The sequence below is a fragment of the Pseudomonas sp. Bc-h genome, assembly GCF_002080045.1.
In the GTDB taxonomy this organism is placed as follows: Bacteria; Pseudomonadota; Gammaproteobacteria; order Pseudomonadales; family Pseudomonadaceae; genus Aquipseudomonas.
The window spans coordinates 1-57,671 of sequence record NZ_MUIN01000005.1 but is presented as its reverse complement, the minus strand read 5'-3'; the positions used below and the strand labels follow the sequence as shown (position 1 = coordinate 57,671).

Here is a 57,671-nt window from a genome sequence, read left to right as displayed (position 1 = left end):
TGATCTGTAGCAGCACGGCTTGCCGGCGGCGTATTCAAGATCGCTGCCGCCGGCAAGCCGGACTGCTAAAGGGGCGTCGACGCCTTCATCGCGCCACGGCGGACAGTTTTAGAGGAAGTTTGAACGTGAAACGTATCCATGTAGCCGCTGCGGTCATCCGTGGCTCCGACGGCAAGATTCTTATTGCCCGGCGCGCTGACAAACAGCACCAGGGCGGTTTGTGGGAGTTTCCCGGGGGCAAGGTCGAGCCTGACGAAACTGTCGAAGCGGCGTTGTCCCGTGAGTTGAAAGAAGAGTTGGGCATTGTGGTTGCCAAGGCGCGACCACTGATCAAGATCAAGCATGACTACCCCGACAAGCAGGTATTGCTCGACGTCTGGGAAGTCTCCTCCTTCAGCGGTGAGCCTCACGGCGCCGAAGGTCAGCCTCTGGCCTGGGTGTCGAATCGAGAGCTTGCCAGTTACGATTTTCCTGCCGCGAACCAGCCGATCGTTGCCGCCGCCAGGTTGCCCGGCGAATACCTGATCACGCCGGACGCGCTGGAAACGCCGCAGCTTTTGCAGGGCATCCAGAAGGCGGTTGCTGGTGGCATCAAGTTGATTCAATTGCGCGCGCCGAACGGCTACGACCCCAAATACCGCGATGTGGCGGTGGACGCGGTCGGACTCTGTGCAGGCAAGGCCCAGCTGATGCTGAAAGGCCCGCTGGAGTGGCTGGGCGACTTCCCGGCGGCCGGGTGGCACCTGACCAGCGCACAACTGCGCAAGTACGCCAGCAAGGGCCGTCCGTTCCCCGAAGAGCGGTGGCTGGCCGCTTCATGCCATAACGCCGAGGAGCTGTCTCTGGCGGAACAGATGGGCGTGGATTTCGTCACCTTGTCACCGGTGCAGCCGACCCAGACGCACCCCGATGCGCAGCCGCTAGGGTGGGAGAGGGCGCGCGAGCTGATCGACGGCTTCGGCAAGCCGGTTTATCTGCTGGGTGGTGTTGGCCCGGACGAACGTCAGCAGGCGTGGGAAAGCGGCGCGCAAGGTGTTGCCGGGATCAGGGCGTTCTGGCCGCATGGGTTTGATTGACGCCTTGAACGGATGTCCTGAACTGTAGCAGCACGGCTTGCCGGCGGTGGCGTTTCAGAAATCACCGCCGCCGGCAAGCCATGCAGCTACAGGGGAGTCACTGCGTCCTGTCTCGTCTCGTTCACTCCGGCTTCTTCGCTGCCTGCCACAAAATCTCCGCGACACCCTGCCGACGGGCAATCAGCCGAGCTGCAACGAACAGTAGATCCGACAGCCGATTGATATACGCCAGGCCAAACCCCGCTAAAGGCTCAATCGCATTCAGATGCTGGCAGCGCCGCTCCGCGCTTCGGGCCAGACTGCGGCAAACATGAGCTTGGGCGATCAGTGCCGAGCCGCCGGGCAGGATGAAGTTATCCAGCGGCCCCAACTCTTCGTTCCACACATCGATAGCCGCTTCCAGCCGTTCGATTTCCGTAGCGTTGAGCGCCTGATATTCCGGCATCGCCAATTCGCCACCCAAATCGAACAACCGATGCTGACACGGCGCCAGAACGTCGATGATTTCCTGCATCGCAGGCACTGCCCCTGCCAGTCCTTCGAGCCCCGCCAACAGCAAGCCCAACTGACTGTTAAGCGTATCGACTTCGCCGATGGCCTCCACGCGCGGGTGATCCTTCGGCACGCGACGACCGTCACCGAGCCCGGTCTCGCCCTTGTCACCGGTGCGTGTGTAAATCTTCGACAAGCGAAATCCCATGGTTTTACTCCCGGTCGTTCTGACCAATGACCTGCGGGGCAGGCACGTTCATCGGATTGCCCGCCAGCGGCAAGCGCAAGGTGAAGCAGGTGCCCTGGCCCAGCGTGGAGTGAACCTCCATCTGGCCCTTGTGGTTGTTGGTGATGATGAAGTACGAAACCGACAGCCCCAGCCCGGTGCCCTGGCCGATTTCCTTGGTCGTGAAGAATGGCTCGAACGTACGCTTGCGCACGCTTTCCGGCATGCCGACACCGTTGTCCTCGACCTGAATCTCCGCCCATGGCGGGTTGAGCCGAGTGCGCAAAATGATCCGCCCTGGCTCGCTGTCGTTTTCGCGCTGATGGATGGCTTGCGCTGCGTTTTTAAGCAGATTGAGCAGCACTTGCTCAAGTTCGTTGGCGGTGCCGGGCACCGGGCCAAGTTTGGGGTCGAACTGGCGAATGATGTTCTGACCCTTGAAGTCGAAACCGATGGTCAGGTCAAAATCGTTGCTGGCGATCTCGACCGCTTGATCGATCAGCGCTGGCAGGTCGCAGGGTGCCATTTGCCGATTGCTGCGCCGACTGAAACTGAGCATGTGGCTGACGATCTTCGCGGCCCGCGCGCCCGCTTGCTGAATGCCATCGAGCAACTGCGGTACTTCCCGGGCGCTGAGGTATTGATTCACTGCGCTCAGCTCGACGCCTTCCTGCTCGGCCTGCTCCTGATTCTTCGGCAGATCCGGAGACAGACGACGCCGGATGTTCTGCACGTTGTGCATGATCGCGCCCAGGGGGTTATTGATTTCGTGAGCCATGCCTGCCGCAAGACCGCCCACCGAGAGCATTTTTTCCGACTGCACCATCATGTCTTCAAGTGACAGCCGCTGGGTGATGTCATCGATGCGAATCACCACGCCACGCCCGGCACCGCCGGTCAGCGGGTAAAAGGTCAGGGCGAAGTGGCGGGTGAGATCGCCTTTGACCCAGGTCACGCGCTCGATCTTGGTCACGGTATGGCGTTCGACCGTCTGCTTGATCTGCGGCAGGAAGGATTTCATCGGCGGGAACGCCAGGAAAATCGGCTGGTTCAGGGCCTCGTCCAGCGGTGTGCCCGAGAGTGCGCCAGCTTCCTGATTCCACTGCGTCACGTACAACTGTTCGTCCAGCGCGATCAGCGCCGATGGCATCGAGTCGATGATGCTGTTGAGGTAGTTCTGAAAACCCGTGAGCTTTTTCTCGATCTTGCTCCGCACCTGGACTTCCAGCTCCAGCTTGCGGTTGGTGTGACGGGTTTCTTCGGCCAGGCCCTGCGCCTGGTCGTAAGCATCCTGCGACTCGTCGCGAGCGCGTTTGAGCTGCTGCTCGCGGGCTTCCATGCGCGACAGCATGGTGTTGAAAGCCTCGGCCAGTGAGCCGATTTCGTCCCGATTGCCCGTTCCGGCGCGCAGTGCGTAGTTCTCTTCTCGGGTGACCCGGCGCGACAGTTGTTCCAGCAGGTAGATGGGCTCGGTGATGAAGCGGCGAATCTGCCGCGCAACGCCCGCCCACAACAGGATGCTGAAAATCAGGATACCGAGACTGGCGGTCAGGGTGCCGGTATAGAACGCGGTCGGCAGTTCGCTGCTGGCCACCAGTAACAGATGGCCCGGCGCCTGACCTTGTTTAGGGATCGGGATCACCTGAGTGTTGCGAAACTCGGTGATACGCCAGCTTTCCAGATTGCGGTAGTGGTCCGGCAGACGCAGCTTGTCGCCTTGCTGGACCTGCGCCAGTCGGTTACCTGTGCTGTCGTAGACGGCGGCGGCGCGCAACGGGCCGTAGTTTTTCAGCTCCTTGAGCAGTGCCTGGGCGTTGTAGGGGGAGGAGAGGGCCTGTTCCGACAGTCCGGGGTTGCTGATCAGTCGGCCGATGGTCTGCAAGGCCTGAGGCGCCATGGCTTCCTGGGAAATGTAGTAGGCGGCGCTGATGAAGGTCAGGTTGGCGACCAGCAGAACGGTGGTCAGCAGGACCAGCAGGGCGGCCAACAGCTTCTGGCCGACCGGCAGGTTTTCGAGGCGCTGGCGCAATGGCATTGGGCAGAGTCACTGGCGGATGAGGAACAGGCAGGTTAGCGCTGTTCAGGGCCTGAGCAAACCCACGATGCATAACCGAAGGAAATGTCTCTGCAAGGGGAGCGCCGGTCTCCTCAACGCACATACCTGTCACGACGCGGAACACACCTGTAGCAGTCCGGCCTGCCGGCGGTGACGCCCGCAAGATCGCAACCGCCATAAAGCCGGCCCGCTACAGGGCGTTCAGTTGCTGGGAAGGCCTTTGCCACTCAGGTGATCGATCAACCGAGTGCGTATCCGGTTCAGAAGACGCACGTCGCAGCCACTCAGCGCAGCGGCCTTGCAGAGATGCCCCAGCAGATAGCTGATTTCGGTGCGTCGACCCTGAGCCACGTCCTGATACATCGACGAATAATTGGCCGCTGTGGCCTCGATCACGCGCATCACTTCCTCCTGCAGACCGATCGCAGCCTGTGGCTGGCCGCAGCTTTGCAGCACTCGAACCAGTTCGTCGCACAATGCGCGGACTTCCTCTGCATGCGCCTGCAATTCGCCATTGCGGCAGCCGTGCAGCACGGTCAGCGGGTTGATCGCGCAATTCAGCGCCAGCTTGCGCCACAGGCGATCCAGAATCTCTGACGTCCATTGATGGGGAATGCCTGCGCCCGTCAGCTCATTCAGCCACTGGGGTGGGTCGCCTTGCTGTGGGTCACCGAGCCAGTTAAAGCCTTGCCCGGCGAACACCACGCTGAAGTCTTCGTCGCGAAACGCCCCTTCGGTACTGGAAACGAAAATACACCGGGCTTGCGGAACGAGGGCCGCCACAGCGTCCTGGCTGCCCAGGCCATTTTGCAACAGCAGAATCTCGGCGCCGGAGGTCAGGCGCGATGCGACGCTGGCAACGGCTGGTTCCGCATCGTAGGCCTTGCAGGCCACCAGCAGGCGTTGAATCGGCTCTTGAGCGTCGAAGGTTTGCGCTGGAATGGCGAAGGTCGCACGTTCGCCTTGCTCGCTCAAGCTCAGGCCGCCCTTGGCGCTGTAAGCCGCAAGACGTGAGGGGTTGCGCAGTATAAGGCGCACCGGCAGGCCAGCTCTGGCCAGTCGCGTTGCCCACAGACTGCCAAGGCTGCCTGCGCCGAGAATGTGCCAGGGAGTCGTTTTCACCCAGCAAACTCATTTGAGGAGCGAGAAAACAAAATCGGCATTGCAGGCTCACATGAACATAGGAAAAGTCTCGTTATAATGACCGGGCTTTCATACCGTCAAGTCAGGCGTGCTCCATTCACATGTCGAGCCGCGCCGTATCAATTGGAGAATCTACATGCCCTCGTTCGACGTAGTGTCCGAACTGGATAAACACGAAGTCACGAATGCCGTCGACAACGCGATCAAGGAGCTGGACCGCCGCTACGACCTCAAAGGCAAAGGCAGCTTCGAGTTCACGGAAAAAGACCTGCTGATCAAGATGACCGCCGAAGAAGGCTTCCAACTCGAAGCCATGATCGAGATCCTCAAGCTGGCACTGGTCAAGCGCAAGATCGACGTGCAATGCCTTGAGCTGAAGGATGCCTTTGCTTCCGGTAAGGTCATGAAGCAGGAAGCCACGCTCAAGGAAGGCATCGACAAGGAGCTGGCGAAGAAGATCGTTGCGCACATCAAAGAAGCCAAGCTCAAGGTGCAGGCCGCCATTCAGGGCGAGCAGGTCCGTGTGACCGGCAAGAAACGCGATGACCTGCAGGAAGCCATTGCGGCCCTGCGCGCGAAGGAATTCGGCATGCCACTGCAGTTCAACAACTTCCGCGACTAATGGCCTGTCTGATTTGCCTCCGCGTAGGGAACCTGAAGGGTTTGTGTGCGTCCGAGTGCAGGTCCCACTGAAGCGATGACGCCGCAGGCGTTATCGTTCCGGTCTTCCGTTTTCGCGACCGCGAGGAGAAATTAAATGGATTTGGATTTGAACGGCCAGGTCGATCACCTGGTCAAGGCCTCCCAGGCCTGGATTCCCATGGTCATGCAGTACGGCAGCAAGGTGCTGCTGGCGCTGGTCGTGCTGCTGGTAGGTTGGTGGCTGATCAACAAACTGACCACCAAGGTCGGCGTACTACTGGCATTTCGTCAGGTCGATCTTGCTCTGCAAGGCTTCATCAGCAGCCTGGCCAACATCATTCTGAAGGTCTTGCTGATCGTCAGCGTCGCGTCGATGATCGGCGTCGAAACCACGTCTTTCGTGGCTGCGATCGGTGCCGCCGGTCTGGCCATCGGTCTGGCATTGCAGGGTAGCCTGGCGAACTTCGCCGGTGGGGTACTGATTCTGCTGTTCCGTCCGTTCCGCATTGGTGACTGGATTGAAGCTCAGGGCGTTGCCGGTACTGTCGACAGCATTCAGATCTTCCACACCATTCTGCGCACCGGTGACAACAAGACAGTGATTCTGCCGAACGGCAACCTATCGAACGGCATCATCACCAACACCAACCGTCAGCCAACCCGCAAGGTAGTGTTCGATGTCGGTGTCGATTATGACGCCGACCTGCAGAAGGCCCGGCAGGTGTTGCTGGATCTGGCGAAAGACCCACGTGTCATGGAAGACCCTGCGCCGCAGGCGGTAATTTCGACCCTGGGCGACAGCTCGATCACCGTTTCACTGCGTATCTGGACCAAGACGTCCGATTACTGGGACGTGATGTTCATGCTCAACGCCGAGGCGCGTGATCGCCTGAAGGCCGAGAACATCGACATTCCGTTCCCGCAGCGTGTGATTCGTGTGGTGCAGGAACAGCAGGAACCCGCCACTCAGCGCTGAGTGCTTCTGTAGAAACGACAAAAGCCCCGGCTCGTGAGAGTGCGGGGCTTTTTGTTGGATGCTCTGTCAGGACTGCCACAGATGGCGGATCAACCGAACATCAAGGCTGTTCGCTCACCGGCGTCTCGGCGGTTTTGTTTTCCTCGTCGCGCTTGTCCTTGCGCGCCTCCTGAGCCCAGTGCAGGGCGATCATGAACAGGGTCGGCACGCCCATGAGCGCGGTGGCCAGGAAGAAGTTGTGGTAGCCCAGCTTCTCGACCATCACTCCGGAATAGCCGCCGATCAGGCGCGGAAGCAGCAGCATGATCGAGCTGAGCAGCGCGTACTGGGTGGCCGAAAACTTCAGGTTGGTCAGGCTCGACAGGTACGCCACGAACGCTGAGGTCGCGAGGCCCGAGCTGAAGTTGTCCAGCGAGATCGTGACGATCAGCATCTTCAGGTTCGGGCCCATGTCGGCGAGCATCAGGAACAGCAGGTTGGTCGCGGCCGACGTGGCGCCGCCAATGAACAGGATCGGCAGAATGCCGAAGCGCACGATCGCCAGGCCACCGAACGCAGCGCCCACCAGTGTCATCACCAGACCGAAGATCTTGCTGACGCTGGCGATCTGGTCCTTGGTGAAACCCTGATCGATATAGAACACGTTGGCCATCACGCCCATGACCGTATCGGACATGCGATAGGTGGCGATCAGTCCCAACAGCAACAGCGCTTGCCAGCGATAACGCAGGATGAAGTCGTTGATCGGCGTCAGTACGGGCGCCAGACCCCTGCGGCCCATCGACGACAGGCACGCGGCCGTGAGCAAGGTGTAGAGAATGGCGCGCAAGAACGCGCGGTCTTCCATCAACAGGTCTTTCCAGGTCGTTCCTTCGAACAGCACGCTGGCGAAATCAGTGTTGTAGAGCTGGGTGAACATCGCTGGCACAGAGACCAGCAGGATGATCAGTACGAAGACCGAAGCCAACTGATGGGCAAAACCGTAGCGCGCCGCCGACAACTGCGTACGCAGCGGCACGGCGGGCTCGCGCATGATCAGCGAGGTGATCAGCGCGGGCACCATCAGTAGGCCGAACAGCACGTAGGTGCCGGTCCAGGCCGAGTGTTTGTAGGCAAATCCGGTGGAGCCGAAACCTTCGGCGAAATACAGCGCGCCAGCCGTGGCGAGCAGCGCCGCGACCCTATAGCCCGCCATGTAACTGGCGGCGAGGGTGGCTTGCTGGCTGTCGGAGGCGATTTCCAGACGATAAGCATCGATGGCGATGTCTTGAGTCGCGGACGAGAACGCCACGACCACCGCGATCGCGATCAGCCAGGACAAATGCTGCTGTGGATCACAGAAGCCCATGCCGATCAGGCCGAGCGTCACCAGTGACTGCGACAGCACCAGCCAGGAGCGTCTGCGGCCCAGCTTGCCAAGCAGCGGCAGGCGCCACTGATCGAGCAGCGGCGACCACACCCACTTAAATGCATAGGCCAGGCCAATGAGACTGGCATAGCCGATGGTTTCACGGGCCACCCCGGCTTCACGTAGCCAGACCGAGAGTGTGGAAAACACCAGCATGTAGGGCATGCCCGCAGCGAAGCCGAGCAACAACAGCACGAATGTAGAGGGGCTGGCATATGCGGCGAGCGCGGCGCGCCAGGTTTTGCGGGGCATGGGCTGGAATCTGCCTCAGATTACGTAAACAAAGCGCGCACTCTAACCGTTGTGCTCTGTCGGGCGCCAGCCATGACGCTGCATATCGACCCGATTGTTACGGATGGTCACCCCTTCGGCGCGCAATCGTGCTCTTTGTTCTTCACCCGAGACGGTTCCAGCGGCCAGGCTGAGTTTTCCGCCTGCCCCCAGAACCCGATGCCAGGGTAGGGTGCTGCCGTCCGGAAGCTGGCTCAGAGTTCGACCGACAAAACGTGCCGCTCGTCCTAAACCGGCAAGTTCCGCCAAATGGCCGTAACTGACGACCTTGCCTTCGGGAACCTGATGCAGTGTCAGGTATAGCGCCGTACGGCGGGCCTCTGCGGGGGATAGCCCGGTCGGGTCATCCGAGGGGGAGGAGTGTTCGATCACGCGTTCGTTCCTGATTGTAGGACCAGCGGGAATTTTCGGTAAGGAACTAGGGAAATTTCCTACGGTCAGTGATACCTGTGTCGGCGGTCCCAGGATTGCCATGACGTTGTCCGTCCGGACAATGCCCGTCTTCCGCGAACCAGAGCCCCTTTTTTGCTTATGTTGTCCAGAACCCTGTTGTGCCTCGCCATTACCAGCGCTTCCACTCCCTTGCTCGCCGACACCGTTTGGTTGAAGAACGGTGACAAGCTCACGGGGACCATCAAAGTCTTCGATGGCGGCAAGCTGCTGCTCAACACTAAATATGCAGGCGATATTCCGCTGGACTGGAAAGAAGTCAAGACACTGGAAAGCGATCAGCACCTGCTGGTCAAGCAGGACGCCTACAACGGCGAGATTTCCAAGTCGCTGCATGCCGCCGATGACGGCAAGGTCACGCTGGCCAACGGCGATGCGCCGAAGACCGTGGATCTGGCGAGTATCCAGCAGATCATGAAACCCAAGCCGGTGGTGACCGACCTGGTGTGGAAGGGCAATGTCGACGCGGCTCTGGATTTCCAGCGTGCGGACAAGGACACCGACGATTACAACATCGCGTTCAAGACTTCGGCGACTCACGGCAGATGGCGTCACAACGCTGAAGGTGAGTACAACCGTGAGACCCAGGACGAAGAGACCACCACCGACAACTGGAACGCCGAGTACTCCATCGACCGGTTCATTACCGATAAATGGTTCTGGGATGGCCGGTTCACCTACAAGCACGACAATATCGAAGATCTTCGTCGTCAGCGTACCGTCGGTACCGGTCCGGGTTACCAGTTCTGGGACGACGAATTGGGCGCGTTCAAGGTCGGGACTCTGCTCAACCGCACCGACTACCAATATTCCAACGGCGAAAAGGACAACTTCTATTCGGTCTCGGGTACCTGGGATTACAACCGCTACCTGATCGGCAAGAAGGTCGAGTTCTTCACCAACGGCGAATTGGGCAAGCCGATCAGCGGCGTGGCCGATTACAGCCTGGATACCGAGATCGGGCTGCGCTACAAGGTCACCGAATGGGCTTCGCTCAACGTCAAGGCCGAGAAGAACATCATCAGCGGCTCCGACGATGGCGATCTGGACAAGACCCGTTACACCGCCGGTTTTGGTGTGGCCTGGTAAGTACCTCATATAGCCAGGTATCGGTCGCCGCCGGTTTGAACCGCGCCGATATCCTGGGGAAGGAGCTTGCTCGCGAAAGGGCATGGCAGTCACGTTTGCAATAACTGACTCACGTAATCGCGAGCAGGCCCCCTCCCACGGCAATGCACGACATCCGCAAAACTTTTACGCAAAATCTCCGCAAAATCGTCACGCCTTGCCAATCTGGCACCCTTCAACGATAACGATTATCTTGTGGCCTCGGCCGTCGCACGCTGCTGCGCGCGCCTTCGTATTCGTCGATTTCATTTCAGGAGCCACACCATGAGTGCCAAAGCCAACCGGCAAGCCCGAGAGCTGCTGCTCAAGGAGTATCGCGGCGTGCTGTCGACTCACTCCAAGTCGATGCCCGGTTATCCCTTCGGTTCAGTGGTGCCTTATTGCCTCGACGATCACGGTCGCCCGTTGATCCTGATCAGCCGGATTGCTCAACACACCCATAACCTGCAGCGCGACACCAAATGCTCGATGCTGGTAGGCGAGCGGGGCGCCGAGGATGTTCAAGCGGTGGGGCGCGTCACGGTCATGGCCCAAGCGCAGCAGGTGACCGATGAAGCTGCCATCGAGGCAGCCGCCCAACGCTATTACCGCTATTTTCCTGAATCGCAGAGTTACCACAGCGCACACAATTTCGACTTCTGGGTGCTGGTGCCGGTGCGCTACCGCTTCATCGGTGGGTTCGGCGCGATTCACTGGCTCGATGACGTGGCCCTGGCCAACCCGTTCGCGGGCGCTGCCGAGACCAGCATGGTCGATCACATGAACGAAGATCACACCAAAGCCATCGCCCACTACGTGGAACTGGCGGGCTTGCCGCGGACTGAACCCGCAACGCTGGTGGGCATTGACAGTGAAGGCATGCACCTGCGAATCGGGCAGAGCCTTTACTGGTTGGCGTTCGCCGAACCTTGTAATACGCCGACACAAGTGCGCCAGACCTTGGTTCAACTGGCCCACGCAGAAAAATGGCCGACCGCTGAAGCCGCTGAGGCTTGAATTTACAACCTTGCGACATCACCTAGTGTCTACTGGAAGACTTCTTCCGTTGAGGAACTTATTTGATGCGCGCTTTTTTGCTGCTTTTGTTGCTTTTTCCGGTGCTCGAGCTGTTCGTGCTGGTGAAAGTCGGAATGTCCATCGGCTTCCTGGCGACCTTCCTGCTGGTGGTTGCAGGCTCCATGCTCGGTGTGTTCGTGGTTCGGGTCGCAGGTCTGGCGACGGCCATGAGTGCGCGTGAAAGTCTGGCGCGCGGCGAACTGCCCGCCCAGCAGATGCTCGATGGCCTGATGATGACCATTGGTGGCGGCCTCTTGGTGTTGCCCGGTTTCATCAGTGACGTGCTGGGTCTGATCTGTCTGATGCCGTTTACGCGTCGTCTGTTGGTGGGCAAGGTGCGTCAGCGCGCCGAGGCTTCCGCCAGTCGCCAGCGTGCGTTCGCCGATGATCTGCGCTCGGCGGGGCCGGTCTCTCCCGGAGCGAGTCGTCCGGGTGCACGCCAGCCTGAGGTGATCGAGGGTGAAGTGATCGAAGGCGAATACGAGCCTGTCGATAAAAAGTGATCTGCTTGCAGTCAACACGGCACCTTCGGGTGCCGTGTTGCGTTTGGCGACCCCATCTCGCTTAAAAAATTTCTGGTGTCAGCCTTGTAATCAGCTTGCTCGCCCTTATGTATGGGTCACCGCAAGGTTTCTGGCGCATTTCGTCAGACCGTATTCTGCGGTTCGCTCGCGAACCGTAACCGGCAAGCCCGGATGTTTTAACCCGCCGGTGCCAACACCGGGCGTTCAAAAACCATAATTAGGAGATCGACAATGAAGCTTCGTCCTCTGCATGACCGCGTCGTAATCCGTCGCAGCGAAGAAGAAACCAAGACTGCTGGCGGTATCGTTCTGCCGGGTTCGGCTGCCGAGAAACCAAACCGTGGCGAAATCATCGCCGTCGGTGCCGGTCGCATCCTGGACAACGGCGAAGTACGTGCGCTGGCTGTGAAAGTGGGTGACAAAGTGGTGTTCGGCCCTTACTCCGGCAGCAACACTGTGAAAGTAGACGGCGAAGACCTGCTGGTGATGAGCGAGAACGAAATTCTCGCGGTCGTCGAAGGCTGAGTTGTTCCCCCTCATTTTCCCGTTGCTACAAAGTATTTAAGGAATATCGATCATGGCTGCTAAAGAAGTTAAATTCGGCGACGTTGGCCGTAAAAAAATGCTCGCCGGTGTGAACGTCCTGGCTGACGCAGTTAAAGCAACGCTGGGCCCGAAAGGCCGTAACGTCATCATCGAGAAAAGCTTCGGCGCTCCTCTGATCACCAAAGACGGTGTGTCGGTCGCCAAAGAAATCGAACTCAAAGACCGTTTCGAAAACATGGGCGCGCAGCTGGTCAAAGACGTTGCCTCCCGTGCGAACGATGACGCTGGCGACGGCACCACCACCGCTACCGTTCTGGCTCAGGCCATCGTCAACGAAGGCCTGAAAGCCGTCGCTGCCGGCATGAACCCGATGGACCTCAAGCGCGGCATCGACAAGGCGACCATCGCCATCGTTGCTCAGCTGAAATCGCTGTCCAAGCCTTGCACCGACACCAAGGCAATTGCCCAGGTCGGCACCATCTCGGCCAACTCCGACAACTCCATCGGCGACATCATTGCCGAAGCCATGGAAAAAGTGACCAAAGACGGTGTCATCACCGTTGAAGAAGGTTCGGGTCTGGAAAACGAGCTGTCGGTCGTTGAAGGCATGCAGTTCGACCGTGGTTACCTGTCCCCGTACTTCATCAACAAGCCAGACACCATGGTTGCCGAGCTGGACAGCCCGCTGCTGCTGCTGGTCGACAAGAAGATCTCCAACATCCGCGAAATGCTGCCAGTTCTGGAGGCCGTTGCGAAAGCTGGCCGTCCTCTGCTGATCGTTGCCGAAGACGTTGAAGGCGAAGCCCTGGCGACTCTGGTCGTGAACAACATGCGTGGCATCGTCAAAGTCGCAGCCGTCAAGGCGCCAGGCTTCGGCGACCGTCGCAAGGCCATGCTGCAGGACATCGCTGTCCTGACCGGCGGTACCGTCATCTCCGAAGAGATCGGTCTGAGCCTGGAAAGCACTACCCTGGAACACCTGGGTAACGCCAAGCGCGTCGTGCTGAACAAAGAAAACACCACCATCATCGACGGTGCTGGCGTTCGTGCCGATATCGACGGTCGTATCGCTCAGATCCGTCAGCAGATCGGTGACACTTCGTCGGACTACGACAAAGAGAAACTGCAAGAGCGTTTGGCCAAGCTGTCCGGCGGCGTTGCAGTGATCAAGGTCGGTGCTGGTTCCGAAGTTGAAATGAAAGAGAAGAAAGCCCGCGTTGAAGACGCCCTGCACGCTACCCGCGCAGCCGTTGAAGAAGGCGTGGTACCTGGCGGTGGCGTGGCACTGGTTCGCTCCCTGCAGGCTATCTCCGAGCTGAAAGGCGACAACGCCGATCAGAACGTCGGTATCGCTCTGCTGCGTCGCGCTGTTGAAGCGCCGCTGCGTCAGATCGTTGCCAACTCCGGCGACGAGCCAAGCGTTGTGGTCGACAAGGTCAAGCAGGGTTCGGGTAACTTCGGTTACAACGCTGCTACCGGCGAATACGGCGACATGATCGAAATGGGTATCCTGGACCCGGCCAAGGTGACTCGTTCTGCTCTGCAGGCGGCGTCTTCCATTGCCAGCCTGATGATCACCACCGAAGCGATGATCGCTGACGTGGTCGACGACAAGGCTCCAGCTGGCGGCGGCATGCCAGACATGGGCGGCATGGGTGGCATGGGCGGCATGATGTAAGCCAGCCTTACCCCTCGCTGTATAAAGAACCCCGCTTCGGCGGGGTTTTTTTATGGGGCTGGTTTTGAGATTTGGCTTTTGGCGCTTGGGTCGTGGTGTATATCCGATGTTTGTGGTGGCGCTGATTTTTGTTCTGCCTAACGGCAGAAGAGTTCCGCCTTTAGAAGCAAAATCAAACGCGAACGCAGCTCTGGAGTTGCACGCGAACCCTGTGGGAGACGCCGGAGGTCACGCCGGCAGCGAAGCGGTGGGCCAGTTGGCAGATGAGCCATCTGACCCACCGCATCGTCCGACCGCGGCCCGGGCAGTGGCACAGCTCCAGCTTCTGCCATAGGGATGGGTATTCATCTCTAAAATCTCGGCTCGACACACAACCGCGCCACCTGCGTTCAGCCTGCACCCAAGTCGCGATTTGTGTCGTCTGAACTGACGCGCGCTTAGAAGCAAGATCAAAAGCAAACGCAGCTCTGGGGCTGCACGCGAACCCTGTGGGAGACACCGGAGGCCACGAGGGTACGGGCCGCGATTCGGACGATGGCGGTGTGTCCGCCAGGACGTTATTTGCTGAGATACCGCTATCGCGGCTGTCGCACAGCTCCAGCAGCTCCCACAGGGATGGGTGTTCATCTCTAAAATCTCGGCTCGACACACAACCGCGACGCCTGCGTTAAGGAACCCGAGGAACGAGGGCCAAACCAAGAGCCAGGACACTTGGTTACTTAGGGGGTGGTGCGGCCTCCAATTTTCAAGTAGCTCGCCGCAGGCGAAACAGATCTGGCGCTAGCCAGAGCCAATACCTGGACCTGCACAAATATCGGGTGCAGGCACTGCATCAGAGGCCACAGGTCCTACCCAGAAACAGCCTCCGCCCCCAACACCTTGTCCTTCCTGCCCACTGGCCTATACAGCACAGCGTAATAAGCCCCCAGGCAAATCAGCCAGCAGAACACCGCCGTCCAGATGTTGTGAGAGAAGAAGTGCGCGCCTTGCAGCATGCGCCCCACCGAAAACACCGTCCCTAGCCCGAACGCGAAGATCAGACCGGCTTTTGCCATGCGCGGTTTACGATCACGGAACACGAAAAACAACGCGAACAAAGTGAAGCCGGTCGCTGCATGGCCTCCGGGCCAGCAACGGCCGGGTTTGTCGGTCTGTGGGCGAGGGCTGAGCAGCTCGCTGTACTGCTCCTGGCCGCCAAACTCGGTCAGACTCCAGGGGCATTGAACCGAGGTCACCACCTTCATTGGCGTGACAAAACTGGTGGATAGCGCCATCGACAGCACCATACAGCCCAGTTCACGTTTCCAGGGCTTCAACAAGCCGACGAAGAACGAAGCCACAAAGCTGACGAATGACAAGACGCCCAAGGCAATGACCACCTGCTTGGCCCGGTCATGCAGAACGTTTTCCAGGAAATAACTGTGTTTGCCGATGAACCCGCCCGCCGTCGGATCGTAAGCCAGCCTGGCAATGTCCATGTCCAGCGAGGTGAGTTCCAGCAATACTAGAATAAGGGCGGTCACCACCGGGATACCCAGATAAACCCAAAGGTTGATCGGTCGAGACGTGGGCCGTTCGAAGACTTCTGACATGGTAAATCCCGTGTATTGGCGATGATGGTTGACCGAGAGCGTTTGCAAGTCTGAGCATCACGCTGTCGGCGGGCTGTGAACCGGGAGTGAAAAAAACGTTGTGTGCACCGGTGCTGGCCCTCTGGCGAACTTGGCCGTAAGCTGCCGCCAACTCTGACCTGATCGTGCATGCATCTGAATGCTGTGCGGGGGGGTCATGCCGTACTGCATCTGGAGATAGGCCCCCATGAGAATTCTGCTGGTTGAAGACAACCGCGACATCCTGGCCAACCTGGCCGATTATCTGGGTTTGAAGGGCTATACCGTGGACTGCGCACAGGATGGCTTGTCCGGCCTGCATCTGGCGGCCACTGAGCATTACGACCTGATCGTGCTCGACATCATGCTGCCGGGCATCGATGGCTACACGTTGTGCAAACGCCTTCGAGAGGATGCCCGACGTGACACCCCGGTGATCATGCTGACCGCCCGCGATCAGCTCGATGACCGCTTGCAGGGCTTCCGCTCCGGGGCGGACGACTACCTGCTCAAGCCTTTTGCGCTATCTGAACTGGCCGCGCGCATCGAAGCGGTGCTGCGCCGGGCTCAGGGCGGAGGCCGTCGCACCTTGCAGGTCGCTGACCTGATCTACGATCTGGATACTCTTGAGGTGACCCGCGAAGGCCGCATGCTCAAGCTCAACCCTGTCGGGCTGAAATTGCTGGCCGTTCTGATGCAGAAGAGCCCACATGTGCTGCGTCGCGAAATTCTCGAAGAAGCGCTGTGGGGCGATGACTGCCCGGACAGTGACAGCCTGCGCAGCCACGTTCACCAGTTGCGTCAGGTGATCGACAAGCCGTTCGCCAAGCCATTGCTGCAGACCGTACACGGTGTCGGCTATCGCCTGGCCGAGGGCCGCGATGGAGTTTAAGCAGAGCCTTGCCCAGCGGATCATCATCGCCTTTGCGCTGATGAGTGCGCTGGTCGCCGGGTCCTTCGCCATGGGCATTGTGGCAACGGTGCATCTGGTCGAAGAAAAGCTGATTTCGGCGGGGCTCGGTGGCGATCTGACACGCCTGCTGCTGATGGACAGCGTCGAGGACTGGAGTCATCGGCCCGAGCCCGACCAACTGTTTTATTTCAGCGGCGGGCCGGGTGATTTCGAGCTGCCCAAGGATCTGCGACATCTGGAGCCGGGTTTCCACGAAGTGTTCCGCGGCCCGCTGTCCTATCACGCCATGGTCGAGGTGGTCGACGGCCGTCGTTACGTGCTGCTGCAGGATCAGAGCGATTTCGAAGAGCGCGAGCGCGTGTTGTTCGCCGTCGTTCTGGTGGGCTTCGTACTGGCACTGGCGCTGGCGGTTTTCCTTGGCTGGGTACTGGCGCGTCGGGTAATGGCGCCGGTGGTGCGGCTCGCTCGTCAGGTGCGTCATCGCGACCAGTTGCTGGGTCTTGCACCGCCTTTGGCACCGGATTACGCCGCAGACGAAGTAGGTGAGCTGGCGGTGGCGTTCGATGCCACCCTGGGGCGCTTGCGCGATGCACTGACCCGTGAGCGAATGTTCACCAGCGACGTCAGCCATGAACTGCGAACGCCGTTGATGGTGCTCGCCAGCTCCTGTGAGTTGCTGCTGGAGAACCCGGCACTGGATCAGCGCGCCAGAGCGCAGGTAGAGCGTGTGGGGCGAGCTTGTGAGGAAATGCGCGATCTGGTCCAGACCTTCCTCATGTTGGCACGCACTCAGCGCGACGATGCCGGAATGAATCCGCAACTGTCGTTGCAGGGCGCCGCTCAGCAACTGCTGACTTTGTGGCGCGAGCCCATTGAGGCCAAGGGCCTTGCGTTGGATTATTTCCCTGATCGTGCTTCCCAGGCCTCGTACAACGCGACGTTCCTTTATGCGGTCATGGGGAACCTGCTGCGTAACGCGCTGCACTACACCGATCAGGGATTCATCCGGCTCACCCTGTTGCCCAACGGCTTCACTGTCGAAGATTCAGGCGTCGGTATCCCGGAGGAGAAGCGTGAAGCGATGTTCCAGCCATTCGTGCGCGGCAATGAAAAGCGCGGGGAGGGGCTTGGCCTTGGCCTGTCGCTGGTCCAACGAATCTGTGAAAACCAGGGCTGGACGGTGAGTCTGGACACCATGGAACCCAATGGTTGCCGTTTCAGCGTGGACTTCAACAAAGGGGCTGACTGAAGCGGTCGGCAGCCGTCGCTGCGCGTAATGTATCGACAGTGTAAATGTTGCTGTGATCTTACGCGTTGTGGCCATATGCTAGCCCTATCTTCTGGTAAAATCTCGTAACATTTGCGCTGGCCGATGCACGTTTTTTTCACATTTGCATGACCTGAAGCTCACGCCCATTTCCCTAGTTTTGGCTGCATCACGAAAGGAGATGCAGCCATGAGCAAGCGGGTCGAGCTTGATTTTTCGCGCAAATACGACGACGAACACGCGAGAAAATATTTTCGTAAACACAGGGACGGATTGGCTCGGCAGCTGTCTGATCGTCGCGATAAGCAACTGGCCCGACGCGCGCTGGCGCTAGCGGGTGAACCGGGACTGGTGCTGGATCTCCCCTGTGGTGCCGGACGGTTCTGGCCGTTGCTCGCCGAGAAGGCCAATCGGGTCATCATCGGCGCCGACAATTCGGCGTCCATGGTCAAGATTGCCTGTCAGTCGCAGCCAGCGGAGGTGGTGAAACGGGTACAACCCTTGCAGACGTCTGCATTCGCCATCGACATGCCTGACAATGCGGTGGACAGTATTTTCTGCATGCGCCTGCTGCACCACATCGGTGAAGCCAGGGACAGGGCCGTACTGATGAAGGAGTTCCATCGGGTGACGCGAGACAGCGTGATCGTCTCGCTGTGGGTTGATGGCAATTTCAAGTCCTGGAAACGCAAGCGCGCTGAGCGCAAGCGGAACCAGGAGGGTTACCAGAACCGCTTTGTGTTACCGGTAGCCACCGTAGAAGCCGAATTCGAACAGGCAGGCTTTCGCATTCAGGAGCGACTGGATTTCCTGCCGTTGTACGCCATGTGGCGTGTGTATCTATTACGTAAGAGGTAACAGGATGGCCGTGGATTTTGCAGCTGAGTCGGGCGTTCCCGCCAAGGACCGTTTTGCCTATTTCTGGAATACCCGTGGGGATTGGGTCGAAGAGCCCAATGTTCGTCGCGGCGGAGAAAGTGGCGTACAACGCGTCGTGTCGGAGAATGGTCGCCTGCTGTACGTCAAGCGGCAGGTCGGTCACATCTATCGCAGCTGGCTGCACCCGTTCGGTCGCCCGACCGTCCTGCGCGAGCGCGATGCTCTTGACGGCTTGCGCCAGCTGAACGTGAACGTCCCGCGTATGGTTTTCTGCGGCGCCGAGCGCGACGAAAACAACGAATGGCGTGCGCTGCTGGTGACCGCTTCGCTGGACGGCTATGACGAGTTCGAAAACTGGCTCAAGGCCGGTGGCCGTGAGCAGCATGGCGAGGCGGTTTATGAGCAGATGCTCAAGGAATTGGCCGAGAACCTGGCCCGTATGCACAAGGGCCGTTGGCAACACAGCTGTATCTATATCAAGCACGTGTTTGTACGCGTGGTCGGCGAAGGCGCCAATGCCAGGCCTGAAGTTGCGCTGATCGATCTGGAGAAATGCCGCCAGCGTCTGACGGCGTACGGTGCGGCTCAGCACGACATGAAACAACTGCGTCGCCATTCGTCGTTTCAGTCAGCGGACTGGAGCAAGCTCGTCTACTTTTACGAGACGGCGTTTGGCAGCCCTATCAAAGGTTTAGATCGATGAAGTTAGAACTGGCGCGAGGTTTGTTTGTTGTCGGGGCGCTGGGAGTCGCATCCCTCGCCATGGCAGCCTGGGAGCAACCCAGGCCACAGATTCTGAGCGCAGTACACGGCGAAGGGCAGTGCGCTTTGCCGCGGGTCGCCAAGGCTGAATTGCCTGTGCGTCCAGACCATGATCTGCTGTTGTTGATGTTCGGGCTGGCTCAGGGATCGGGGCCACAACATTGATACAACCACCTGACTGAAAGGCCCCGACTCTCGGGGCCTTTTTGTTTCCGTCAGAGATCATCCCGCGACTGTTGGCTTGTCCTTCGCAGCCAGCAACGTATAAACACACGGCAAGACAAACAACGTAAACAATGTCCCCACCGACATCCCGGTCGCGATCACCAGGCCGATGTCGAAACGGCTGACAGCGCCCGCGCCAGTCGCGAGAATCAGCGGGACCATCCCGAACACCATCGCTGCAGTGGTCATCAACACCGGGCGCAGGCGAATCGCCGCCGCTTCCTCAACCGCCTCCCGAACACTGAGGCCCTTGTCGCGGCGCAGCTGGTTGGCGAACTCGACCACCAGAATGCCGTGCTTGCTGATCAGGCCAATCAGTGTCACCAGCCCCACCTGGGTGTAGATATTCAGCGTCGAGATGCCCAGGAACAGCGGGATCAGCGCGCCACAGATCGATAGAGGCACCGTCACCAGAATCACCAGCGGGTCGCGGAAGCTTTCGAACTGCGCTGCCAGCACCAGAAAAATGATCGCCAGTGCAAGGCCGAAGGTGACCCACAGCGCATTACCCTCCTGCACGTATTGTCGCGAGGCGCCCGCGTAGTCGTAGGCGAAACCGGCGGGGGCTTCTTCGCTGGCAATCTGGCGAACGGTCTCGATGGCTTCCCCCATGCTCACCAGTGGAAAGCCCGAGATGATCGCCGAGTTGAGCTGCTGGAACTGATTGAGCTGACGAGGCCTGGCGCGATCGCTGACCGTGATCAGCGTCGACAGCGGCAGCATCTTGCCCTCCGAGTTCTTCACGTAATAGTTCGCCAGCCACTGCGGATTGTCGCGATAGGCGCGTTCCACTTGCGCGATGACCTTGTAACTGCGGCCATCGATGGTGAAACGGTTGATCTCCGCCTCGCCGAGCAGGGTCGCCAGACTGCCACCCAGATCCTGCATCGACACGCCCATCTGCGCCGCCTTGGCGCGGTCGATGTCGACCACCACTTCCGGCTTGTCGAACGCCAGGTCGACATCGAGGAAGGCGAATTTGCCGGACTCGGTCGCGCGCTTCTTGATCCGGTCCACCACTTCCAGCAGCGCCGGATAATCATTTGGCGTGTTGATGACGAATTGAAAAGGCAGACCCTCACCCGTACCTGGCAGCGATGGCAGGTTGAAGCCGAAAATCTGCAGGCCGGTGATTTGTTCGAGCTTGGCCTGAACCTCGGGTAGCAGTTCCATCTGCGTGCGGCTGCGTTCGTCCCAGGGCTTGAGCAAGAAGCCGCCGACGCCGGTCTGCACACCGTTGAAGCCGTTGATCTGGAATGACGAGTAGTACTCCGGAAACGCCTTGAAGATGCTGATGAACTGGTCGGTGTACTTGTTCATGTAATCGAGGTTGGTCGGCTGTGGAGAAGTTGCCATCATGAAAATGATGCCCTGATCCTCGTCCGGTGCCAGTTGCGACTGGCTGAATTTGAGAAACACCGGGATCAGGCACAGCACCAGCACCGCGAAAACGATGACCACCGGGCGCGTATTCAACGTGCCGTGGAGTACGCGCTGATAGCGCACTTTCAGGCCTTCGAAGATCTGGTCGAGCTTATGCGCCAGGCCGCTGGGGTTTTCGTCGTGACGCAGGAGCAGGGCGCACATCATCGGCGACAGGGTCAAGGCTACGATTCCGGAGATCACCACGGCGCCCGCCAGGGTCAGGGCGAACTCCTTGAACAGCGCACCGGTCAGGCCTTCGAGGAAACCGATGGGCGCATACACCGCTGCCAGGGTGATGGTCATCGAAACCACCGGCATGGCGATTTCCCGTGCGCCTTCGAGCGCGGCATCGAACGGCGTCTTGCCCTCTTCGATATGGCGATGGATGTTCTCCACCACGACGATCGCATCGTCCACGACCAGACCGATCGCCAGCACCATGGCGAGCAGGGTCAGCAGGTTGATCGAGTAACCCATCATCTGCATGAAGAACAGTACGCCGATCATCGACAGCGGAATGGTGATCACCGGGATCACCACCGAGCGCAACGCGCCGAGGAACAGGAACACCACGACGATGACGATCAGCACCGCTTCGATCAGGGTTTTCACCACCTCGTGGATCGACGCCTGGATGAACAGCGTGGCGTCGTAGGCGATGGACACTTTCAGGCTTGGCGGCAGCTGGCTTTCCAGTTCCGGCATAATCCTGCGCACTTCCTTGATCACGTCGAGTGGGTTGGAACTGGGCGTACCTTTAATGCCGATGTAAACCGATGGCGTGCCATCGAACGAACTGACGGTGTCGTAGTTCTCGGCGCCCATTTCCACTCGCGCCACATCGCCGAGCAGCACGCGGCTGTCGCCCACGGTCTTCAGCGGGATTGCAGCGAAGGTTTCAGGGGATTTCAAATCGGTGGTCGCGTTGACGCTGGTGACCACATACTCGCCTTTCACTTCCCCGGCCGCAGAGAGAAAGTTGTACTTGCGCACGGCGTCGGTCACGTCAGTTGCCGTCAGGCCGAAGCCCGCGAGTTTGACGGGGTCCAGCCACAGGCGCATTGCGAATACCTGATTACCGAGAATCTCCGCCTCGGCCATGCCTGGCAGCGTTGCCAGTTTTGGTTGAATGACCCGCGACAGGTAATCAGTGATCTGCGGATTGTTCAGCTCAGAGCTGTAGAAACTGATGTACATGAGCGCGGAAGCATCGGCGGCTTCCTTGCTCAGTACCGGGTCTTCCGCGTCCTGCGGCAGTTTATTTTTCACCTCGTTGGCCTTGGCCAGCAGCTCGGTGTAAAGGCGGTCGGTGTTGGCGCCGATGCGCGCGTAGATCGAGATCACCGAGAAGTTCTGGCGACTGACCGAGGTCATATAGTCGATGCCCTCGGCGCTGGCCAGACTCTGCTGCAGCGGTTGAGTGATGTAGCCCTGAATGGTCTCGGCGTTGGCGCCGGGATAGGCCGTGGTCACGGTGATCAGGGCGTTTTCCATCTGCGGATACTGGCGGATGGTCAGCTTGCTGAAGGCCTGGAAACCCAGCAGCACGATCAGCAAGCTGATCACGCTGGCGAGCACGGGACGACGGATGAACGGGTCGGTAAATGCCATGGTAGCTCCTCTGATCAGTCAACCTTGGGTTGGCTGCTCGGTTGGGCTGCCTGATCTGCACTGATTGCGATGTGCGCGTCGTTGTCCAGCTTCAACTGGCCCCCGGTCACCACTTGCTCGCCCGCTTTCAATCCTTTGCTGATGATCACCAACCCGCCGCGACGCTCGCCGGTGTCGACGAAGCGGCGTTCCACGGCCAGTTGCTGTTCACCCTTGGCGTTTTTCTCCGGCTGGCCGTCGGCGCCTTTTTTCGGCACCACGACAAACACCGAGTTGCCGTACAACGTGTAGGTGATGGTGCTCTCTGGAACAACCAGCTGCGCGGTGTCCTGGCCGAGCATCACCTGAAGATTGGCGAACATGCCCGGCAGCAGCTTGCTGTCGGGGTTAGGCAGGGTGGCGCGCACCAGCACGTTGCGTGTGGCGTCCTCGACCTTGGGGTTGAGGGCGCTGATGCTGGCGATGAATACCTTGTCCGGATAGGCCGCAACACTGACTTGCACCTGCTGACCGATGGCCAGTTTCGGCAGAACCTGTTCGGGGACGAAGAAGTCGGCGTAGAGGCTGGTCAGGTCCTGCAACGTGGCGATCACTGTGCCGCTGGCGAGGTAATCGCCGACGTCGACCTGACGAATGCCGATGGTGCCGCTGAACGGCGCGAGAATGCGTTTTTTCGCCAACGAGGCGTTCAGTTGAGCGACCGTTGCAGCGGCTTTTTTCTGAGTGGCGGCGAGCTTGTCGAACTCACCTCTGGAGATGGCTGAATCGCCCACCAGCTTGCTGCCGCGCCCGTAGTCGACTTGCGCCAGGCCCAGATCGGCTTCGGCGGTGCCCAGCAGGCCTTTTTCCACATCGCTGTCGAGTTGCAACAGCGGCTGGCCGACTTTGACTTTCTGGCCCGACTCGAACAGCACGGCTTTGACGGTGCCGGCGACTTCCAGGCTCAGGTCCACGCCCTGCAGCGCCTTGAGGCTGCCAATGGCCGGCAGACGGCTCTGCCACGGGCGCTCTTCGACGACCGCGACCGCGACATTGATCGGCGGTTTTGGGGCGGTGAATTGCTGGATCTGTTTGTAGATCGAGAATGCCTTATACCCTCCCAGGGCCAGCACCACGATCACCACAACCCCCAACATGATCAACATGCGGCGACGCAACATATTCCACTTCCTTGGAAAACAGATGAATCAGGCGAGCACGTTAATCGTGTCGCGGATTAGTTGCCAGTGGCAGGCCCGGATTTCGAAGCGCGCAGGTTTTTGGTGCGACGTCGCACTCCTGCAGAGTCCGTATTCTTACCTCTAGACCACATGCAAATGGTTGTCCCACAACCCTGCAGGCAGTTCCATCGGCTGGGCCACCCATGTGCTTTGGCGGCAATCATAGAAACGACAGCGGCCTTGACCCGAGGTCACCACGAACCCATCGGCCACTGCACCCACTCCGGCGCAATCCGGCAACGGCGCGTCGAGACGAACCGCGCCGCTGTCCAGGTCCCATATGAAGAAACGATTACCTCGCGGGGCTGTTAAGGCGACCAGCCGCAGTTCGTTATGGATCGCAACGCTGGCGGTGTAATGCGCCATGGCTTGTAGTTGTTGCTCGGCCACCGGAAACGCTTGAAAAGCTTGCCCTGGACGTTTGATGGCCAGCATTTGCGCCGACTCGTGGGACGGTCCCATGAATTGCTGCCCGGCAACGATGGTGCCGTCACTGGCAATCGCCATGTGGCGCACGCTGTTCATCCGTTGGGACAGGGTTTCCTTGCTCAGGAGGGTGCCATCACGTTGCATCAGCACCAGGCTTGGCTCCATCGCGTCCAGGTTCATCTCGACCCGGCTTTCGGCTTCTGTACGGATACCCCCGTTTGCCACCACCAGCGTCTCGCCATCCGGCAGCCACGAGACCTGATGCGGGCCGATACCGTGGGTAGGCATTTCGCCCGAATGTTCCAGCCGCTCGCCGATGAACCGATAGACCCCGAGGAGCCCGCGGCCTGGATCGGTGGTGTCGTTTTCCGTGGCGTACAGCCACTCACCGCCTTTGTGAATGACCGCGTGACCGTAGAAGTGCCGGTGCGGCTGCGACGTGATCGTCTGCAACAGGCGGCCGTCGCGCAGATCGATCAGGTAGCTTTCGGTCCCTGGCCTGCGTGCGACGAACAGCGCAATCGGCAGTTCCGGATGATTGATGATGTCGTGGCAACGCTGGGCGACCTGGGTGGCGAACACCGGAGTGCCGTCCACTCGATACCCTACGGCATAGTGCTCGCCATTGCTGCCATCGCGTGCCGACAGCAGCATCGGTGTTTCGCCTTTCTTCCTGAACAGCGTCCAGCCGCCCAAGGTACAGGCGCTGAGTACCAGGCTGCCCAGAGCCAGAGCCTGACGTCGCAACATATCAGTCACCATCGTTGGCGTTGAAACCCAACTGGATGCCCAACGCCTTGGCCAGTTCGCCTTCATGCAGGCGGTGCACCACGTTAAGGCTGTCATAGAACGCGTTCAACTGTTGGCGCCCCTGTTCGGTCGCCAGCAGCTCGACCAGCGGCGGCGTCAATGCCGCCAGCTGTTTGCGGCTTTCGCCGTACGCCGCGTCGATCTTGTCGGCCAGAGGTTTCTGCTCTGCGGGCAACAGCCCGCGCAGGCCTTTGTTGTCGACGCCTGTCCAGACCGTCTCCGCGCTTTCGAGGCCGGCCTGCAGACTGCTCAGCGAGGCTTTGCTGCGCCAGGCTTCGGCCTGGAACGGTTGCGGTACTCCCTTGGACTGACGGCCCAGCGGCGTGCCGAGTTTTTTCTTCAGGCTGTCCAGCGCCGTGACCTGAACCCGCAGCAGCTCGGCGATGGCCTCGTGAGAGTCGGCATAACGTTGATTGGGGAATTTGCTCAGCTGCGCGAGCATGCCGTCGGTGCTGTTCCAGCTGTTGAGAATTTCCTCGGCGAGGGTTTTCTGGCGTTCGCCAATGGCGGTCAGCAGCGGGCAATAGCGGGCCTTCTGATCGGCGGTCGCCATGTCGATCTCGGCGTCGAACAGGATGTATTCATAGGCCGACAAGCCTTGAACCACGACGCTGGATTTGGCCAGGGCTTCGGCGCTGATCTGCGGTTGAGCGGTCACCAGTTGCTCGACCTGACGACCGACGAGGTTCTTCTTGTCCGGCCAGAACTGGATCTGCCAGGAGCGGTTGCCTTCGGCGAGCGGACCGATCAGCAGCGGCTGCAATTCGGCCCATGTTTTCTGGGCATGCAGGAAGTCGGCGCGGGCAGTGTCCAGATCGGTCTTGCCCTGACAGAACGCCAGTGCACTGACGGCCAACTGGCGGTCAGCGTCGACCCAGCGGCTGTAGGTCGGCAGGATCACTTGCTTGGCGATGGCGGCAGACGTCACAGCCTGAGGGTCCGATGGCGCGCAGGCACCCAGCGCGAGCGCGGCGAGGCTGGTGAACAACAGCTTGGGACGGAACATGTCCGGCTCCTTATCTTTCAGAGAATATGGTTATAGAGAGTTCAGGAACGCCAGCAGCGCAGCCCGCTGTTGTGCATCGAACGCCAGCACCTGACGCTGTGCAGGCAGCGCTTCGCCACCATGCCAGAGCACGGCTTCCATCAGGTTGCGGGCGCGCCCGTCGTGCAGAAACTGCGTGTGGCCGCTGACGGTCTGCGTCAGCCCGATGCCCCACAGCGGCGGCGTCCGCCATTGCTGGCCGTTGGCCTGGAATTCGGTGAGGTTGTCGGCCAGTCCTTCGCCCATGTCGTGTAACAGCAGGTCGGTATAGGGGCGGATGACCTGATTGGCCAGTTCCGGTTCAGCGGCATCGGCGGCGGTCGTGAACTGTGGCGTATGGCATTGCTGGCAACCGGCCTTGAAGAACAGATTCTTGCCGGCCAGCACTTGCGGATCGGCCACGTCTCGACGGGCAGGCACACCAAGGTTGCGGGTATAGAAAGTGATCAGTCGCAGGATGTTGTCGCTGACTTCCGGCTCACCGTTCGGGCCATTGCCACTGGGCGCAGCGAGGCAGGCGGGTTGCGACGGGGTGCAGTCATCGGAGGTTTTCAGACTGGACGTGAGGCCCATGTCACCCGCCAGAGCATGGGCGTTCTGCTGATTGACGCTGGGCTGCGAGGCCTTCCAGCCGAAACGCCCGAGCACGGTTTTCTGCTGCGCATCGTCCCAGACCCAATTGGGCGTACCGCTGATGCCAGTACCGTTCTTGTCGTCAGGGTTGGCATTGGCCAGGATCGCCGCTTGCGGGATGGCTTCCAGCAGGCCCAGACCGATCATCGGCGGGGCAATGCGGGCAGAGGCGCGCGCCTGAGGATGCATCGGACCGTAACCCAGTTGAGTGATCCGCAGGGTAGGGCGACGCAGATGCGCTGGCGTGCCGTCTCGAAAATGCACAGTCATCGAATCGTATTCGACGCGCACCTTGGCCTCGGGTGTGACGCCAGGGATTGCCATGTCCTGCAACTGGGTGCCATAGATCGGCTCCGGCTTGAGGCCGAGCTGTTTCAGCTGTTCGGCATAGGCGGGCTCATCAGGAATCGACAGACGCACCAGCATCGATACGGCGTTATCGGCACCGGGTTCAGGCGGATGGCCGCGACCGTCCTTGATGTGGCAGTTCTGGCAGGCGTTGGTGTTGAACAGCGGCCCGAGGCCGTCACGGGCGGTGGTGGTCGAGGGGGCTATCACCCAAGGGTTGCGGAAGAAACTGTTGCCGACGCTGAAGTCCAGGCGCCGCGTGGGCGAGAGGTTGCCCGAGGGCAAGGAGAAAGCGTTGCGATCACTCTTGTTGACCGTCGTCGTGCCGCCTGACTGCGCTTCGCCGGGTTCGGCTGTGGTGAATCGCGGGGCGTCGTCGCACCCGCCGAGGGCCGAGGCCATCAGCAGGAAAAGCGAGAGACGGAACCGCGCAGTCATACACATCCTGCAAAAGGGGGGAAATCGGGGCGAGCAAGCTTACCAGCCCCGTCTTTGAGGAATAAGAGGGATTTGCGTTTGTAAGTGCCTCTCGTAATGTGTTGTAACCAATTCGCCGCCAGACCCTGAATCTAGAAGGTATTGGCCATTCAAACGCCGGCAATTTCCAGTGCAGGATTCTCCACCATCAGCTGCATCAGACGCCGCTCGCCCTCGACCACCTTGAACGATCGGTAGTCGCCGATACTGTCCAACTGTCGCTCGCGCTCGCGTATCGCCAGCTCCTTGGCCCGTTCGTAACCGTAATGCTCGACCCTGAACGACTTGGTCACGCTGCTGCCGTTGCGCAGCGTGGTGCGCGCCACCCAGTAGGCGATACCGGTGTAGCAGCGGTAGTGCACCCCCGGATAACCACTGGTGTTGGTCGCGATGATGCGCTGACGGATGTCGCGGCTCAGCTTGGGCAGGTGAGCCAGCAGCAGTTGATCACGGCAAGCATCCGCGGCTTTGCGCGCTGCTTCCTGGCCGCCATAGCGGGAAAATGAGAACAGTCTGTTGAAGGTTCTGCCATCGCGATAGATCGTCACCTTCCAGGCACGTGGGCCCTTGATGCCGACCAATAGGTGAATACCGTAATCGTTGGCTTTGAGCTTGCTGACGCGGCGCCTTTTCTTGTTTCTGTTGGGCACTGTCTGTCTCCTCCTGGATGGGATGGGGCCTGAGAAGTGCGCATGATCGACGGCGAACCGGAGCCGTTCAATCCGACAGAGAGCGAACAGGAAATGCCTTACAAAACTTACGGATCTGTCCTCATCAGACCTTTATTCATGCGGGATTTCGTGATTTCTACGGACATAAAAAATGCCGACCCATTACGGGTCGGCATCGATTTGGATGACCGTTGACGCGCTCTTTCGAGCGCGCCGTGGGCGTGACTCAGAACTCGTGATCGGCGTTGTCCGGGTTCAGGTCGGTAATGCCCAGTTTGCCCGCCGCCTGTTCAATGGCGCTGGTCTGTTTCACCAGTGCTGCGATGGCATCGCGAACCACCTGATTGCCAGCGGTGTTGCCAGCGGCAATCAGTTGATCGAAATGCTCGCCCTTGTTGGCGTGGTCAACGATGACCTGCAACTTGGCCTGAGTGGCGTCCAGATCGGCGCGCACGGTGGTGTCGGTCGCAGCGTCAGCCTTGGCCACCAGCGAGGACAGGCTCGGCCCGCTGACCTTGCTGCCGTCTACGCGGGTGTATTCGCCCAGATAAACGTTGCGAATGCCCAGACCGTTGTAGAAGTGCGAGTTGTGGGTGTTGTCGCTGAAGCAGTCGTGCTCGTCTTCGCTGGAGTTGGCTTCCAGTGCCACCTTCATGCGCTCGCCAGCGAGTTCGCCCAGAGACAGGCTGCCCATGCCGAACAGCATTTTGCGCAGGCCGCTTTCAGCCGGTTCGGCTTCCAGAGTGGCGCGGTAGTTGTCGGCGACGTTCGGTTTCCAGTTGTTGACCATCTCTTCCAGATCGCTGACCAGCAGGTCGGTCGCGGCCTTCAGGTAGGCGCGGCGACGGTCGTTGTGGCCGCCGGTGCCGCCTTTGCCTTCGACATAATCGCTGGCCGGACGCTCGCCAGCGCCTGGGCCTGTGCCGTGCAGGTCCTGGCCCCAGAGCAGGAATTCGACAGCGTGGTAGCCCGTGGCGACGTTGGCTTCGGAGCCGCCCAGCTCGTTCAGGCTGGCGAGTTTTTCAGGGGTGATTTCGGTGACGTCGACCTTGTCTTCGCCGACCTGTACCGATTTGTTGGCAATGATGTTGGCGGTAGCGCCCGGGTTGCCCAGCGCATGCTGGTAGTCCTTGGCAACGTAGTCGATCAGGCCTTCGTCCAGCGGCCAGGCGTTCACCTGACCTTCCCAGTCGTCGATGATGGTGTTGCCGAAGCGGAACACTTCGCTCTGCATATAAGGAACGCGGGCGGCAACCCAGGCGTCACGGGCGGCTTTGAGTGTCTGATCGTTCGGGGTGGCGAGGAAGGCGTCGACGGCAGTGCTGAGTTTCTTCGCGGTGGATTCGGCGTCGCTGAACACGGCGAACACGATGTTCGCGTAGTTCGAGACCACAGCCTTGGTGGCGGCATCGCTGTTCTGGGCTGGCGCAGCGGCCGGAGCTGCAGCGGGCGTTGCAGCGGCGGGTGCCGGAGTCGGTGCGGCGGCAGCGGGCTTGTCCTTGCCTTGGTCACAACCGGCCAGGGAGATAGCGATGGCCAGCAGACTAGCGGTTGCCAGGGGCATACGAATCATGACGGAATCCTGCGTCGAGAGAATGTGTGAACGGTGGCGAACGCCAGAAAAAAGCTGCGACATAATGCGAAAGATTTGCATTCTGTGTAAAGGCAAAATGCCCCGTCGCGGGAGGGGGAGATATTTCAAGCTGTTACAAGAATTTCAGGCAAGGCATAAGCGGGAATTGGCGCTTGGGGATTTCGGGGGCGAGTCAGGCAGTGCGGATTGCCTGCGGTGCCGCGGATGGAATCGGCACCGCCGGCGAGCAAGCAGTTACGGAGTGTTCCTTATTACAAAACCCCGACGTGCGTGCGCTGCGCCTGCTTGAGATACGCCAGCAGCTCCCGTGACGGCAGCGGCTTGCTGTAGAAGTAGCCCTGACCTTCGTGGCAACCCTCGGAAATGATGTACGCCTCTTGCTCGGTGGTCTCGACACCTTCGGCGATAACCTGCATGCCCAGGCTTTTACCCAACTGAATGATGGCGCGCACGATCGTGGCGTCATCATCATCGTCGATCAGGTCTTGAACGAAGCTCTTGTCGATCTTGATCTTGTCCAGCGGCAGACTTTTCAGGTAGCTCAGCGACGAATAGCCTGTCCCGAAGTCATCGATGGCAATCAGTGCGCCGGAGCGACGCAGGCTGAGCAGGTGCTGAGCGGCGGTGCTGATGTCTTCCATCAGGCCGGTTTCGGTGACTTCCAGCTCCAGGCTGCGCGGAGGCAGGCGGTAGATCTGCAGCAAATTGTTAACCACTCGGGGCAGTTCAGAGTGGTGCAGTTGAACGGTGGAGAGGTTCACCGCCATGCGCAGATCGGTGAAACCCTGATCGTGCCACTCACGCAGTTGTTTGCAGGCTTGATCCAGCACCCATTCGCCAATGGCGATGATGGTGCCGTTCTGTTCGGCCAGCGGAATGAACTGATCCGGCGGCACGAAACCATGTTCCGGGTGAATCCAGCGGATCAGTGCTTCGACGCCCACCACGCGCTGATCGCGATAGCTGATCTGCGGCTGGTAGACCAGGTGAAACTGATTACGCACCAAGGCTTCACGCAGATCTTTTTCGAGTTCGCGGCGGCGGCGCATTTCGCTGTCGACGCTGGCGATGTAAAACTGATAGCGATTGCGCGAACGGGTCTTGGCCAGCGTCATGGTCTGTTCGGCTTTCTGCAGCAGCTTTTCGGTGCTGTCGCCGTCCTCGGGGAACAGCGTGATACCGATCGTGGCGCGCAGGCGGATTTCTTCTTGATCGAGCGCAAACGGCGCCTCCAGATCATCGAGGATATTTTGCGCAAGTTCAGCCGCTTCGTAAGGTTGCTCGATGTCGGCCTGAACCAGCGCAAACTGGTCGCCGCCAAGGCGTGCCAGCGCGCCCAGACGCCCGCTGTGGCTGCGCAGACGATCGGCCAGCGCCAGAAGCAACTGGTCGCCTGCCTGATAACTGAATTGCTCGTTGATGCCTTTGAAGTCATCCAGCCCTACGCACAGCACGGCGACCCGATGCTGCACCTTGCCCGCATCGATCAGGATCTTGTCCAGTTGCTGTTGCAGTTGCTGGCGATTGGGCAGCCCGGTGAGGAAGTCGTATTGCGCCATTCGCAGCAGGCTGGATTCCGCTTCGTGGCGCAAATGCGTGTTGCGTTCGATGGAGGCGAGCAACTGGTTGGCGGTGTTGACCCAAAGGCCCAGTTCGTTCTTCTCATGCCCCTTGAGCAGGGGCAGTTGGTGCTCGCTCGGGCGGTCGGGGTTGATGCTGGTCAGGTGTTCGATGATGCGCGACAGCGGCTTGGTCAACAGCCAGTGATAGACCAGGTACAGCACCAGCCCCATCGCCAGCGCACGCAGCACACCGGAAATGAAAATGATCATCGAATTGGTCAGGAAGCCTTCGCCATAAGTGGCGGTGTCCAGAGTGATGCGCAAATCGCCGTAATATTCGCTGTACGGGCTGCGGCCGACCAGTTGAGTGGTGAAACTGCGTTCCTGACCGAGGATGGAGTCAGTCAGCCAGCGAGTAGGGGACGCTTTCAGGTCGCGAGTCTTTTCCGCGAGCAGGGTTTCATTGGGGTGTCCGATCGACGCCATGCGAACGGCCTTGTCCTGAAACAGGCCCTCGATGACCTGCATGCCCATTTCCCGGTCCAGGCTGTAGACGGCCTGAGTCGACGGGTCGCGGAACATGTCCAGAATTCGCTCGGCGTCAGTGGCAACGGCTTGTCGCGTTTTGTACGCGTCGTAGACAATCTGCGCGCAGCTGAGCACAACGCCTACGACGAGCGCTGAAAGCAACACCACACGCAGCAGCTTCACCGACAAGCTGTTCTTGAGTTCCAGCTTCAAATGGGCATTCCTTCATCCATGCTGATAGCGGGTGACCGTATGCAAGCATTGGCAATGCAGGCCTTCGGGTCAAGGTTTTGATACAGCCTTGACCTGTTTCATCCGGATAACAATTTACACGCAGGCAATAAGGCTATCAGTACTGTGTCGGTAGGCTGAGGGCGGAACTTGAGCCCCTTTTCTTCAAATCAGGCCGAAACTGATATTAGTCCGCTATCGTCCGCTGACAATACATAAAGGACGAACAGAAGGCGAAAAAAAACCCGGCGAGGCCGGGCTTTTTTCGGAGTAGCTACCTGAAAATGATCAGGCGGTGAAGGTCTTGCCTTCGAACTGCTCGGCAACGAACTTCCAGTTCACCAGGTTCCAGAACGCCTCGACGTATTTTGGACGCAGGTTACGGTAGTCGATGTAGTAAGCGTGTTCCCAGACGTCGCAGGTCAGCAGCGGAGTGTCGCCGCTGGTCAGCGGGTTGCCGGCGCCGATGGTGCTGGCCAGAGCCAGGGAACCGTCAGCTTTCTTCACCAGCCAGCCCCAGCCGGAGCCGAAGGTGCCGATGGAAGTCTTGCTGAACTCTTCTTTGAACTTGTCGAAAGAACCGAACGCAGCGTTGATGGCATCAGCCAGGGCGCCGGTTGGCTGGCCGCCAGCGTTTGGCGCCAGGCAGTTCCAGTAGAAAGTGTGGTTCCAGACCTGGGCTGCGTTGTTGAAGATACCGCCCGAGGAAGATTTGACGATCTCTTCCAGAGTCTTGCCTTCGAACTCGGTGCCAGGCACCAGGTTGTTCAGGTTCACGACGTAGGTGTTGTGGTGCTTGTCGTGGTGGTATTCCAGAGTTTCCTTGGAGATGTGCGGTGCCAGAGCATCGTGTGCGTACGGCAGCGGCGGCAATTCGAAAGCCATGGTAATTCTCCTAATCAGGTCAGTTGCGGTTTGCGCAAGGCCGATCACGGGCGGCCAGACAGAACATACGCCGGCGAGTTTTGTACTCTTTGCGGCGCAGGGTTCTGGATCATAGCACCGGGTCCGGCCCATAACCACGCAACAACTGTGTGGGATAGAGGTTCCAGAGCATTGCGCGAGAATTACGCGGTCCTGATGAGCTGCGCTGCCACGCTGAACATCATCACCGCCACCATCAGGTCCAGCAGGCGCCAGGTGGCGGGGCGGGCGAGCCATGGGGCAAGCCATGCAGCGCCGATCGCCAGCGTCGAGAACCACAGCAGCGAGGCGCTGGCCGCGCCGAATACATAGGCGCCGGGCACGGTTTGTTGCGCGCCGAGAGAACCGATCAGCAGCACGGTGTCCAGATAGACATGCGGGTTGAGCAGCGTCACCGCCAGCGCCGTGAGCAACACTGCGCGGCGCGAGCGCTGACCGCTACCGTCACCTTCCTGCAGGCTTTGTGGAGAAATCGCCCGACGCAGAGCCTTGGCGCCGTACCACACCAGAAATACAACACCGCCCCAGCGGGCCACGGCCAACAGCGTCGGGTTATGCGCCAGCACGCTCGCCAGCCCAAACACCCCGGCCGTCACCAGAACCGCATCACATACGATGCACAGCAGCGCCACCGACAAGTGATGTTCGCGCCGCAGGCCCTGCGCCAGTACGTAAGCGTTCTGCGTACCGATGGCCATGATCAGGCCAAACGCGATCAATAGACCATTGAGATAGCTTTGCCACATGGTGTCGTGCTCCGGGAAATCGATGATGCGAAATGCGATTTGATGTGGTGATTGTCGATGGAATGGCTGTATAAGAAAAAGCAATAATCCTCATCACTCATTAGGAAAAGTGATGTTCGACTACAAGTTGCTTTCAGCGCTGGCGGCAGTCATCGAGCAGGCAGGATTCGAGCGAGCCGCCCACGTGTTGGGACTGTCGCAATCGGCAGTGTCCCAGCGCATCAAATTGCTCGAAGCGCGGGTTGGCCAGCCGGTGCTGGTGCGCGCGACGCCGCCTACGCCAACGGACATCGGTCGTCGGCTGCTCAACCATGTGCAACAGGTGCGGCTGCTAGAGCGGGATCTGCAGAGCGTGGTGCCTGCGCTGGACGAGGGAGGCACGCCAGAGCGTCTGCGCATCGCCTTGAATGCCGACTCACTCGCGACCTGGTGGGCGCTGGCGGTCGGAGATTTTTGCGCGGCACACCAACTGCTGACCGATCTTGTGGTGGAGGACCAGGACGTGGGCCTCAAGCGCATGCGGGCCGGGGATGTCGCTGCCTGTCTATGCGGCAGCGAGCGACCGGTGGCCGGTGCACGCAGTCTGCTGCTGGGCGCCATGCGCTATCGTGCGCTGGCGAGTCCGGATTTCATCGCGCGCCATTTTCCACAGGGCGTCACCGCTCAGGCCCTGGCACGGTCACCGGCGCTGGTGTTCGGGCCGGATGATTTTCTGCAACATCGCTATCTGGCTTCACTGGGAGTTGAAGGCGGCTTCGAGCACCATTTATGCCCGTCATCCGAAGGTTTCATTCGCATGACCGAAGCCGGAATGGGCTGGGGACTGGTCCCGGAGTTGCAAGTTCGTGAGCAGATGGCGAGCGGCAAACTGGTGGAATTGTTGAGCGATCGCTGCATTGATGTGCCTTTGTACTGGCATCATTGGCGCAACGGCGGGCAGCTGCTGAACCAGCTGACCGACCATTTGGCAAAAAAAGCCGGGCAATGGTTGGTGCCGCTGGAGGCTCAGTGAGCGTCATTTCAGAACAAAGCGTTTTCTGGTTTATGAAAGGTTGGAGCGGTAAATGAAGATTCTGGTCACCGGCGCGAGCGGCTTCATCGGCGGACGCTTTGCGCGTTTTGCGTTGGAGCAGGGGTTGAGCGTTCGGGTCAACGGCCGTCGCGCGGAGGGCGTCGAGCATCTGGTACGTCGCGGCGCCGAGTTCATTCAAGGCGATCTGGGCGACCCGGAGCTGGTGCAGGTCTTGTGCGATGACGTCGAAGCTGTGGTGCATTGCGCCGGCGCCGTCGGGACGTGGGGGCGGCGGCAGGATTTTCATCAGGGCAACGTTCAGGTGACAGAGAACGTGGTCGAGGCCTGTCTGAAGCAACAGGTGCGGCGTCTGGTGCATCTGTCATCGCCGTCGATCTATTTTGATGGTCATTCGCACTTGAATATTCGCGAAGAACAGGTGCCCAAGCGCTTTCATAATCACTACGCCGCGACCAAATACCTGGCCGAGCAGAAGGTGTTCGGCGCCGAAGAGTTCGGTCTGGAAGTGATCGCCTTGCGTCCTCGCTTCGTGACCGGCGCAGGCGACACCAGCATCTTTGCGCGCCTGATGCAGATGCAGCGCAAAAAGCGCCTGTCGATCATCGGCAATGGCTTGAACAAAGTCGATTTCACCAGCATCCAGAACCTCAACGAGGCCTTGCTCAGCAGCCTGCTGGCCGCGGGCTCCGCGTTGGGCAAGGCGTACAACATCAGTAACGGCACGCCAATTCCGATCTGGGATGTGGTCAATTACGTGATGCGCCAGATGCAACTGCCGCCCGTGACTCGCTATCGCTCGTACGGGTTGGGCTACAGCGCTGCTGCGCTGAACGAAGCCGCGTGCATGCTCTGGCCAGGCCGACCTGAACCGACGCTGTCGAGAATCGGAATGCAGGTCATGAGCCGAGATTTCACCCTTGATATCAGCCGTGCTCAGTATTATCTGGATTACCAGCCCAAGGTCAGCGTCTGGACCGCGCTGGACGAGTTCTGCAATTGGTGGAAAGCCCAGCATGGCGGGGCGTTGTAAAACGCCCGGCGATGCAGATGGTCTCAAGGTCCGGCGGTTATACTGCCGCCACACGATTTACCGGTCTTCAAAGGGAAACGCATGCGCAAAGATCCGTATGACGACGTCGATGACGTCCCGAGCCTCAGCGCCAAAGATGATGACGATGACTTCATCCCCACCGCCGGTGCCCGCGAGCGCACCACGGTGTATTCGCGGACCACGCCTGTCGTCAAGGTGAAAGCCCCTGGTACTGGCGCTCTCTGGGCCTTGATCGGTGCGCTGTTCATCGCCTTCTGTGGCTTGGGGTGGTGGAGTTTTCAGCAGGTTTCGCTGATGGAGCAGCAACTGGTCGCGACGCAGGAAAGTTTCGCGCGGATCAGTGAGGAAGCGGCGGGGCGCTTGCAGGATATTTCCGGCAAGGTCGTGGCCACCGAGTCAGTGGCCAACAGCGGCGGGGAAGCGCTGAAGGCGCAGATCAAGGAGTTGCAGGACCAACTCGCCGATCAGAGCAAACAGCAGCAAGGCGTAGCGGGTTTGCAGGGCGGGTTGGACAAGCGTCTGGAGCAGATTGCCACTCAGGCGACGCAGCAGCAGGCGACCAATCAGCAGTTGCAGGATCAGCTCAAGGCGGTGACGACGGAGCTGGCGGCGTTGAAGGCGGCGATGCCGGATGGCAAGTCGGCGCAATCGCAGCAGGATCGTCTGGATTCTGAGTTGAAAAGCTTGAGTGCGGATGTGGCGAATCTGAAGAAGAGCAATAACGGCCAGGCCATCGAGCGGCTGGAGCAGGACATGATTGTGCTCAAGAGCGAGCAGGATAACCGTGCCGCGCAACCCGCGTCTTCGGGGGCGAGTACGGCTGAGTTCGATGCGTTCCGTGGGCAGATGACGCGGACGATCAATACGTTGCAGAGTCAGATTCAGAATTTGGCGCAGCAGATTAATACGCGTAAGCAGTGATATTGGGTTTGTTGCGCTGGGAGTAATGTGTACATCCGTTTTTTTGGGGCGCTGTTAGGGGCTCTGGCTAACGCCAGACCTGTTTCGCCTTCGGCGAGTTACTTGAAAATCGGAATGCCGCACCACCACCAAGTAACCAAGTGTCCTTGCTCCTGGTTTGGCGCTTCCTTCGTCAGCGTACCCTCACTCCGGCGACGCTCCGTGGGCCCGCCGCCATCCGCCATCCATGGCGGGGGGCGGCTCTCGCGGCATCCATGCCGCTTGGCCCACTGCACGACGCCTGCGTTCAGCCTGCACCCAAGTCGCGATTTGTGGTGTCTGATCTGACGTGCGCTTAGAAGCAAGATCAAAAGCCACTCGGTGTTGGGTGTTACACGATCCCTGTGGAAGACGCCGGAGGTCACGACGGCAGCGAATGGTGGGGCATTTAGTGAATGAGTGTCTGACTTTGTGTTGATCGTGCCCACGCTCCGCGTGGGCATGAATCCTGTGACGCTCCGCGTCACCCACAGCGGACGCGGAGCGTCCGGCGCGGCGTTACCACGCGGAGCGTGGGAACGATCAAATATCCTTTGCTCCTGATTTTGATGTTCATGCGCAATAGCCACCACCAATCGCGACTTGGGTGCAGGCTGAACGCAGGTGACGTGGAGTGGGCCGAGCGGCATGGATGCCGCGAGAGCCGCCCCCCGCCATGGATGGCNGCTGACGAAGGAAGCGCCAAACCAGGAGCCAGGACACTTGGTTACTTGGTGTCCTTTCAAGTAACTCGCCGAAGGCGAAACAGGTCTGGCGTTAGCCAGAGCCCTATCAGCCGCGCCGCTATTAGGTGGCGTATCCAGATTTCCAGCTACACACCGAACGCTGTGTGAGGCGCTGGAGCTGTGCGACAGCCCGGGCGGCGGTCGGACGAAGCGGTGGGTCAGGTGCTCATTTGCAACTGACCCACCGCCATCGTCCGAATCGCGGCCCGTACCGTCGTGACCTCCGGCGTCTCCCACAGGAATTGCGTCAAAACGGACAGCTGTGTTCGCTGTTGATTTTGATCTAGCTTCCATGCGCGCGTCAGTTCAGACGCCCCACGGAGCGTCGCCGAAGTGAGGGAACCCGAGGAACGAGGGCCAAGCCAGGAGCAAGACCCCTTGGTTACTTGGGGTTATCAAGTAACCCGCCGAAGGCGGAATGCTTCTGCCGTCAGGCAGAACAAACAGCAGCGGCGCCGCAAGAACCGGATACACCCCCTTATCCAAGCCAGCGAAAAAAAGCTGATTACAGCGTCGGATAATCCAGATACCCCACAGCACCCTTGCCGTAGAACGTCTCGGGACGCGGCTCGTTCAGCGGTGCATCCTTGGCCAGACGCGCCGGCAGGTCCGGGTTGGCAATGAACGGCACACCAAACGCCACCGCATCTGCCTTGCCACTGGCCAGCCAGGCGTTGGCACTTTCCTTGGTGAACTTCTCGTTGGCGATGAACACGCCGCCGAACGCTTCTTTCAGGCGTGGCGACAGGCTGTCGTCCAGCTCACGCTCGCGGGCGCAGATGAAGGCGATCCCGCGCTTGCCCAGTTCCTGCGCAACGTAGGTGAAGGTTTCTGCCAGATTGTCGTCGCCCATGTCGTGGGAGTCGGCGCGAGGTGCCAAATGCACACCCACACGGCCTGCGCCCCAGACATCGATTGCAGCATCTGTCACTTCCAGCAGCAGACGGGCGCGGTTTTCCAGCGAACCACCGTAAGCGTCTGTGCGCTTGTTGGTGCTGCTTTGCAGGAACTGATCGAGCAGGTAACCGTTGGCGCCGTGGATTTCCACGCCGTCGAAACCAGCAGCTTTGGCATTTTCGGCACCGACGCGATAAGCATCGACGATGTCTTCGATCTCAGCCAGTTCCAGCGCACGAGGCGTCGGGTAGTCGGCCAGCGGACGAACCAGGCTCACGTGGCCTTTAGGTTGGATCGCGCTTGGTGCAACCGGGGCTTCGCCGTTCAGGTAGCTGGGGTGCGAAACGCGACCCACGTGCCACAGTTGCAGAACAATCTTGCTGCCAGCCGCGTGAACGGCCTTGGTGATGTTGCCCCAGCCGCGAACCTGGTCGTTGGACCAGATTCCTGGGGTGTCCGGGTAACCAACGCCCATCGGCGTGACCGAGGTCGCCTCGCTGATGATCAAGCCAGCGCTGGCGCGCTGTACGTAGTATTCGGCCATCATGGCGTTGGGCACACGGCCTTCGTCGGCACGGCAGCGGGTGAGCGGCGCCATGACGATACGGTTGGCCAGCTCCAGTTCGCCCATCTTGATCGGGTCAAAAATTGTTGTCATCGGGGATATCCTCAATGTCAGTAGTGGGTGTTTCCGCAGTTTTGAAATTCGAATGTTTGAAGTCAGTTCGCGACGGCGGCCAGTTCGGCATCACCGCGTTGACGGAAATTGATCAGGGTCACCAACAGGGCGAGGATGGCGAGAGCACCCGCCGCCAGCGGCACGCTGGTCAGGCCGAAACCATGTGCGATGACGCTGCCACCGACCCAGGCGCCCAGCGCGTTGCCGACGTTGAAAGCGCCGATGTTCAGGGTCGAGACCAGGTTTGGCGCGTCCTTGCCGAAGGTCACGACGTTGATCTGCAACGCAGGCACAGCGGCAAAACAGGCGGTGGCCCAGAGAAACAGGGTGATTTCAGCCGGGATGAGCACAAGGCTGGTCCAGGTCAGTAGCGTGGAAGTCACGGCCATGGCGATGAAGACGCCGATCAGCGTGGCGGCCAGACGACGATCCGCCAGCTTGCCACCGATGATGTTGCCGACGGTCAGCCCCAGACCGATCAGCATCAGGGTCCAGGTGACGCCCAGCGGCGAGACGCCGGTGACTTCGCCCAGCAGTGGGGCCACGTAGGTGAAAAGCGCGAAGACCGAGGCGGCGAACAACGCCGTCATGCTCAAGGAGAGCCAGATGCCAGCGCCTTTGAGGGCGCCCAGTTCGGCGCGCATGTCGAGCTTCTCTTCATCGCGTCTGGCGGGCAGGAAGCGGATCAGGCCGATGAAGGCGATGACGCCGATCACTGTCACAGCGAAGAAGGTCGAGCGCCACCCAGCCTGTTGACCCAGCGCGGTGCCCAGTGGCACGCCGAGGACGTTGGCGAGCGTCAGGCCGGTGAACATCAGTGCAACCGCCGAAGCGCGGCGGTTGGCCGGAACCAGGCCCGCAGCCACCACCGAACCGATGCCAAAGAACGCGCCGTGACACAGTGCAGTGACCACTCGGGCGAACATCAGGATGTTGTAGTCGGCGGCGACGGCGCAGAGCAGGTTGCCGACGATGAAGATCCCCATCAGCGTGACCAGCGCTGCCTTGCGCGGCAGTTTTGCCGTGGCCATGGCCATGAATGGCGCTCCGATCGCCACACCCAGCGCATAACCGGTTACCAGCCAGCCAGCGCCGGGAATGCTCACGCCCAGGTCAGTGGCGACGTCGGGCAACAGGCCCATGATGACGAACTCGGTCGTGCCGATGGCGAAGGCGCTCAGGGCCAGAATAAGTAGCGAAAGAGGCACGTTGCGTCTCCTGAAAATCTGTCGTCAGAGCTGTTCAGCCAGCTCCACTAAAAACGCCTGAATGACGTCTTCGTTGCGTTTGAAAAAATGCCATTGGCCATATTTTTTGCTGGTGATCAGGCCGGCCCGTTGCAGAGTTGCCAGGTGCGCGGAAACGGTCGACTGGGACAGACCGGCGCGTTGGTCGATCTGACCAGCGCAGACACCGTTTTCCAGCGAGTGATCCTGATCGGGGAAACAGGCATGAGGGTGCTTGAGCCAGACCAGAATCTGACGGCGAACCGGGTGAGCCAGCGCTTTTATTATTTCGTCGAGGTCGATAGGCATGTCGTTCTCAATCTTCATGTAGCGGTATATCGCGATGGAACGAACTTTATATCTGTAAATCGCGATATACAAATATGATTTGGTGCTTAGGATCGGATAAAACGGTATATCGGGTTATATCGATATAGGCGTCGGCGAAAAATCGGCGTAGGCTCTGGCTCCATGAACTACCTCGCGCACCTCCATCTGGGCGGTCAGACGCCCGCGCAATTGCTCGGCAGCCTGTACGGCGATTTCGTCAAAGGGCTGTTACCGGGGCGTTTTCCTGCGGACATTGAAGACGCGATCCGACTTCATCGGCGCATTGATGCCTTTACGGACGCCCATCCCCTGATCAAGCAGGCCATGGGTCGATTCCCCGATAGCCGTCGTCGCTACGCCGGGATCGTGCTGGACGTGTTTTTCGATCACTGTCTGGCGCGGGACTGGCTGCAATATTCGGACGTGCCGCTGGATGCATTCACGCAAACGGTTTATCGCGTGCTGGCGAATGAACCCGAGCTGCCCGACCGCCTGGCGATGATCGCGCCGCGCATGGCCGCTCATGATTGGCTGGGGTCGTATCGGGATTTCGAGGTGGTGGGCGATGCGCTGGCCGGGATTTCCCGACGGCTCTCACGCCCCGAGGGACTGGCCGGCGCCATGCAGGAACTGCAGGCGCTCTATCGGCCGTTGAGCGAGGATTTCAGCGCGTTTTATCCACAGCTTCAGGCCTTCGCTCAAGCTGCCCTTGCCGCCGGACGCACATCGGCAGGTTGATCAGCCTTGCCGAACAACGCCACTTGCACCGCCTGTTGCGCCTCGAACGCCAGAGCAGCGCGCTCTTTGCCCGCAGACTCAATCGGCGCCAGTAACTGAATGCGCACCTCACTTACCTCGTTGGCGAACAACCGGCGCAGATGCGAGAGCAGATCGTCGTCGCCAATGAAGGGCGCGATCTGATCAGGCTTGCCATCGCGCAGGTACTGGATCGCCACGGGTTGGATCGGCACGCCGGTTTCGATGGAACTGGACAATAAACGGCCATGAAACGTGCGCAGGCCGCGACCGTCAGTGGTGGTGCCTTCGGGGAAAATCACCAGTGAGTGTTTGCCCAGAAGATGTTGGCCGATCTGCTTCTGAATCAGCTTGCTGTCACCCGATCCGCGACGAATGAACAGCGTACCCGCCTTTAATGCCAACCAGCCCGCCACCGGCCAGGTGCGTACTTCGGCTTTGGACAGGAACGACAGCGGCGCAAGCATGCCCAGCAGAGGGATATCAGTCCATGACACGTGATTGCTCACCCATAGCATCGGCTCAGCCGGCAGCTTGCCGCTGACCGTGACGCGAAACGGCAGGGCGGAGGTCAGTCGGGCCATGAACCAGCTTGTCCAGCGTTGACGGCGAGCCATCGAGTTGCCAATGCGCAGGCGTTCCATCAGCGCAAAGGTGCCGGCGATGGTGAGGCCCAGAGCGATGACCCACAGCACGCGGATGACTCGCGCATGACTGCGCAGCGTGCTCATCACACTGCTGCCTTGAAGTGGCGGGCATAGCGCGGGCACAACTCGTCGCGTTTGAGCAGGATAAATACGTCAGCGACCTGGAAGTCTTCGTCCCAGCACGGCTCGCCACAGATCTTCGCGCCCAGGCGCATGTAGGCCTTGAGCAGTGGCGGCATTTCGCAGATGACGTTGTTGGGAATGTCCAGATTGGGCAGCGGATTCCTGGGCTCGGCACGCAAGTGTTCGGTGCTCAGATAACGTTCGCGCAGACGCTGCATGATCGCGTGAGCCTGAATGCCGCCATCCTGCATCGGAATGCTGGCGCAGCCCATCAGGTAGCTGTAGCCGCCTTCGTTGAGGACTTCCGCCAGTTCGCTCCACAGCACCGCAATGGTGCCGCCGTTGCGGTACGCCGGGTCGACACAGGTTCGACCCAGTTCGAGGATCGGGCCTTGCAGATGGCCAAGGCCATGCAGGCTGAATTCTTCTTCGCTATAGAAGCGGCCCAGGGTATTGGCGGCCTTGTGATCCAACAAACGGGTGGTGGCGACCAGACGACCGCTGTTGAGGTCACGCACGCCGATGTGCATGCAGTGAACATCGTAGTCGTCGATATCCAGACCCCGTTCGGCACCCTTGAGCTTTGCATTGAATTCGCCACTGAACACACTGAAGCGCAAAACCTGTGCTTCCTGCAGGGCTTGAGGACCGATCAGGCGTTCGGCCTGCAGACGGCGGTCAGAGCTGGTGTCTCGAATACTGGCGATCTGAGTCATGTGGCGTCTCCGTGGGCCAGCCTTCATCCAGGCCGGTCGACTGAATTATTCGAAGCATTGCTGTACGAATGCAGGCTAGGGAGGGCCGATGTCACCACCATTAAGCTTTGGTGATGGTTGCGTGACAGGGGCGCGGGGCGGATTCCACGTGCTGTCATCAATGCCTGCTAGGGTTTCTGGCATCTGTGCCTGAGGTCCCTTCATGAGCCGTTTGCTGTTCACTCTCTGCATCTTGCTGATCGCCCGATTTGCCACTGCCCAAACCTGGCCCGACGCTCAATGGCCCACACAGCCTCTGGCACCGACGGCAGCGCTTGAAGAGCTTGAGACTTACGCGTTTCCCCCTCGCGATGACCACAGCCGCAAAGGCATCCGCACTGACGCGCTGCTGATCATTCAGAACGGCCAGTTGATCTACGAACGCTACGCTGGGGTGACCAACGCCGAGACGCCGCACCTCACCTGGTCGATCAGCAAAAGCATTCTTGCGACCGTGTTGGGCGTGGCGTTCGGTGAAGGGCGGTTCCAGCTCGATGATCCGGTTGCGCGTTTTTACCCGCCGTTCAGCGCACATCCCGACATCAGGATTCGAGACCTGCTGCACTGGGCATCGGGCCTCGATTGGCAAGAGGACTACGAATACGCGCCGCTCAACTCATCTGTGGTGGCGATGCTCTATACCCGAGGCCGGGGCGACATGGCGCGCTACGCCGCAGAGCACAAGGTCGCCAACGCTCCCGGAACTTCGTATCGCTATTCCAGCGGCGACAGCACCGTTCTGGCTGCCGCGCTCAGAGGCATGGTTGGCGATGCCGCCTACGCCGATTACCCCTGGACTGCGCTGTTCGATCCGCTGGGCATCAAAAGCGCGACCTGGGAAACCGACGCCACGGGTACCTTCGTTGGCTCGTCCTACGCCTACATGACGGCCCGGGATCTGGCGCGAATCGGCTTGTTGATGCAACGCGGCGGGCGTTGGCAGGACCAACAGTTGTTGCCCAAGGCCTGGGTCGATTTCAACCTCACGCCGTTCAATTCCCAAACCCCCACCAACGAAGTGCCGGGCGGGCAGTGGTGGTTGAACAAGACTGCAGACAATCAGCCCGGCCCCTGGCCCGATGCACCGCCGGACACCTTTGCAGGCCTCGGTCATTGGGGGCAGGCGCTGTACGTGATCCCCAGCGCAAGTCTGGTGATCGTGCGTTACGCCGATGACCGCGACGGCACATACGATCACGACCAGTTGCTCAAACTGGCGCTCAAAGCCGTGGTCGGGGAGGGTGCGCAATGAGTTCGCCGGCAAGCTTCATTCGGCGGCGTCCGTTCAGCAGCGTCGCGATCTTGATACTGCTGGGTCTGTGCGCGGTGGTCTGGGTCTGGCGCGTTCAGTTGCAGGTATTTCCCGGCATCATCAGCGCCTACACCGCCAAGGAATATTGCTCCTGCCGCTACGTGATGAATAACCCGGTGGACTACTGTCAGAGCTACGTGAAGCAGTGGCTGCCCAGCACCTTGAGCGAGAGCCCGAGCGACAAGCGCATCACCGCGACCGGCATGGGGCGCGAAAGCAGTGCTCAGTGGCAGGGTGCCCGTCAGGGGTGTCGGTTATTGCCTCCAGTACCGTGAGGGCCGAACGTACCCATTTGCCTGCGGTCTGACAGCCGGATAAGGTTGCCCCAATCGCGCCTCTGGAGTTTTCATGCCCACTTTTTCTCGCCCGCTGCTCATCTCGCTGGGCGCCCTGACATTCACGGCGCGCTGATCATGAGAGGAGCGATCTTTCCGTGGCGTGATGACAATCAGTTCAATCTGATGATTGACGGTCCACAGTTTTTCCCGCGCATGATCGCCGCGATTGATGCCGCGCAGCAGCAGGTGGAACTGGAACTGTATCTGGTGGAGGCGGGTGTCTGCGCCGAGGCGGTGGTGCAGGCGCTGGTCAATGCCGCACAGCGTGGCGTGATTGTCCGATGCCTGTTCGATGATTTCGGTTCGCTGGCGTTTACCCTCAGCCTGCGTTCGCGGCTGACCGAAGCGGGCGTGATTCTGCGTTTCTACAACCGTGTGCACTGGCGTCGGGGTCTGCGCAATTTCTATCGCGACCATCGCAAGCTGTTGCTGGTGGATAAAGAGCTTGCAGTGGTCGGTGGCACGGGTGTGACAGACGAGTTCTGGCGCCCTGACCAAGACACCAGCGAGTGGCACGAAGTGATGGTGGAGATTCGCGGCCCGTTGGTGATGGACTGGCAGGCGCTGTTCGACCGCCAGTTTCACGCCAACCCAAGGCGCCGAGCCTGGCGCCCGGTCGAGAATTTCGGCCTGCCCCGGCTGCCGAAATCGCCGGTCAGCGGCCAGGGTTTCGGGCGGGTGGCCTACGCCGACTCCCGCCAGCATCGCGACATCCTGCAGTCGCTGGTGCGTGCGCTCAACACCAGCAAGAAACGCATCTGGCTGGCAACCCCGTATTTTCTGCCCACCTGGAAAGTGCGTCGCGCCTTGCGTCGCGCCGCTTCCCGTGGCGTCGACGTGCGCCTGCTGCTTACCGGCCCGCGCACCGATCACCCCTCGGTGCGCTACGCAGGCCATCGCTATTACCCAAGGTTGCTCAAGGCCGGGGTGAAAATCTTCGAATACCAGCCGTGTTTTCTGCACTTGAAAATGGTGCTGGTGGACAACTGGGTGAGCATTGGCTCGTGCAACTTCGACCACTGGAATTTGCGGTTCAATCTGGAAGCGAACCTTGAGGCAATCGACCCGGAATTGACGCTGGCGGTGACCGAGAGTTTCGAGCGGGATTTTTTGGTGAGTGCCGAGGTCAGCCTTGAAGACTGGCAGTCCCGTCCCCTTTGGCGCCGGGTGAAGCAGCGCCTCTGGGGGTGGGTGGACCGGTTGGTGGTCAATACCTTGGACAGGCGTGGATGATTGCCCTCCAAGACACGTCAGCCATTCGGCGACGTCTTTGCACCGATAAGTTTGAAGGGGGATTCAGTGGGGGCCGTAGCGATCTTTTGCCAGACCGAGTCTGATTCGAGCGTAAGCCGGGATTAGGTGGGGAGGCAATTGGGGTTATCGGCTCAATGTGCACCAGGATATCCAGGTCTTTGCGCGGTGAAAATCGGGCTTCCACCCGAGTCGCCTTTAGCCCGAAATCGTCAAGAATTCTCTGAGTGCTTTTCCCGTTTTGAGTCTCGTTGAGGAATGCGTTCTTTAGCTCATCCGAGCCACTGATGTAGTTTTCCGCGACTTGACACACACCCTCGTTCATCACGGTGCTTCTTTTGATCATAGAGGGCAACTGCCCCATGAAGCCATGCTTTCTGGCGACCCTCAAATACTGCTCCATTGCGACTTCGTTGGCGTAAATGGCTGGTTCGCTTTTTTCAGCTCTGAAGTTGCTATCGAAGGTCCACTGATGCGGCTCAAACGTATTGTCGTACCAGCTCTGGACTCCTTCCGAGTTGGCAGGAGATTTGGAGATTATTTTGTAATCTCTGTACAGGTTGTGAGTGTATGCCTTTTCCAATCGAGCGTACTTATCAGGGGCTGCTCGTTTCTTTTGCTCCAGGCGAGCTTCAAGCCCGTCGCTGACGTACACCTTGCCGGCTGCTGTATCGAGTTCTGTGGTTCGCCTGCCATCCGTATCGAAATGGCTTATCGGACTGTTACTCACAAACCGATAAAGATTCAGTCCATCAGCAGTCCCTGCCGGATCAGGATTCAACCACCGCATGAACCACGTAGCGTAATACCTGAACCCATAGTAATAAAGGCCCGACGCATCCCGCTCCTTGCCTGAATACCGAACCATCTTGTACTTCGCCTCCACTGCACTGCGAGCCGTCCACCACGCCGTACCTGCGAAGGGATAATAACCTTCGTGGCTTATCAAAGCGCCTTGCCCGTCCAGCTCAAGCGCACTGGAACCCAGATGGTCCGCGAGGTTGTAGCGCACCTGATCGTTGTCGATGCCATCGGGCTTGTTCGCTTGCCAATGTAGAATCCGCACGTTGCTGCGCCCCGCTTGAGCGCACGCCACGTAAAGGATTTCGCCGTTGGGTTCACTTCGTATCTCGAGCCCCGGCAAGTAACGCACTTCTGACACCAACGTACGACCGCTGGCCAATGCGCGTCGGATCTTTCTGCATCGTTGGCCACCGGCGTCGTAGCTATATAGCTCTTCATCGTTGGCTCCGGTCTCGCGACTGACCGGCGTGATCAGACTCAACTGGTTGCGCTGATCCCAACTCATGGACTGGCCGCGTAGCAGTTGCCGAAGGTTGCCATTGGCGTCGAAGCCGTTGTCGAAGTCGGCATCGGTCTCGCCTTCCGGCAGACTTCGATTGCTATTGGCGGCGATCAGCATCGTGCGGGTAAACGATTGTTCGCCGACATGGCGCATCTGCAGCAGATTGCCGCCTGCGTCGTAGTTGTAGGTCTGCGTGTAATTGCTCAATTGGTTGGGATCGAGCGGCAGGTTCTGCAACTCGGGAAGCGCAGGACCGTGACTGGCGCCGACTTTAACCTCTCGGCCGCTGGCTTCGATCAGTTGGTAGAGGCTGTCGTAGCGATAGCGGCTGACCGGATCGGCATTGACGTTTCTGGCCGCAGTCGGGGAGAGCGCCAGGTCCTCGATGCTGAGGATATTGCCGAGCGGGTCATACTGGTAAGTCAGATGCTGCAACACAGGACGGTCAGGCTTTGAGGCCTTGAGCTGCGTCAGCCGCCCGGTTTCTGGTTCATAGCCGTTTTCAGTGACAACGCCGTTGCCCAAACGCTCGCTTTCAACCTGACCAAGCGGGTTGTAGTTGATATTGCTGACCAACGATTGAACGGGGGTATTTCCTGCCAGTTGCAAGGAAGTTTCTTTCAGCTGCCCATCCACCGTATAGCGATGCATCTGACTGTTTCCCACAGCGTCGGTCTGGCTGACAGGGGTTGCCGTTGCGTCGAACAGGGATGAGGTGGTGTGACCTTCACCGGGCTCCAGCAACTCGTTACGCTGTGAGGGATCAATGGGCCAGTCAGGCAGTTGCAGGCTCTGCAGAAAATGCCGGTTCTCAATCAAGACAGCGCCCGTCAACCCAAACTCCAATGTGTGCAACGTCCCAGCCGGATCGTCATGTCGAATCAAGCGGCCGCATTGGTTATGCGTCGCGCAACTTGCCGATGCATCGCCGTACAGCAGTCGCTCGACAACGAAAGGCACCGCGCGGAGCAGCGTTTGAGTGACTGAAACAGGCCGCAGCAGATCGTCGTAAACGGTGCAGCCATGACTCCCTCGCTGATCCCAGTATTCCTGCACCTGGCCATCCGCCCCCGGCAGGTTCAAGCGCCAGCCAGCATCAACATTTTCCTCCAGAAGCGCTTGTCCCGAGAGCGAATGAATCACAGCGGTATTAGCTGATAGTCCGGCACCCCACAAGCGCGGATCCCAATCAGCAAAAGCCCTTGCGGCGACATCCCAGGCCCGACGCGTAATGCGTTCGTCCGGTTCGGTGTCCAGTGCACTCCGGCAATAAGCGACCTTGCGGATGGAAAGCATCCGGGGATCGACCACCGTTAACTGAGGGGTATTGCTGTGCAGGTTCATGGTGGACATCCTTGTCAGTGCATTACCTGAAGATAGAAGCTGGCTCAGTCAAAATTTTTTTAGACGACTAGCGGTACCCATACGTCGACGCTGCGTCTGCTGTAGTACTAGGCTGTTACCCATCTCGCCGATGCCCATTCGATACTCACCGGCATCACAACCCACGAGCTCATTGAAGAGGATCGATAATGGCTGCCAAGAAAATTCTCATGCTGGTCGGCGATTACGTCGAAGACTATGAAGTGATGGTGCCCTTCCAGGCGCTGCAGATGGTCGGCCATACGGTGCATGCAGTCTGCCCTGGCAAGAAGAAGGGCGATGTCATTCGTACAGCCATTCACGATTTCGAAGGCGATCAGACTTACAGTGAAAAGCGTGGCCACAACTTCGGTCTGAACTTCGATTTCGACAGCGTGAAATCCTCAGACTATGACGCCCTGCTGGTCCCCGGTGGCCGTTCGCCGGAATACCTGCGCCTGAACCAGCAAGTGCTTGAGCTGGTGCGCGAGTTCGGCCGCGATAACAAACCCATCGCTGCTGTCTGCCATGGCCCTCAGTTGCTGGCCGAAACCGGTGTGCTCAAAGGCAAGTCGCTCAGCGCCTACCCTGCCTGCGCGCCGGAAGTCAGATTGGCCGGTGGCGAGTATGTCGAGATCGGCATGGACGAGGCGCATACCGATGGCAACCTGGTGACCGGCCCCGCGTGGCCGGCGCATCCGGCCTGGCTGGCTGCGTTTCTGAAGCTGCTGGGTACCCAGATCATTCTTTGAAAGCAGAGGTTTGACCATGTGCGAACTCTACGTAAAAGCCGACCCCATCCTCTATGAGTCCCGCTCGCGCTCGTTGCGCATCTGCGGCGTGGTCACGACCCTGCGCCTGGAAAACCAGTTCTGGGACATCCTCGCCGAAATCGCCGGCCATGATGGCCTGACCACCAATCAGCTGATCAGCAAACTGTACGAAGAGGTCATGGATTACCGAGGCGAAGTGGTGAATTTCGCCTCCTTCCTGCGCGTCAGTTGCATGCGATACCTGAGCCAGCACCGGGCATACGCCACCCCCTTGAGTCTGGTGCGTGGCAATGCCGCGAGTGCCGAACAGGTGCCGTTGAGCGGTTGAGTGCAGTCAGAACTTCTGGATTGCCTTCTGCCCCTCGCTGTCCTTGCCGAGCCGACTTTGTGAACCGCTGCCGGTTATGGCCGTGTAGCGGATGTGGACGATGATGTCGGTGATCGAGTCAATCATGTCCCGCTGAGAACCCGGGTTCTTGAACTCCAGCTTCCAGCGGGAAATCACCCCGGTGCCTTCGAACGGCAGATAACGTTCGTCGTCGAAATTGAAGACGAAAAGACCGTCGTCATCGACCCCGGTGGAAACAGCGATCTGCTGACTGGCGCGCATGTTTTCCTTGAGCGTGGCGCCTATCTCAACTGCGTTGTAAGTCTGGGTGAGGGTGGCGCGGATATCCTGATACGGCCCGACGACCACAGGCAGGGAAACGCTGATTCGCTTGATGCGTCGCTGAGTCAGACCGGGATAGTCGGCTTCAAGCATCGCCTGGGTGAGCTCGAATTCGGCGATGCCTTCCTTGTTGAGGCGCACCAGCACCTCGTCCCAAGGCTGGTTCAGTGTCGGTGCGTCTTCAGTCGAGGCGGGCAGTTGACGCACTGAAACCGTCTTGACGATTTCAAGCCTGCGCTCATACCGGCTCAGATAGGCTGCGTCCATCTTCAACAGGTTGAGCTTCAGGGTTTCTCCCGCCGACAGCCCCTTGTAATCATCCTTCCAGGCGCCGGGCTGAATGAAACTTGTGCTGTAGTCACCAATCTCGTACTGCCAGCACGCCTGCGCCGCCATGCACAGCGACATCGTGACGTCGTAGGCCTGATAGTAGAGCCTGGAAAACTGTCCGCTGAGCCATACATGCAGTTGGCTGTTGGTGAAGCGCTGGCTCTTGAGGAAGGCGTACATTTTTTCGGCCTGCTCCGTTGCCAGTCGCGCTTGGGCGAGCTGAATCACAGTGACACGGGTTTGGGCCTGGTGGACTGCGATCTGAGCTCTGATGTGTTCCATTTCAAGCTCGGCCTGGTCGCGAGCGTTCTCCCATTCCTGGAGGCGGCGGCGGTAGGTTTCGGCTTGGCCGAGGGTTTCCGCTGTAGCGCCCAGGAGTATGGCGGCGCCTTGGGCCATGACCGCAGCCGCCTCGGGAATACCCTCTAATCGTTGACCACCACCCGAAGCCTGAGCGGACGCCCCGCAAGCCATCCCACCTATACCTCCGGCCCCAAATCCGAAAGCGTTGGGTATGACTTTCATGCCGGCGGCAACTCCAGCTGCGACTATTTCAGCTTTACCCATAACCTTCGCCTCAGCCTTGAGTTGCATGACGAAAGCCTCTGTGGCGCTGACGTTCTCTTGCGCGAGACTGCGGTAGAACTTGAAACGGCCCTCGGCGACCGCCAAGCTCGCTTCCAGTGCCTTTTGCGTTTGCTGTTCGGCTCTCTGCGTTTCGAGCTGCACATCGATTGAGAACTGCGAAAGTTCCCAGGCTTGCGCTTGTTGGAGTTCCTGGTAGTCGGCCTGGTCCTTGCGTTCGATGGTGAGAAACATTGTGGTTGCGAACTGCATGAGGGAGTCCACCGCCGCGCTCGCTCTGCCATACATCACCGCATAACGGTAATGCGGCACCTGTTGCGCCAACAAACTGCCCGCCGCCGCGTCATTCGCGCCGCTGGCATAGGCGGCCAGCAGCGCCCGAGGGTCCAGAGGCGCTGCGAAAAGGGGAAGCGACAGAGGTTTGCCATCAAGGGTGAAGTTGTGCCGCAGGTTATAAAGCCGTGATTCGACGGTATCCCAATGCCTGACCAGCTCTGCGTTGAAGGGCGGCAGGAAGAGGTCGTTGTCGACGTCATTCAATGTCGGGTCGCGCCCGAATGTGGCCAGCCTCAGGGCATCTGGAGAAATACTCGATGTGGTGGAGGTCGCTTGATCCAGGCTTCCCTGCAGACGACGTTCAAGCTCACGCAGGCCACTACTGGTTGAGGACGCAATGCTGCTCAAGGGGGCGGGCGTCCATTGGCTGATGACATTGGTATCTGGCCTCGGACCCAAAAGGTCCAGAACGCGCACGTACCAAAGCTTGGCTTCATTGAGGCTGTCGGGCGTCAGTTGGCGGTACGCGGCATCGCCGCGGTCGATCAGGTTTTTGATGTAGTGGAAATAGACGGCCTTCTTGTAGATCACAGGGTTACTCGCGGCGATCCCGTCCGGGTCGATGGGGTTGCGCATAAAGTAGTCCGGGTCGGAAGTCTCGACCAGAGGGCGGACGTTCCAGTAATCGGGGGCGCCGGTGCTGGAATTGGCCTTGCGCGCCGGATCGAAGACAAAGCTCAGCCAGAACTCCGATTCATTGAGCTGCCTCTCAAGATTCAAGCGATGGGCAATCGTGAACGGCAGATGCAGGAACAGCTCCCAGAAATACAACCCGTTGGCGCCATTGAAGTCCATGTACACGGGGGGCGTTTCTGTACCGATCACAGGTTCAGGCAGGTGCTGGGTATCCCAGGACAACAGAGCCTCCACGGCGATGTTGGCCTTGTTGATAAGCTCGCGGGCGAACAGAGTGTTCATGCGAATGGGATTACGAGGGGCGTCGTTTGCGTCGTTGTCAGCTATGGTGGAGTCGGTGAAATCGATGAATTCGGCGGTTCCGAGAGTACGGTCCACCGCTGTGCCTATCTTGGGCGCTATCAGATTTGTCGTTCCTTCAGAGGAGACAAGTTCCAGTACGACCTCTTCCAGCCTCATTCCGAATTTTGCGTCACCATCAATTGTCTGATGTACCCCATGGGCGATATAAAATACTCCCGGAGCGTCGTTGGCGCTGACGCCGTCGACTTGAAGTGTTAGTTCATCCTTGTTGTAGTGTAAAGAGGGGAAGCCAAGAGGCTGTGGTGCCGGTATCGAAGTTTCTGTGAATAGCACATCATTCAATGCTGTTAATTGACCATTCTGAGGGGCGTTTTGGTCGGTCGGAAGGCAAATCCATTGTCCGAGTTTTTCACGAGCACCAGAGCCATATTCTGTTGTTGCCCTTGCAGGTCTGATAAACCCAATGTTGATTGCGAATAAAATAATATTACCTGCAGCATCGGGCGAATTAAACCAGTCTAAGGATGATTTTCTTATTTTTTTTTGATTGAGATCAAAGTAATTGTCCGGGCTGGCCTCTACTGTCAACGGGCTGAAATTTGAATTGACGATCTCTAGCTCAATGAGGCTGGAGTTAGTTGTATTTTGGATCCCGAGACTGAATGACCAAGAGTGGGTTGTGGTCGTGTAGATCCTTGAGCCTGGGCCAAGTGTGATCCAAGGGTCATTAGTCTCTACTGGGTAAATGTCGAGAAAGGTAAGGTCAAATTCGCCAGGTATCAGAGTCGGTGTAACGTCGATTGTTCGACGAGTAGTAGATTCTGGCGAGGTGATGTCCTCTAAAATATGGGTGCCGATGCTTATCGTTGCATTGGTCTCGTCCAGTGCCAGTTCTATCTCGGGGATGCTCTCTTGCCAGTTGGCGTAATTCCAGGTCTCGGGGAAAATTGTTTGTAGGTGCCGCAGCGAAATCCTGGCACTGAAGAGGAATTGAAAATGGTGGGCATTGAGGATCGCCTGAACCCACATGATTTTTCTAACGCGGGCTTCGTTAGACTCCGACGCGCCGGTTGCATACAGTCCTTTGCTATGGCCATCGGCAGGGAAGGCGATATTTCTATTGAAGTTTTTGTCGATAAACAGGGTGTGCAATAGTGCAAAGGTAGTGGTTAGTTCAGGCGAATCAGTTTCGCCAGGTACCGCCCCCGCGTACAGGGCAACAAACAATGATTCAGGAGAGCTGGAGATGTCGTAACTGGCAACAGTGTTCAAATCACTGTCCACGTACACCGTCCTTTCTTCACTGATTTTAAGCTCGTTGGGGGTGGTGACATCCATGTACGTTTGCGGTGCGCTCCATGAGTGTTCATCATACTTTTTGTACGACATATTGAAGAGCAGCTGCACATTCGGGGTTCGGACTAATGTTTTACCGTCGCCCGTGTCGGGCGGTGCGTACGGGCCTTCCTTGTTGTCTTCGAAAGGAATGTCAAGTTTGACTTCCTCGGTGACGTAAATCAGATCGACCCAAGTGACGAAAAGCCGATTGTTGAAATATACCGGACGTATTGTCCGCTCCAGCGTGTTGGCCGTTATGGCGATGTTCGCCTTTTGCCAGTCCGACCATGCACCGGGTGTCGGGTAATCGACTTTCGGACCTCCGGTGCCCGCGACATACGCGCGCTCGTTCATGTTGACCATGCGCCAGTAATACTGGTTTTCCGCCCGTGACTTACCGATGAAGTAGTAATTTCCCTCGGCAAATCTATCGCTGTCGATGTAGCCGTTGATGATGGTCAGGTTAGCGACTTCTTCGAATTTATCCAGATACGCGAGTACAGCATCCTGAACGCTGTCCAGGGTTATCTTATTTTGGTTGATGTCATTTTCAAGATCACGAAAATAAGTGGATTTTTTCATCCTCAGTTCTGGAGATAGATAGACTTCCGGGTACAGCGCCAACTGCTGGTTGGCCGCCCATATCGGGTATTGGCTGCTGCGCTCCTTCCATTCTACAAACTGCGCTTCATCGGGCCGAAGTTGATCGTAGCCCGGCTCCATCCCCATCAGGCAGGCGTTTATATACTGCTGCAGGCTGGCGATTGCCGAGGCGACGGGACTGGACTGGATCTCATGGGCAACCTGGTTGTCGAGCAGAAGATACTCATACAGGTCATTAGCGGTTTTCAATTTGTCATAAAGCGCAAGTTCGACAATAGGGGGATGGTGTGGCACTACTTCACTCAAGTAATACCCCACCAGCGCATCGCGGTAACTTTCACTCAGTTGACTCTCGATTGAGCGGGACATAATGGCTCTCCTTGGCGTTGAGTATGAAAGTCCTGTTTCATCCAAGTGATGCAGCAACCGCAGCGCTGCCCACGGTTTGCCAATCGGCTGATGGGCTGTCGGGCGTCAGTCTGGTCGCCAGCAAAAGATGCGTGACTGATAATCCACTGGCGTCACCGGTATCTTTGACTCTCAACAGCCAGTCGATGTCGGCCATGCATCTGGCTATTTCCCCCTCGATCTCTGCGCATGCGACCAAAACTTCGGATACCGGGAAGTCGAGCAAGGGCGCGAGTACTTCTGCGCAGTGGAGGGCGTGGTCGGTGTCTTCCGTTTCGGCGTTCGCCAGCGTCAGGTAGTCGATCAAGGCCTGTTGCGTATGCTGCGTTCGTTTCATCCAGCGTGAAAAACTGTCAAGCAGATAGACGCTGGCCAACGAGACCGAGAGGGTTCCGGTGAGGACTGGATCCAGCCACTCGGGATGCGCGGCGAATGCCAGAAAGTTCGACCGGCCGACCTTAAGCTTGGACTCCAGCGCTGAAAGTGTGTAAATGCCTTTCAACTGTTCAGCGAATTGCGCTTGGTCGGTAAGGGCAGTCGCGAGTAATGATGCCGAGGTCGCTTGTACACACTGCAGCGTTTCGTCCGGCTTCTGTGTCTCGATACCGATCTTTGACAGCATCGTCACGATCAAACCGGTTTGCTCTGCGTGCAGGGACACGAAGGTTGAACTGATCAGGTCCAGGATCCGTTCAAGATCAGGGTGTAGGGCCCATGGGATACCGCCTATTTGAGCACCGGGCAGTTCTCCCAGTGCGGCGCGGACTGTCTCCTGAATATTCTCGGAAGTGGCGATGAATGTCTTCGAGGTGTCTAGAAAGTGGGTAAAAATCCTATTTTTCCATGGACCTGCCGGAGCGTCATCAAAGGTTAAGCGCGGGATATCGAAGTTTTGTTCACGCTCTATTCGCACGGCCATTGCGGCTGCTTTTACTTGCTGTTCTTCGAGCCATTCAATACTTACAATGCTGTCGAACTCTTCTGCGTTTCCATCCAGAATCTGCTGAAGCTCGCTGACTGATCCCATGTTCTTCGCGATCCAGGTCGCCGCCCAGTCGCATTGCATCAGGACGTCGAATATATCGGGTTGAGTCCGATTCTCGACGTTTTCAATCCTTCGCTTTATAAGACGGTCCAGATAGTCCTGGCCGCCCAATGTACGTGCGACATACCTTAGCTCGTTGAGGGACCATCCAAACATGTTGGCGATACGGACCTGACGATAGGGCAGGGAAACGAACTGGTTGTCCATTTTTTTAACTGCCGCTATGGCCTCCTTAAGCAACTCGGTGAACAAAGGGTCAGTCGCCTCCATGCTGAGTCCGTGTGCGATCAGTGAATGGCTTACTGGGTCCAATGGCAACGTGAGCTCTCTGTTGTCGAGTACAAGAGGGGTGTCGAACAGCTTGCGGCTGTTGTAGATCTTATCGAACAGCGACGTCTTCCCCTCGGTCGAAAAGATGGCGATGCGATCAATAATAGCTGCAAATTCCTCCGCTTCTATTTGGCGGGCGTCGTGAAGGTACTGGAATATACCCAGCCCTCTAATCACTGTCCTTGATAGGGGTTCCTTCCAAGTAGGGTCTTCAACTCTTGCCGTCGCTATCACTAGTGAATCAAGCTCTGCCCACGGGATATTCATCCAGCGTTGCAGTCTGATAAAACGTTGGAGCCGGTCGAAGCTATCATGGGTTGCATTATCAATTTTTCCCGCTGTGCCCGTGCCGATTAGTCTGAGCGTTCCCCCAACGCCTACATTTACGAAAGATGCTCCGTATTGATTCGATGGGTATTGACTCGTGGGGTCTGAACTCACGAGCGCCAATGCATTCTTCGACGGGATTGGAGATTGAGATTTGACCGCCAACAGACTTTCCAGTTCGGTCGCACAAAGCCCGGTCTTTGCCATGAACTCTTTCGTGGATGTCAGCGGGTTGGATTCTGCCAGCTTAGTTCCATAGTGTTCGATGAAATACTCTCCGAGTGGTTTGCCCTCAGTCGCGTCGGGTGCCGGCCACGCTTGATCTCTCAACATATTGATCTGCTCAGGACCGAACCCCGTCAGCATCATCTGCGAATTATCGGAGGAGGCCCGCACTGTTCCGTATTCAATAGACCCTGAACCTCCATAAATAGGGAGCTTCCTGCTGATCCTGTGGCTCAATTCCCCAAGCGTCAGTTTTTTTTCTGACAGGCCCAGTTTCACCTGGTGATGATAAAAGTTATACGGGAAGAGAAAAGGGTGCTTTTTTCGGGTGACCAATTCATGGATCGACTTGTCTTTATCCAGACTGTCGTCGCGGTCAATATAGGCCCTGATCCCGCTTTCAAGCACGTCGTTGACAATGTCCAGCATCGGGATGGCTTTGAAGGTGCTGTCCTGATCGATCATCAGATTCTTGATATCCGGGCGTCGAGCTTCCAGCAAGATACGTGTGGGGTCCGTTGAGCTCCCTTCCAGTTGCCCGGTGGCAAACCGATAAAGTGAACTGAGATAGGCGACCGGCGAGTCCATGGCTTCAATGGCGCCGACCTTGCAAAACATATCCCAGTTCTCGCTGAACAAATTCGGGAAGCTGGGGCCGATATCGACCAGTGAGCGAATGCCGGTACGATTTAACCGCGCTGGTTTTCGACCTGTTGAAATCAACTCATTGCGATACAGGCGTGCGATCTGGGTGGCGTAACAGCGCGCATTTTCATAAGCGAGTTCCCCGTTCGCATCGCTCAGCCTGCTCAGGTTCCGTAAAAAAGATGTTTTAGGCGTGCGAAGAATGTCGAATATCGAACGGTAGCCCAGTTGTTCCAACGCATTGGCGAAACTGGCCCTCGCTGATTTTTTACCGGTGCTCGACGCGTCTTCTGTAAGGTTTAACAGCAAGCGATTGGCGTGCTCGTCCATGAGTTCTCGGGCTCCGGCATATCCATTGAAAGCGGCTGCAGTGGTGCGCTCAGCAGCCAGTCAGGGTGATTTACCAAGGGTAGTGCCGAGTGTTCGAGTGATTAGACCTAATCGCGATAACCCTAATTTCGAATGTTTATGGGGTATGTGTGAATGTGGTACGCGAAGGGGGGGAGGCTGGAAGGTTGGCGAACTATCGCGATATGTTCTAACGATCACCGTCCACTCTTCTAGCCTGAATAGCATTGAGGGTATTTCAAGTATCGGCCATGCCTTCAGGGCCTGATGCCGATGATTGAACAAAGGACTGATGAGAGAGACGATCATGGCCGATCAAAAACAGCAGCAACTCGGTGTTTCGGCGCCGTCATTGCCAAAGGGCGGTGGTGCGATTCAGAGCATTGGCAAGGGGTGGGGGGCGGTTGGGGCGACGG

47 protein-coding genes are annotated in these 57,671 nt (G+C 58.8%); 23 read left to right on the top strand and 24 right to left on the bottom strand.

From position 1 onward, the window contains the following. Positions 1-125: 125 nt before the first annotated feature. Positions 126-1,076: a Nudix family hydrolase gene (locus BWR59_RS09055; RefSeq protein ID WP_081565308.1), complete on the top strand. Its 951-nt coding sequence runs from the start codon at positions 126-128 to the stop codon at positions 1,074-1,076. A gap of 121 nt (positions 1,077-1,197) precedes the next feature. On the opposite strand, the gene BWR59_RS09050 is transcribed toward BWR59_RS09055, so the two are convergent. The 3 genes from BWR59_RS09050 to BWR59_RS09040 all read right to left on the bottom strand — a co-directional run bounded on the left by BWR59_RS09050 (position 1,198) and on the right by BWR59_RS09040 (position 4,972). Then, a complete protein-coding gene (locus tag BWR59_RS09050) occupies positions 1,198-1,776 on the bottom strand; it encodes a cob(I)yrinic acid a,c-diamide adenosyltransferase (protein WP_081565307.1) in 579 nt (192 codons plus the stop codon). A gap of 4 nt (positions 1,777-1,780) precedes the next feature. Continuing rightward, positions 1,781-3,829 carry an ATP-binding protein gene (locus BWR59_RS09045; RefSeq protein ID WP_081565306.1) on the bottom strand — a complete coding sequence of 683 codons (2,049 nt, stop codon included), beginning with the start codon at positions 3,827-3,829 and terminating at the stop codon, positions 1,781-1,783. A 222-nt stretch (positions 3,830-4,051) separates the two neighbouring features. After that, entirely contained in the window at positions 4,052-4,972 is a 921-nt protein-coding gene (locus tag BWR59_RS09040) for a putative 2-dehydropantoate 2-reductase (RefSeq protein WP_081565305.1), read from the bottom strand. A 157-nt stretch (positions 4,973-5,129) separates the two neighbouring features. On the opposite strand from BWR59_RS09040, the gene BWR59_RS09035 reads away from it, so the two are divergent. After that, entirely contained in the window at positions 5,130-5,615 is a 486-nt protein-coding gene (locus BWR59_RS09035) for a YajQ family cyclic di-GMP-binding protein (protein ID WP_081565304.1), read from the top strand. Between the two features lie 141 nt (positions 5,616-5,756). Beyond that, positions 5,757-6,611 carry a mechanosensitive ion channel family protein gene (locus BWR59_RS09030; RefSeq protein ID WP_081565582.1) on the top strand — a complete coding sequence of 285 codons (855 nt, stop codon included), beginning with the start codon at positions 5,757-5,759 and terminating at the stop codon, positions 6,609-6,611. A gap of 100 nt (positions 6,612-6,711) precedes the next feature. On the opposite strand, the gene BWR59_RS09025 is transcribed toward BWR59_RS09030, so the two are convergent. Together BWR59_RS09025 and BWR59_RS09020 are read right to left on the bottom strand one after the other, a co-directional pair. Continuing rightward, complete coding sequence (locus tag BWR59_RS09025; RefSeq protein ID WP_081565303.1) at positions 6,712-8,271, bottom strand: AmpG family muropeptide MFS transporter; 1,560 nt, start codon at positions 8,269-8,271, stop codon at positions 6,712-6,714. Positions 8,272-8,313: 42 nt separating this feature from the next. Then, positions 8,314-8,682, bottom strand: a complete 369-nt coding sequence (locus tag BWR59_RS09020) for an MGMT family protein (protein WP_230981982.1) — start codon at positions 8,680-8,682, stop codon at positions 8,314-8,316. A 159-nt stretch (positions 8,683-8,841) separates the two neighbouring features. Here BWR59_RS09020 and BWR59_RS09015 point away from each other — a divergent pair, with 159 nt between their 5' ends. From BWR59_RS09015 to groL, 5 genes are all read left to right on the top strand, one after another. Continuing rightward, a complete protein-coding gene (locus tag BWR59_RS09015; protein ID WP_081565301.1) occupies positions 8,842-9,849 on the top strand; it encodes a DUF481 domain-containing protein in 1,008 nt (335 codons plus the stop codon). Positions 9,850-10,152: 303 nt separating this feature from the next. Beyond that, positions 10,153-10,884: a HugZ family protein gene (locus tag BWR59_RS09010; RefSeq protein WP_081565300.1), complete on the top strand. Its 732-nt coding sequence runs from the start codon at positions 10,153-10,155 to the stop codon at positions 10,882-10,884. Between the two features lie 65 nt (positions 10,885-10,949). Next, a complete protein-coding gene (locus BWR59_RS09005) occupies positions 10,950-11,447 on the top strand; it encodes an FxsA family protein (protein WP_081565299.1) in 498 nt (165 codons plus the stop codon). A 252-nt stretch (positions 11,448-11,699) separates the two neighbouring features. After that, a complete protein-coding gene (locus tag BWR59_RS09000) occupies positions 11,700-11,993 on the top strand; it encodes a co-chaperone GroES (protein ID WP_062384143.1) in 294 nt (97 codons plus the stop codon). Positions 11,994-12,045: 52 nt separating this feature from the next. Next, on the top strand, positions 12,046-13,692 hold the full coding sequence (groL, locus tag BWR59_RS08995) for a chaperonin GroEL (RefSeq protein WP_081565298.1): 1,647 nt from the start codon (positions 12,046-12,048) through the stop codon (positions 13,690-13,692). An 848-nt stretch (positions 13,693-14,540) separates the two neighbouring features. Here groL and BWR59_RS08990 read toward each other — a convergent pair. Then, positions 14,541-15,284 (bottom strand): phosphatase PAP2 family protein, encoded by a 744-nt coding sequence (locus BWR59_RS08990; RefSeq protein ID WP_081565297.1) that lies wholly within the window; start codon positions 15,282-15,284, stop codon positions 14,541-14,543. Between the two features lie 226 nt (positions 15,285-15,510). Here BWR59_RS08990 and colR point away from each other — a divergent pair, with 226 nt between their 5' ends. The 5 genes from colR (at position 15,511) to BWR59_RS08965 (ending at position 19,288) form a co-directional block, all read left to right on the top strand. Further along, positions 15,511-16,194 (top strand): two-component system response regulator ColR, encoded by a 684-nt coding sequence (gene colR, locus BWR59_RS08985; protein ID WP_081565296.1) that lies wholly within the window; start codon positions 15,511-15,513, stop codon positions 16,192-16,194. After that, positions 16,184-17,464: a HAMP domain-containing sensor histidine kinase gene (locus tag BWR59_RS08980; RefSeq protein ID WP_081565295.1), complete on the top strand. Its 1,281-nt coding sequence runs from the start codon at positions 16,184-16,186 to the stop codon at positions 17,462-17,464. The genes colR and BWR59_RS08980 overlap by 11 nt, the downstream gene beginning before the upstream one ends. A gap of 207 nt (positions 17,465-17,671) precedes the next feature. Continuing rightward, positions 17,672-18,340, top strand: coding sequence for a class I SAM-dependent methyltransferase (locus BWR59_RS08975; RefSeq protein WP_081565294.1), 669 nt, complete (start codon positions 17,672-17,674; stop codon positions 18,338-18,340). 4 nt (positions 18,341-18,344) lie between these two features. Then, on the top strand, positions 18,345-19,064 hold the full coding sequence (locus tag BWR59_RS08970) for a lipopolysaccharide kinase InaA family protein (RefSeq protein WP_081565293.1): 720 nt from the start codon (positions 18,345-18,347) through the stop codon (positions 19,062-19,064). Continuing rightward, positions 19,061-19,288, top strand: a complete 228-nt coding sequence (locus BWR59_RS08965; protein ID WP_081565292.1) for a hypothetical protein — start codon at positions 19,061-19,063, stop codon at positions 19,286-19,288. The genes BWR59_RS08970 and BWR59_RS08965 overlap by 4 nt, the downstream gene beginning before the upstream one ends. Before the next feature lie 57 nt (positions 19,289-19,345). Here the strand turns inward: BWR59_RS08965 and BWR59_RS08960 are convergent, their stop codons facing one another. The 6 genes from BWR59_RS08960 to BWR59_RS08935 form a co-directional block, all read right to left on the bottom strand. Next, complete coding sequence (locus tag BWR59_RS08960) at positions 19,346-22,384, bottom strand: multidrug efflux RND transporter permease subunit (protein WP_081565291.1); 3,039 nt, start codon at positions 22,382-22,384, stop codon at positions 19,346-19,348. A 14-nt stretch (positions 22,385-22,398) separates the two neighbouring features. Beyond that, the gene (locus BWR59_RS08955) at positions 22,399-23,544 is read right to left on the bottom strand and encodes an efflux RND transporter periplasmic adaptor subunit (RefSeq protein ID WP_081565290.1); all 1,146 of its coding nucleotides are present in this window, start codon (positions 23,542-23,544) and stop codon (positions 22,399-22,401) included. 141 nt (positions 23,545-23,685) lie between these two features. Then, positions 23,686-24,783, bottom strand: a complete 1,098-nt coding sequence (locus tag BWR59_RS08950; RefSeq protein ID WP_081565289.1) for a DUF1513 domain-containing protein — start codon at positions 24,781-24,783, stop codon at positions 23,686-23,688. A gap of 1 nt (position 24,784) precedes the next feature. Beyond that, positions 24,785-25,849 carry an imelysin family protein gene (locus tag BWR59_RS08945; RefSeq protein WP_081565288.1) on the bottom strand — a complete coding sequence of 355 codons (1,065 nt, stop codon included), beginning with the start codon at positions 25,847-25,849 and terminating at the stop codon, positions 24,785-24,787. 30 nt (positions 25,850-25,879) lie between these two features. After that, the gene (locus BWR59_RS08940) at positions 25,880-27,307 is read right to left on the bottom strand and encodes a di-heme oxidoredictase family protein (protein WP_081565287.1); all 1,428 of its coding nucleotides are present in this window, start codon (positions 27,305-27,307) and stop codon (positions 25,880-25,882) included. A 149-nt stretch (positions 27,308-27,456) separates the two neighbouring features. Further along, positions 27,457-27,996, bottom strand: coding sequence for an AP2/ERF family transcription factor (locus BWR59_RS08935; RefSeq protein ID WP_143490800.1), 540 nt, complete (start codon positions 27,994-27,996; stop codon positions 27,457-27,459). Positions 27,997-28,038: 42 nt separating this feature from the next. Here BWR59_RS08935 and BWR59_RS32365 point away from each other — a divergent pair, with 42 nt between their 5' ends. Continuing rightward, a complete protein-coding gene (locus BWR59_RS32365) occupies positions 28,039-28,212 on the top strand; it encodes a hypothetical protein (protein ID WP_168184470.1) in 174 nt (57 codons plus the stop codon). Between the two features lie 31 nt (positions 28,213-28,243). Here BWR59_RS32365 and BWR59_RS08930 read toward each other — a convergent pair whose 3' ends face one another. From BWR59_RS08930 to BWR59_RS08915, 4 genes are all read right to left on the bottom strand, one after another. Next, a complete protein-coding gene (locus BWR59_RS08930) occupies positions 28,244-29,590 on the bottom strand; it encodes an imelysin family protein (protein ID WP_081565285.1) in 1,347 nt (448 codons plus the stop codon). A 272-nt stretch (positions 29,591-29,862) separates the two neighbouring features. Further along, positions 29,863-31,914: a bifunctional diguanylate cyclase/phosphodiesterase gene (locus BWR59_RS08925; protein ID WP_081565284.1), complete on the bottom strand. Its 2,052-nt coding sequence runs from the start codon at positions 31,912-31,914 to the stop codon at positions 29,863-29,865. Positions 31,915-32,220: 306 nt separating this feature from the next. Beyond that, on the bottom strand, positions 32,221-32,817 hold the full coding sequence (locus BWR59_RS08920; protein WP_081565283.1) for a Fe-Mn family superoxide dismutase: 597 nt from the start codon (positions 32,815-32,817) through the stop codon (positions 32,221-32,223). Positions 32,818-32,999: 182 nt separating this feature from the next. Next, a complete protein-coding gene (locus BWR59_RS08915) occupies positions 33,000-33,602 on the bottom strand; it encodes a LysE/ArgO family amino acid transporter (protein WP_081565282.1) in 603 nt (200 codons plus the stop codon). A gap of 112 nt (positions 33,603-33,714) precedes the next feature. Here BWR59_RS08915 and BWR59_RS08910 point away from each other — a divergent pair, with 112 nt between their 5' ends. The 3 genes from BWR59_RS08910 to BWR59_RS08900 all read left to right on the top strand — a co-directional run bounded on the left by BWR59_RS08910 (position 33,715) and on the right by BWR59_RS08900 (position 36,607). Next, positions 33,715-34,614, top strand: a complete 900-nt coding sequence (locus tag BWR59_RS08910) for a LysR family transcriptional regulator ArgP (protein ID WP_081565281.1) — start codon at positions 33,715-33,717, stop codon at positions 34,612-34,614. A gap of 52 nt (positions 34,615-34,666) precedes the next feature. Beyond that, on the top strand, positions 34,667-35,665 hold the full coding sequence (locus BWR59_RS08905; protein ID WP_081565280.1) for an NAD(P)-dependent oxidoreductase: 999 nt from the start codon (positions 34,667-34,669) through the stop codon (positions 35,663-35,665). 81 nt (positions 35,666-35,746) lie between these two features. Beyond that, positions 35,747-36,607: an ATPase gene (locus BWR59_RS08900; RefSeq protein ID WP_081565279.1), complete on the top strand. Its 861-nt coding sequence runs from the start codon at positions 35,747-35,749 to the stop codon at positions 36,605-36,607. A 1,269-nt stretch (positions 36,608-37,876) separates the two neighbouring features. Here the strand turns inward: BWR59_RS08900 and BWR59_RS08895 are convergent. The 3 genes from BWR59_RS08895 to BWR59_RS08885 form a co-directional block, all read right to left on the bottom strand. Further along, the gene (locus BWR59_RS08895) at positions 37,877-38,926 is read right to left on the bottom strand and encodes an alkene reductase (protein ID WP_081565278.1); all 1,050 of its coding nucleotides are present in this window, start codon (positions 38,924-38,926) and stop codon (positions 37,877-37,879) included. Between the two features lie 62 nt (positions 38,927-38,988). Next, the gene (locus BWR59_RS08890) at positions 38,989-40,155 is read right to left on the bottom strand and encodes an MFS transporter (RefSeq protein WP_081565277.1); all 1,167 of its coding nucleotides are present in this window, start codon (positions 40,153-40,155) and stop codon (positions 38,989-38,991) included. Positions 40,156-40,179: 24 nt separating this feature from the next. Next, on the bottom strand, positions 40,180-40,482 hold the full coding sequence (locus tag BWR59_RS08885; protein ID WP_081565276.1) for a helix-turn-helix transcriptional regulator: 303 nt from the start codon (positions 40,480-40,482) through the stop codon (positions 40,180-40,182). A 162-nt stretch (positions 40,483-40,644) separates the two neighbouring features. Here BWR59_RS08885 and BWR59_RS08880 point away from each other — a divergent pair, with 162 nt between their 5' ends. Beyond that, positions 40,645-41,241 (top strand): ACP phosphodiesterase, encoded by a 597-nt coding sequence (locus tag BWR59_RS08880; RefSeq protein WP_081565275.1) that lies wholly within the window; start codon positions 40,645-40,647, stop codon positions 41,239-41,241. On the opposite strand, the gene BWR59_RS08875 is transcribed toward BWR59_RS08880, so the two are convergent. Both BWR59_RS08875 and olsB read right to left on the bottom strand, forming a co-directional pair. After that, positions 41,202-41,990: a lysophospholipid acyltransferase family protein gene (locus BWR59_RS08875; protein ID WP_081565274.1), complete on the bottom strand. Its 789-nt coding sequence runs from the start codon at positions 41,988-41,990 to the stop codon at positions 41,202-41,204. The genes BWR59_RS08880 and BWR59_RS08875 overlap by 40 nt on opposite strands. Continuing rightward, complete coding sequence (olsB, locus tag BWR59_RS08870) at positions 41,990-42,745, bottom strand: L-ornithine N(alpha)-acyltransferase (protein ID WP_081565273.1); 756 nt, start codon at positions 42,743-42,745, stop codon at positions 41,990-41,992. The genes BWR59_RS08875 and olsB overlap by 1 nt, the downstream gene beginning before the upstream one ends. Before the next feature lie 202 nt (positions 42,746-42,947). Between olsB and BWR59_RS08865 the strand changes: the two genes are divergently transcribed. From BWR59_RS08865 to BWR59_RS08855, 3 genes are all read left to right on the top strand, one after another. Then, on the top strand, positions 42,948-44,036 hold the full coding sequence (locus BWR59_RS08865) for a serine hydrolase (protein WP_081565272.1): 1,089 nt from the start codon (positions 42,948-42,950) through the stop codon (positions 44,034-44,036). Then, the gene (locus tag BWR59_RS08860; RefSeq protein WP_081565271.1) at positions 44,033-44,371 is read left to right on the top strand and encodes an amidase; all 339 of its coding nucleotides are present in this window, start codon (positions 44,033-44,035) and stop codon (positions 44,369-44,371) included. Before BWR59_RS08865 ends, BWR59_RS08860 begins: the two co-directional genes overlap by 4 nt. Positions 44,372-44,509: 138 nt before the next feature. Further along, a complete protein-coding gene (locus BWR59_RS08855) occupies positions 44,510-45,667 on the top strand; it encodes a phosphatidylserine/phosphatidylglycerophosphate/cardiolipin synthase family protein (RefSeq protein ID WP_081565270.1) in 1,158 nt (385 codons plus the stop codon). Here BWR59_RS08855 and BWR59_RS08850 read toward each other — a convergent pair. Then, positions 45,642-48,335: an RHS repeat protein gene (locus BWR59_RS08850; RefSeq protein WP_168184469.1), complete on the bottom strand. Its 2,694-nt coding sequence runs from the start codon at positions 48,333-48,335 to the stop codon at positions 45,642-45,644. The genes BWR59_RS08855 and BWR59_RS08850 overlap by 26 nt on opposite strands. 185 nt (positions 48,336-48,520) lie before the next feature. On the opposite strand from BWR59_RS08850, the gene BWR59_RS08845 reads away from it, so the two are divergent. Both BWR59_RS08845 and BWR59_RS08840 read left to right on the top strand, forming a co-directional pair. Further along, positions 48,521-49,105: a DJ-1/PfpI family protein gene (locus BWR59_RS08845; RefSeq protein WP_178111221.1), complete on the top strand. Its 585-nt coding sequence runs from the start codon at positions 48,521-48,523 to the stop codon at positions 49,103-49,105. Positions 49,106-49,121: 16 nt separating this feature from the next. Beyond that, a complete protein-coding gene (locus BWR59_RS08840; RefSeq protein WP_081565267.1) occupies positions 49,122-49,454 on the top strand; it encodes a ribbon-helix-helix domain-containing protein in 333 nt (110 codons plus the stop codon). Between the two features lie 6 nt (positions 49,455-49,460). Here BWR59_RS08840 and BWR59_RS08835 read toward each other — a convergent pair whose 3' ends face one another. Continuing rightward, positions 49,461-54,296, bottom strand: a complete 4,836-nt coding sequence (locus BWR59_RS08835; protein ID WP_168184468.1) for a neuraminidase-like domain-containing protein — start codon at positions 54,294-54,296, stop codon at positions 49,461-49,463. A 37-nt stretch (positions 54,297-54,333) separates the two neighbouring features. Beyond that, positions 54,334-57,237: a Tc toxin subunit A gene (locus BWR59_RS08830; protein WP_081565266.1), complete on the bottom strand. Its 2,904-nt coding sequence runs from the start codon at positions 57,235-57,237 to the stop codon at positions 54,334-54,336. Positions 57,238-57,671 lie beyond the last annotated feature (434 nt).

Excerpts from the sequence above, each read along its gene's own strand:
- BWR59_RS09050 (WP_081565307.1), bottom strand. The coding sequence starts at position 1,776 with ATGGGATTTCGCTTGTCGAAGATTTACACACGCACCGGTGACAAGGGC.
- BWR59_RS09045 (WP_081565306.1), bottom strand. The coding sequence starts at position 3,829 with ATGCCATTGCGCCAGCGCCTCGAAAACCTGCCGGTCGGCCAGAAGCTG.
- BWR59_RS09035 (WP_081565304.1), top strand. The coding sequence starts at position 5,130 with ATGCCCTCGTTCGACGTAGTGTCCGAACTGGATAAACACGAAGTCACG.
- BWR59_RS09025 (WP_081565303.1), bottom strand. The coding sequence starts at position 8,271 with ATGCCCCGCAAAACCTGGCGCGCCGCGCTCGCCGCATATGCCAGCCCC.
- BWR59_RS09015 (WP_081565301.1), top strand. The coding sequence starts at position 8,842 with ATGTTGTCCAGAACCCTGTTGTGCCTCGCCATTACCAGCGCTTCCACT.
- BWR59_RS09010 (WP_081565300.1), top strand. The coding sequence starts at position 10,153 with ATGAGTGCCAAAGCCAACCGGCAAGCCCGAGAGCTGCTGCTCAAGGAG.
- BWR59_RS09005 (WP_081565299.1), top strand. The coding sequence starts at position 10,950 with ATGCGCGCTTTTTTGCTGCTTTTGTTGCTTTTTCCGGTGCTCGAGCTG.
- BWR59_RS09000 (WP_062384143.1), top strand. The coding sequence starts at position 11,700 with ATGAAGCTTCGTCCTCTGCATGACCGCGTCGTAATCCGTCGCAGCGAA.
- groL (WP_081565298.1), top strand. The coding sequence starts at position 12,046 with ATGGCTGCTAAAGAAGTTAAATTCGGCGACGTTGGCCGTAAAAAAATG.
- BWR59_RS08990 (WP_081565297.1), bottom strand. The coding sequence starts at position 15,284 with ATGTCAGAAGTCTTCGAACGGCCCACGTCTCGACCGATCAACCTTTGG.
- colR (WP_081565296.1), top strand. The coding sequence starts at position 15,511 with ATGAGAATTCTGCTGGTTGAAGACAACCGCGACATCCTGGCCAACCTG.
- BWR59_RS08980 (WP_081565295.1), top strand. The coding sequence starts at position 16,184 with ATGGAGTTTAAGCAGAGCCTTGCCCAGCGGATCATCATCGCCTTTGCG.
- BWR59_RS08975 (WP_081565294.1), top strand. The coding sequence starts at position 17,672 with ATGAGCAAGCGGGTCGAGCTTGATTTTTCGCGCAAATACGACGACGAA.
- BWR59_RS08970 (WP_081565293.1), top strand. The coding sequence starts at position 18,345 with ATGGCCGTGGATTTTGCAGCTGAGTCGGGCGTTCCCGCCAAGGACCGT.
- BWR59_RS08965 (WP_081565292.1), top strand. The coding sequence starts at position 19,061 with ATGAAGTTAGAACTGGCGCGAGGTTTGTTTGTTGTCGGGGCGCTGGGA.
- BWR59_RS08960 (WP_081565291.1), bottom strand. The coding sequence starts at position 22,384 with ATGGCATTTACCGACCCGTTCATCCGTCGTCCCGTGCTCGCCAGCGTG.
- BWR59_RS08955 (WP_081565290.1), bottom strand. The coding sequence starts at position 23,544 with ATGTTGCGTCGCCGCATGTTGATCATGTTGGGGGTTGTGGTGATCGTG.
- BWR59_RS08950 (WP_081565289.1), bottom strand. The coding sequence starts at position 24,783 with ATGTTGCGACGTCAGGCTCTGGCTCTGGGCAGCCTGGTACTCAGCGCC.
- BWR59_RS08945 (WP_081565288.1), bottom strand. The coding sequence starts at position 25,849 with ATGTTCCGTCCCAAGCTGTTGTTCACCAGCCTCGCCGCGCTCGCGCTG.
- BWR59_RS08940 (WP_081565287.1), bottom strand. The coding sequence starts at position 27,307 with ATGACTGCGCGGTTCCGTCTCTCGCTTTTCCTGCTGATGGCCTCGGCC.
- BWR59_RS32365 (WP_168184470.1), top strand. The coding sequence starts at position 28,039 with ATGATCGACGGCGAACCGGAGCCGTTCAATCCGACAGAGAGCGAACAG.
- BWR59_RS08930 (WP_081565285.1), bottom strand. The coding sequence starts at position 29,590 with ATGATTCGTATGCCCCTGGCAACCGCTAGTCTGCTGGCCATCGCTATC.
- BWR59_RS08920 (WP_081565283.1), bottom strand. The coding sequence starts at position 32,817 with ATGGCTTTCGAATTGCCGCCGCTGCCGTACGCACACGATGCTCTGGCA.
- BWR59_RS08915 (WP_081565282.1), bottom strand. The coding sequence starts at position 33,602 with ATGTGGCAAAGCTATCTCAATGGTCTATTGATCGCGTTTGGCCTGATC.
- BWR59_RS08910 (WP_081565281.1), top strand. The coding sequence starts at position 33,715 with ATGTTCGACTACAAGTTGCTTTCAGCGCTGGCGGCAGTCATCGAGCAG.
- BWR59_RS08905 (WP_081565280.1), top strand. The coding sequence starts at position 34,667 with ATGAAGATTCTGGTCACCGGCGCGAGCGGCTTCATCGGCGGACGCTTT.
- BWR59_RS08900 (WP_081565279.1), top strand. The coding sequence starts at position 35,747 with ATGCGCAAAGATCCGTATGACGACGTCGATGACGTCCCGAGCCTCAGC.
- BWR59_RS08895 (WP_081565278.1), bottom strand. The coding sequence starts at position 38,926 with ATGACAACAATTTTTGACCCGATCAAGATGGGCGAACTGGAGCTGGCC.
- BWR59_RS08885 (WP_081565276.1), bottom strand. The coding sequence starts at position 40,482 with ATGCCTATCGACCTCGACGAAATAATAAAAGCGCTGGCTCACCCGGTT.
- BWR59_RS08880 (WP_081565275.1), top strand. The coding sequence starts at position 40,645 with ATGAACTACCTCGCGCACCTCCATCTGGGCGGTCAGACGCCCGCGCAA.
- BWR59_RS08875 (WP_081565274.1), bottom strand. The coding sequence starts at position 41,990 with ATGAGCACGCTGCGCAGTCATGCGCGAGTCATCCGCGTGCTGTGGGTC.
- olsB (WP_081565273.1), bottom strand. The coding sequence starts at position 42,745 with ATGACTCAGATCGCCAGTATTCGAGACACCAGCTCTGACCGCCGTCTG.
- BWR59_RS08865 (WP_081565272.1), top strand. The coding sequence starts at position 42,948 with ATGAGCCGTTTGCTGTTCACTCTCTGCATCTTGCTGATCGCCCGATTT.
- BWR59_RS08860 (WP_081565271.1), top strand. The coding sequence starts at position 44,033 with ATGAGTTCGCCGGCAAGCTTCATTCGGCGGCGTCCGTTCAGCAGCGTC.
- BWR59_RS08855 (WP_081565270.1), top strand. The coding sequence starts at position 44,510 with ATGAGAGGAGCGATCTTTCCGTGGCGTGATGACAATCAGTTCAATCTG.
- BWR59_RS08850 (WP_168184469.1), bottom strand. The coding sequence starts at position 48,335 with ATGAACCTGCACAGCAATACCCCTCAGTTAACGGTGGTCGATCCCCGG.
- BWR59_RS08840 (WP_081565267.1), top strand. The coding sequence starts at position 49,122 with ATGTGCGAACTCTACGTAAAAGCCGACCCCATCCTCTATGAGTCCCGC.
- BWR59_RS08835 (WP_168184468.1), bottom strand. The coding sequence starts at position 54,296 with ATGTCCCGCTCAATCGAGAGTCAACTGAGTGAAAGTTACCGCGATGCG.
- BWR59_RS08830 (WP_081565266.1), bottom strand. The coding sequence starts at position 57,237 with ATGGACGAGCACGCCAATCGCTTGCTGTTAAACCTTACAGAAGACGCG.